Source organism: Phyllobacterium sp. 1468 (genome assembly GCF_031455525.1).
Taxonomy (GTDB): Bacteria; Pseudomonadota; Alphaproteobacteria; order Rhizobiales; family Rhizobiaceae; genus Phyllobacterium.
This window is the reverse complement of the sequence record NZ_JAVDSX010000005.1, coordinates 171,196-225,930: the sequence shown is the minus strand read 5'-3', so window position 1 is coordinate 225,930 and position 54,735 is coordinate 171,196. Positions and strand designations below refer to the sequence as shown.

Annotated in this window: 61 protein-coding genes and 1 tRNA gene (2 of these 62 cut by a window edge); 37 read left to right on the top strand and 25 right to left on the bottom strand. The window is 57.4% G+C overall.

The features are described from left to right. Window positions 1-246: the final stretch of a hypothetical protein gene (locus J2X72_RS15730; RefSeq protein WP_310073340.1), read on the top strand. The gene continues 414 nt to the left of window position 1, outside the view; only the last 246 of its 660 coding nucleotides appear in the window; its start codon lies off the left edge, out of view; the stop codon is at window positions 244-246. A 132-nt stretch (window positions 247-378) separates the two neighbouring features. Further along, window positions 379-771 (top strand): DUF930 domain-containing protein, encoded by a 393-nt coding sequence (locus J2X72_RS15725; protein WP_310073338.1) that lies wholly within the window; start codon window positions 379-381, stop codon window positions 769-771. A 12-nt stretch (window positions 772-783) separates the two neighbouring features. On the opposite strand, the gene J2X72_RS15720 is transcribed toward J2X72_RS15725, so the two are convergent. Beyond that, window positions 784-1,728, bottom strand: a complete 945-nt coding sequence (locus tag J2X72_RS15720) for a cell wall hydrolase (RefSeq protein WP_310073335.1) — start codon at window positions 1,726-1,728, stop codon at window positions 784-786. Window positions 1,729-1,966: 238 nt separating this feature from the next. Between J2X72_RS15720 and J2X72_RS15715 the strand changes: the two genes are divergently transcribed. From J2X72_RS15715 to J2X72_RS15705, 3 genes are all read left to right on the top strand, one after another. Continuing rightward, entirely contained in the window at window positions 1,967-2,158 is a 192-nt protein-coding gene (locus J2X72_RS15715) for a hypothetical protein (protein WP_210003158.1), read from the top strand. 98 nt (window positions 2,159-2,256) lie between these two features. Then, window positions 2,257-3,027, top strand: coding sequence for a HugZ family protein (locus tag J2X72_RS15710; RefSeq protein WP_310073333.1), 771 nt, complete (start codon window positions 2,257-2,259; stop codon window positions 3,025-3,027). A gap of 8 nt (window positions 3,028-3,035) precedes the next feature. After that, window positions 3,036-3,869: an RNA methyltransferase gene (locus tag J2X72_RS15705; protein WP_310073627.1), complete on the top strand. Its 834-nt coding sequence runs from the start codon at window positions 3,036-3,038 to the stop codon at window positions 3,867-3,869. 28 nt (window positions 3,870-3,897) lie between these two features. Here J2X72_RS15705 and J2X72_RS15700 read toward each other — a convergent pair whose 3' ends face one another. Continuing rightward, the gene (locus J2X72_RS15700; protein ID WP_310073332.1) at window positions 3,898-4,941 is read right to left on the bottom strand and encodes a hypothetical protein; all 1,044 of its coding nucleotides are present in this window, start codon (window positions 4,939-4,941) and stop codon (window positions 3,898-3,900) included. Window positions 4,942-5,056: 115 nt separating this feature from the next. Then, the gene (locus J2X72_RS15695) at window positions 5,057-5,635 is read right to left on the bottom strand and encodes a DUF1134 domain-containing protein (RefSeq protein ID WP_210003161.1); all 579 of its coding nucleotides are present in this window, start codon (window positions 5,633-5,635) and stop codon (window positions 5,057-5,059) included. A gap of 318 nt (window positions 5,636-5,953) precedes the next feature. Here J2X72_RS15695 and chpT point away from each other — a divergent pair, with 318 nt between their 5' ends. Together chpT and J2X72_RS15685 are read left to right on the top strand one after the other, a co-directional pair. Continuing rightward, window positions 5,954-6,583 (top strand): histidine phosphotransferase ChpT, encoded by a 630-nt coding sequence (gene chpT / locus J2X72_RS15690; protein WP_112530603.1) that lies wholly within the window; start codon window positions 5,954-5,956, stop codon window positions 6,581-6,583. A gap of 129 nt (window positions 6,584-6,712) precedes the next feature. Beyond that, window positions 6,713-7,069 (top strand): response regulator, encoded by a 357-nt coding sequence (locus J2X72_RS15685; RefSeq protein ID WP_310073329.1) that lies wholly within the window; start codon window positions 6,713-6,715, stop codon window positions 7,067-7,069. Window positions 7,070-7,188: 119 nt separating this feature from the next. On the opposite strand, the gene ctrA is transcribed toward J2X72_RS15685, so the two are convergent. Further along, window positions 7,189-7,890, bottom strand: coding sequence for a response regulator transcription factor CtrA (ctrA, locus tag J2X72_RS15680; protein WP_112530599.1), 702 nt, complete (start codon window positions 7,888-7,890; stop codon window positions 7,189-7,191). Window positions 7,891-8,382: 492 nt separating this feature from the next. Between ctrA and J2X72_RS15675 the strand changes: the two genes are divergently transcribed. After that, a complete protein-coding gene (locus tag J2X72_RS15675) occupies window positions 8,383-8,769 on the top strand; it encodes a flagellar export protein FliJ (RefSeq protein ID WP_210003163.1) in 387 nt (128 codons plus the stop codon). A gap of 54 nt (window positions 8,770-8,823) precedes the next feature. Here J2X72_RS15675 and J2X72_RS15670 read toward each other — a convergent pair whose 3' ends face one another. Both J2X72_RS15670 and J2X72_RS15665 read right to left on the bottom strand, forming a co-directional pair. Beyond that, the gene (locus tag J2X72_RS15670; RefSeq protein WP_310073625.1) at window positions 8,824-9,120 is read right to left on the bottom strand and encodes a GNAT family N-acetyltransferase; all 297 of its coding nucleotides are present in this window, start codon (window positions 9,118-9,120) and stop codon (window positions 8,824-8,826) included. Window positions 9,121-9,173: 53 nt separating this feature from the next. Then, a complete protein-coding gene (locus J2X72_RS15665; RefSeq protein WP_310073327.1) occupies window positions 9,174-11,285 on the bottom strand; it encodes a carboxy terminal-processing peptidase in 2,112 nt (703 codons plus the stop codon). 224 nt (window positions 11,286-11,509) lie between these two features. On the opposite strand from J2X72_RS15665, the gene J2X72_RS15660 reads away from it, so the two are divergent. Further along, a complete protein-coding gene (locus J2X72_RS15660; protein ID WP_310073325.1) occupies window positions 11,510-11,968 on the top strand; it encodes a paraquat-inducible protein A in 459 nt (152 codons plus the stop codon). Window positions 11,969-12,017: 49 nt separating this feature from the next. Here J2X72_RS15660 and J2X72_RS15655 read toward each other — a convergent pair whose 3' ends face one another. Beyond that, window positions 12,018-12,293, bottom strand: a complete 276-nt coding sequence (locus J2X72_RS15655) for a DUF1153 domain-containing protein (protein WP_091878079.1) — start codon at window positions 12,291-12,293, stop codon at window positions 12,018-12,020. A 429-nt stretch (window positions 12,294-12,722) separates the two neighbouring features. Here J2X72_RS15655 and mnmA point away from each other — a divergent pair, with 429 nt between their 5' ends. Then, window positions 12,723-13,910 carry a tRNA 2-thiouridine(34) synthase MnmA gene (gene mnmA / locus J2X72_RS15650; protein WP_210003167.1) on the top strand — a complete coding sequence of 396 codons (1,188 nt, stop codon included), beginning with the start codon at window positions 12,723-12,725 and terminating at the stop codon, window positions 13,908-13,910. Window positions 13,911-13,943: 33 nt separating this feature from the next. Here the strand turns inward: mnmA and J2X72_RS15645 are convergent, their stop codons facing one another. Together J2X72_RS15645 and J2X72_RS15640 are read right to left on the bottom strand one after the other, a co-directional pair. Continuing rightward, window positions 13,944-15,068, bottom strand: a complete 1,125-nt coding sequence (locus J2X72_RS15645) for a DegT/DnrJ/EryC1/StrS aminotransferase family protein (protein WP_310073623.1) — start codon at window positions 15,066-15,068, stop codon at window positions 13,944-13,946. Window positions 15,069-15,211: 143 nt separating this feature from the next. Next, the gene (locus tag J2X72_RS15640; protein WP_210003338.1) at window positions 15,212-16,174 is read right to left on the bottom strand and encodes a Gfo/Idh/MocA family protein; all 963 of its coding nucleotides are present in this window, start codon (window positions 16,172-16,174) and stop codon (window positions 15,212-15,214) included. Between the two features lie 417 nt (window positions 16,175-16,591). Between J2X72_RS15640 and J2X72_RS15635 the strand changes: the two genes are divergently transcribed. Next, window positions 16,592-16,668 (top strand) — tRNA-Met (locus J2X72_RS15635). Between the two features lie 102 nt (window positions 16,669-16,770). Here J2X72_RS15635 and J2X72_RS15630 read toward each other — a convergent pair. Beyond that, window positions 16,771-17,073 carry a UBP-type zinc finger domain-containing protein gene (locus J2X72_RS15630; RefSeq protein WP_210003168.1) on the bottom strand — a complete coding sequence of 101 codons (303 nt, stop codon included), beginning with the start codon at window positions 17,071-17,073 and terminating at the stop codon, window positions 16,771-16,773. A gap of 375 nt (window positions 17,074-17,448) precedes the next feature. On the opposite strand from J2X72_RS15630, the gene J2X72_RS15625 reads away from it, so the two are divergent. The 8 genes from J2X72_RS15625 to J2X72_RS15590 all read left to right on the top strand — a co-directional run bounded on the left by J2X72_RS15625 (window position 17,449) and on the right by J2X72_RS15590 (window position 24,383). Then, the gene (locus J2X72_RS15625) at window positions 17,449-17,808 is read left to right on the top strand and encodes a hypothetical protein (protein WP_310073315.1); all 360 of its coding nucleotides are present in this window, start codon (window positions 17,449-17,451) and stop codon (window positions 17,806-17,808) included. Between the two features lie 29 nt (window positions 17,809-17,837). Continuing rightward, window positions 17,838-19,574 (top strand): PQQ-binding-like beta-propeller repeat protein, encoded by a 1,737-nt coding sequence (locus J2X72_RS15620; protein ID WP_310073619.1) that lies wholly within the window; start codon window positions 17,838-17,840, stop codon window positions 19,572-19,574. After that, complete coding sequence (locus J2X72_RS15615) at window positions 19,478-19,789, top strand: hypothetical protein (protein ID WP_310073313.1); 312 nt, start codon at window positions 19,478-19,480, stop codon at window positions 19,787-19,789. The genes J2X72_RS15620 and J2X72_RS15615 overlap by 97 nt, the downstream gene beginning before the upstream one ends. A gap of 83 nt (window positions 19,790-19,872) precedes the next feature. After that, window positions 19,873-20,730, top strand: a complete 858-nt coding sequence (cyoA, locus tag J2X72_RS15610; protein WP_210003171.1) for a ubiquinol oxidase subunit II — start codon at window positions 19,873-19,875, stop codon at window positions 20,728-20,730. A 1-nt stretch (window position 20,731) separates the two neighbouring features. After that, complete coding sequence (gene cyoB / locus J2X72_RS15605) at window positions 20,732-22,684, top strand: cytochrome o ubiquinol oxidase subunit I (protein ID WP_310073311.1); 1,953 nt, start codon at window positions 20,732-20,734, stop codon at window positions 22,682-22,684. After that, window positions 22,681-23,301: a cytochrome o ubiquinol oxidase subunit III gene (gene cyoC, locus J2X72_RS15600; RefSeq protein WP_310073310.1), complete on the top strand. Its 621-nt coding sequence runs from the start codon at window positions 22,681-22,683 to the stop codon at window positions 23,299-23,301. The genes cyoB and cyoC overlap by 4 nt, the downstream gene beginning before the upstream one ends. After that, window positions 23,301-23,678, top strand: coding sequence for a cytochrome o ubiquinol oxidase subunit IV (gene cyoD / locus J2X72_RS15595; RefSeq protein WP_310073308.1), 378 nt, complete (start codon window positions 23,301-23,303; stop codon window positions 23,676-23,678). Before cyoC ends, cyoD begins: the two co-directional genes overlap by 1 nt. Window positions 23,679-24,050: 372 nt before the next feature. Then, window positions 24,051-24,383 (top strand): hypothetical protein, encoded by a 333-nt coding sequence (locus J2X72_RS15590; protein WP_210003175.1) that lies wholly within the window; start codon window positions 24,051-24,053, stop codon window positions 24,381-24,383. 334 nt (window positions 24,384-24,717) lie between these two features. Here J2X72_RS15590 and J2X72_RS15585 read toward each other — a convergent pair whose 3' ends face one another. Continuing rightward, entirely contained in the window at window positions 24,718-26,316 is a 1,599-nt protein-coding gene (locus tag J2X72_RS15585) for a GMC family oxidoreductase (RefSeq protein WP_310073305.1), read from the bottom strand. A gap of 295 nt (window positions 26,317-26,611) precedes the next feature. Between J2X72_RS15585 and J2X72_RS15580 the strand changes: the two genes are divergently transcribed. The 5 genes from J2X72_RS15580 to J2X72_RS15560 all read left to right on the top strand — a co-directional run bounded on the left by J2X72_RS15580 (window position 26,612) and on the right by J2X72_RS15560 (window position 32,578). Then, window positions 26,612-27,355 carry a DUF3365 domain-containing protein gene (locus J2X72_RS15580; RefSeq protein WP_210003177.1) on the top strand — a complete coding sequence of 248 codons (744 nt, stop codon included), beginning with the start codon at window positions 26,612-26,614 and terminating at the stop codon, window positions 27,353-27,355. Next, window positions 27,352-30,066, top strand: a complete 2,715-nt coding sequence (locus J2X72_RS15575) for a response regulator (RefSeq protein WP_310073301.1) — start codon at window positions 27,352-27,354, stop codon at window positions 30,064-30,066. The genes J2X72_RS15580 and J2X72_RS15575 overlap by 4 nt, the downstream gene beginning before the upstream one ends. A gap of 11 nt (window positions 30,067-30,077) precedes the next feature. Next, a complete protein-coding gene (locus J2X72_RS15570) occupies window positions 30,078-30,443 on the top strand; it encodes a response regulator (protein WP_310073299.1) in 366 nt (121 codons plus the stop codon). Window positions 30,444-30,449: 6 nt separating this feature from the next. Next, the gene (locus tag J2X72_RS15565; protein WP_310073298.1) at window positions 30,450-32,000 is read left to right on the top strand and encodes an adenylate/guanylate cyclase domain-containing protein; all 1,551 of its coding nucleotides are present in this window, start codon (window positions 30,450-30,452) and stop codon (window positions 31,998-32,000) included. Window positions 32,001-32,203: 203 nt separating this feature from the next. Continuing rightward, window positions 32,204-32,578, top strand: coding sequence for a helix-turn-helix transcriptional regulator (locus tag J2X72_RS15560; protein ID WP_310073296.1), 375 nt, complete (start codon window positions 32,204-32,206; stop codon window positions 32,576-32,578). A 1-nt stretch (window position 32,579) separates the two neighbouring features. On the opposite strand, the gene J2X72_RS15555 is transcribed toward J2X72_RS15560, so the two are convergent. Then, window positions 32,580-33,476 carry a LysR family transcriptional regulator gene (locus J2X72_RS15555; protein ID WP_310073294.1) on the bottom strand — a complete coding sequence of 299 codons (897 nt, stop codon included), beginning with the start codon at window positions 33,474-33,476 and terminating at the stop codon, window positions 32,580-32,582. Window positions 33,477-33,587: 111 nt separating this feature from the next. On the opposite strand from J2X72_RS15555, the gene J2X72_RS15550 reads away from it, so the two are divergent. After that, window positions 33,588-34,208 (top strand): pyridoxamine 5'-phosphate oxidase family protein, encoded by a 621-nt coding sequence (locus tag J2X72_RS15550; RefSeq protein WP_310073291.1) that lies wholly within the window; start codon window positions 33,588-33,590, stop codon window positions 34,206-34,208. Window positions 34,209-34,218: 10 nt separating this feature from the next. Here the strand turns inward: J2X72_RS15550 and J2X72_RS15545 are convergent, their stop codons facing one another. Both J2X72_RS15545 and J2X72_RS15540 read right to left on the bottom strand, forming a co-directional pair. Continuing rightward, entirely contained in the window at window positions 34,219-34,479 is a 261-nt protein-coding gene (locus J2X72_RS15545) for a hypothetical protein (RefSeq protein ID WP_210003183.1), read from the bottom strand. Between the two features lie 126 nt (window positions 34,480-34,605). Then, window positions 34,606-34,881, bottom strand: a complete 276-nt coding sequence (locus tag J2X72_RS15540) for a DUF982 domain-containing protein (protein WP_310073289.1) — start codon at window positions 34,879-34,881, stop codon at window positions 34,606-34,608. Window positions 34,882-35,078: 197 nt separating this feature from the next. On the opposite strand from J2X72_RS15540, the gene J2X72_RS15535 reads away from it, so the two are divergent. After that, window positions 35,079-35,738 (top strand): peroxiredoxin, encoded by a 660-nt coding sequence (locus J2X72_RS15535; protein WP_210003185.1) that lies wholly within the window; start codon window positions 35,079-35,081, stop codon window positions 35,736-35,738. 59 nt (window positions 35,739-35,797) lie between these two features. Here the strand turns inward: J2X72_RS15535 and J2X72_RS15530 are convergent, their stop codons facing one another. Next, window positions 35,798-36,376, bottom strand: coding sequence for a transglycosylase SLT domain-containing protein (locus tag J2X72_RS15530; protein ID WP_210003186.1), 579 nt, complete (start codon window positions 36,374-36,376; stop codon window positions 35,798-35,800). 218 nt (window positions 36,377-36,594) lie between these two features. Between J2X72_RS15530 and J2X72_RS15525 the strand changes: the two genes are divergently transcribed. After that, window positions 36,595-37,422 (top strand): alpha/beta fold hydrolase, encoded by an 828-nt coding sequence (locus tag J2X72_RS15525; RefSeq protein WP_310073285.1) that lies wholly within the window; start codon window positions 36,595-36,597, stop codon window positions 37,420-37,422. 40 nt (window positions 37,423-37,462) lie between these two features. Here J2X72_RS15525 and J2X72_RS15520 read toward each other — a convergent pair whose 3' ends face one another. After that, window positions 37,463-38,209, bottom strand: a complete 747-nt coding sequence (locus tag J2X72_RS15520; RefSeq protein WP_310073282.1) for an isochorismatase family protein — start codon at window positions 38,207-38,209, stop codon at window positions 37,463-37,465. Window positions 38,210-38,441: 232 nt separating this feature from the next. Between J2X72_RS15520 and J2X72_RS15515 the strand changes: the two genes are divergently transcribed. Genes J2X72_RS15515 through J2X72_RS25085 form a run of 4 tightly spaced genes read left to right on the top strand, consistent with a single transcriptional unit; the run spans window position 38,442 to window position 41,254 of the window. After that, the gene (locus J2X72_RS15515) at window positions 38,442-39,437 is read left to right on the top strand and encodes an ABC transporter substrate-binding protein (protein WP_310073280.1); all 996 of its coding nucleotides are present in this window, start codon (window positions 38,442-38,444) and stop codon (window positions 39,435-39,437) included. Between the two features lie 15 nt (window positions 39,438-39,452). Continuing rightward, window positions 39,453-40,214, top strand: a complete 762-nt coding sequence (locus tag J2X72_RS15510) for an ABC transporter ATP-binding protein (RefSeq protein WP_210003189.1) — start codon at window positions 39,453-39,455, stop codon at window positions 40,212-40,214. A gap of 9 nt (window positions 40,215-40,223) precedes the next feature. Further along, window positions 40,224-41,060: an ABC transporter permease gene (locus J2X72_RS15505; RefSeq protein ID WP_210003190.1), complete on the top strand. Its 837-nt coding sequence runs from the start codon at window positions 40,224-40,226 to the stop codon at window positions 41,058-41,060. 59 nt (window positions 41,061-41,119) lie between these two features. Continuing rightward, window positions 41,120-41,254, top strand: coding sequence for a hypothetical protein (locus J2X72_RS25085; RefSeq protein ID WP_405044725.1), 135 nt, complete (start codon window positions 41,120-41,122; stop codon window positions 41,252-41,254). A gap of 18 nt (window positions 41,255-41,272) precedes the next feature. On the opposite strand, the gene J2X72_RS15500 is transcribed toward J2X72_RS25085, so the two are convergent. The 5 genes from J2X72_RS15500 to J2X72_RS15480 are packed head-to-tail and all read right to left on the bottom strand — an operon-like array spanning window position 41,273 to window position 46,531. Next, entirely contained in the window at window positions 41,273-42,088 is an 816-nt protein-coding gene (locus J2X72_RS15500) for a xanthine dehydrogenase family protein subunit M (RefSeq protein WP_310073277.1), read from the bottom strand. A gap of 15 nt (window positions 42,089-42,103) precedes the next feature. Next, the gene (locus tag J2X72_RS15495) at window positions 42,104-42,595 is read right to left on the bottom strand and encodes a 2Fe-2S iron-sulfur cluster-binding protein (protein WP_310073275.1); all 492 of its coding nucleotides are present in this window, start codon (window positions 42,593-42,595) and stop codon (window positions 42,104-42,106) included. A gap of 16 nt (window positions 42,596-42,611) precedes the next feature. Further along, window positions 42,612-43,118, bottom strand: coding sequence for a carbon monoxide dehydrogenase subunit G (locus J2X72_RS15490; RefSeq protein ID WP_210003193.1), 507 nt, complete (start codon window positions 43,116-43,118; stop codon window positions 42,612-42,614). A gap of 13 nt (window positions 43,119-43,131) precedes the next feature. After that, a complete protein-coding gene (locus tag J2X72_RS15485; protein ID WP_310073272.1) occupies window positions 43,132-44,073 on the bottom strand; it encodes an ABC transporter substrate-binding protein in 942 nt (313 codons plus the stop codon). Between the two features lie 16 nt (window positions 44,074-44,089). Continuing rightward, window positions 44,090-46,531, bottom strand: coding sequence for a xanthine dehydrogenase family protein molybdopterin-binding subunit (locus J2X72_RS15480; protein WP_310073271.1), 2,442 nt, complete (start codon window positions 46,529-46,531; stop codon window positions 44,090-44,092). A 212-nt stretch (window positions 46,532-46,743) separates the two neighbouring features. On the opposite strand from J2X72_RS15480, the gene J2X72_RS15475 reads away from it, so the two are divergent. The 3 genes from J2X72_RS15475 to J2X72_RS15465 all read left to right on the top strand — a co-directional run bounded on the left by J2X72_RS15475 (window position 46,744) and on the right by J2X72_RS15465 (window position 49,753). Then, window positions 46,744-48,378, top strand: a complete 1,635-nt coding sequence (locus J2X72_RS15475) for a UbiD family decarboxylase (protein ID WP_310073269.1) — start codon at window positions 46,744-46,746, stop codon at window positions 48,376-48,378. Window positions 48,379-48,479: 101 nt separating this feature from the next. Then, the gene (locus J2X72_RS15470) at window positions 48,480-49,166 is read left to right on the top strand and encodes a GntR family transcriptional regulator (protein ID WP_210003197.1); all 687 of its coding nucleotides are present in this window, start codon (window positions 48,480-48,482) and stop codon (window positions 49,164-49,166) included. 2 nt (window positions 49,167-49,168) lie between these two features. Next, window positions 49,169-49,753, top strand: a complete 585-nt coding sequence (locus tag J2X72_RS15465; RefSeq protein WP_310073267.1) for a UbiX family flavin prenyltransferase — start codon at window positions 49,169-49,171, stop codon at window positions 49,751-49,753. A 16-nt stretch (window positions 49,754-49,769) separates the two neighbouring features. On the opposite strand, the gene J2X72_RS15460 is transcribed toward J2X72_RS15465, so the two are convergent. Continuing rightward, window positions 49,770-50,285: a TIGR02444 family protein gene (locus tag J2X72_RS15460; protein WP_210003199.1), complete on the bottom strand. Its 516-nt coding sequence runs from the start codon at window positions 50,283-50,285 to the stop codon at window positions 49,770-49,772. 100 nt (window positions 50,286-50,385) lie between these two features. Then, complete coding sequence (locus J2X72_RS15455) at window positions 50,386-51,333, bottom strand: homocysteine S-methyltransferase family protein (protein WP_310073265.1); 948 nt, start codon at window positions 51,331-51,333, stop codon at window positions 50,386-50,388. A 237-nt stretch (window positions 51,334-51,570) separates the two neighbouring features. Between J2X72_RS15455 and J2X72_RS15450 the strand changes: the two genes are divergently transcribed. Then, window positions 51,571-52,236 (top strand): TetR/AcrR family transcriptional regulator, encoded by a 666-nt coding sequence (locus tag J2X72_RS15450; RefSeq protein WP_310073263.1) that lies wholly within the window; start codon window positions 51,571-51,573, stop codon window positions 52,234-52,236. Between the two features lie 155 nt (window positions 52,237-52,391). Here J2X72_RS15450 and J2X72_RS15445 read toward each other — a convergent pair whose 3' ends face one another. Next, the gene (locus J2X72_RS15445; protein WP_405044731.1) at window positions 52,392-53,054 is read right to left on the bottom strand and encodes an HAD family hydrolase; all 663 of its coding nucleotides are present in this window, start codon (window positions 53,052-53,054) and stop codon (window positions 52,392-52,394) included. Window positions 53,055-53,146: 92 nt separating this feature from the next. Then, complete coding sequence (locus J2X72_RS15440) at window positions 53,147-53,770, bottom strand: TetR family transcriptional regulator (protein ID WP_310073262.1); 624 nt, start codon at window positions 53,768-53,770, stop codon at window positions 53,147-53,149. A gap of 204 nt (window positions 53,771-53,974) precedes the next feature. Here J2X72_RS15440 and J2X72_RS15435 point away from each other — a divergent pair, with 204 nt between their 5' ends. Then, window positions 53,975-54,451 (top strand): (2Fe-2S)-binding protein, encoded by a 477-nt coding sequence (locus J2X72_RS15435; protein ID WP_210003203.1) that lies wholly within the window; start codon window positions 53,975-53,977, stop codon window positions 54,449-54,451. Beyond that, window positions 54,448-54,735: the 5' end (the start) of a xanthine dehydrogenase family protein subunit M gene (locus tag J2X72_RS15430; RefSeq protein ID WP_310073260.1), read on the top strand. It continues 696 nt past the right edge of the window; only the first 288 of its 984 coding nucleotides appear in the window; it begins with the start codon at window positions 54,448-54,450; the stop codon falls past the right edge of the window. Before J2X72_RS15435 ends, J2X72_RS15430 begins: the two co-directional genes overlap by 4 nt.

The window sequence follows — 54,735 nt, the reverse complement described above, 5'->3', positions numbered from 1 at the left end:
CCGAACGCGGCGTATCGCGTATCGCTGACCGAAAGTCAGTACCAGCAATTGCTTGGTAAAGTGCAGGAAGATCTTGCCAATCCGCCCATGTGGCGCATGTTCGGCTATAACTGCAACAACTACGCCGCGTCACTCGGTAGCGTTGCGGGATTGGTCGAGCCCGCCAATCGCGCACAGCCGTCGTTTTCCTACATCTATGCCTATATCGATGCGAACGGCGATGGGAGCAAGAAATCCGCTAGTTGAGGGGGAACACTGCCGTTTTATGCAGGCCAGCGGGCTTTCATAATTTAGTCCCAATCCGGTTGGTATCAATACCGCGCCGGGACCAGAACCAACGACTCGTCCTTTGCGTTCACACGATGAAAGCCGCCCACGATGAGAACAATAAGCGCCATGCTCTTGGTGTCGACCGCCTTGGCAAGTCCGGCACGCGCTATGGACAATGGCGCTGCGGAAGAGCTGAAGCGGCTGGACCCGCAAACGCGGCTCGAACAGCGCTGTGATCTCGAGGCAATGGAGCGCATCCACAAGGATCCGGCCAAACTGGTAGCGGACGAACTGGTCGCCTATGCTTTTGAAGAGCCGAAGATCAAAGGCGACAAGATCCGCTCAGGCGGTGCAGCTTTCCGCAGCAAGGGCGAATGGTATCATTTGTCCTACACCTGCGCCACGTCTCCGGACCACATGACGGTGTTGTCTTTCCAATACGCCATAGGACAAGTTATTCCCCATAGTGAATGGGCTCACCACTATTTGGTGTCCGAATAGTTCGCATGAAAATCAGTTGAGGGTGCTTGGACGATCCTGCGCCAAAAGCATCTGGCCGATCGCATCCACCTTCTTTGCGGTCGGCGCCTCATAGGCCAGCGCACTGGTCTGCAGGCTTCCCTCTGCCGTCGCGGCTGGCATCGTTACAGGTTGCGGAGCCGTGTACTCCATTGCCTGCGCCGGAGGATCAACCGGTACTGCTACCCTGTCGCTGGCAAATGCCATTTGGGGTGGTAAGGGAAGGTCAGCCTGAGCGACAACGATTGGCTGTTGGCTGGTATCCTTCACAACACGACCTGAAGTCGCTGTGGACATCGTCGCAGTAGCCGGCGCAGCGCTGGCCATCTGCACATTACCCCCTGCCATTCTCGTGCTGGCGATATAGGCATTGGCAATCGCTCGGCTAGCATCATTCGAAGCTATATCGGCTGAATGATAACGGTCACGTTTTTCATAGAATGCATTGCCGCCCGCGACGACAGTGTAATGCATGTTCTTGTAGGGGAAGCGAAGACCCGCAGTATGGAAATACATCGCGTTCTTCACTTTGGGATTGCGCTCACCCTTGAGCACGGCGTCCGCAGCAGCTTGCACGTCTGGCATTGCCACTGAACGCATGGGCCGCGATAGCACGCCCGGCGCAAACTGGTTTTTCTGACCCACCACGCCGCAGATGGAATTTCCCCATTTGCCTGAATCGAGGCGGTTCATCACCACGGTCCCGACCGCAAGCAAGCCTTCCTTGCTCGAGCGATTGGACTCGAAGAACATCGCCCGTTCAAGGCATTCCTTGTCCTTCGGTGTATAGGCGTAAGAAGTAGTTTTGGTACCCGAATGCGTCGTCAGACCGGCGGATAATTTGCCTGAGTTCTGGCTCGTCGTACAACCGGTGACGAGACCGGCCGCCGCAACAATGCCTATAACAGAATGGAGTTTTCCCCTACCGACGCCGTTCACGAAGCATTTCTCATCGCTGTTAATCCTGCTGGTGAAGTTGCTGACAGATTGATGCGATTTAGGGCCAAACAATGGCAATGATCATCATTGTGATATACGACATTACCATCTATTTGAAAATATGCCGTTATTTTATTCATTTCAACAGCAAAAAAATTTCAATAATGGCAAAATTAAGAACTTGTTTACCACATTTGCCCTAAACTTTGTGCATCTGCCCAAGCTCGTAAGGCACACTATGCGCAATCAGTCAGTCCGCTACGATACTCGCGAATCGCTTATGGCAGCGCTTGTCGAACTCATGGCGTTACAAATTCCGGTTGAAGATGTTGCGCCGGTTTTGTGCACGATCGGACCGGTCGATCTTGATCTGCTGGCCGATTGCATGAACGATATCGGCCTTAACGATAATCGGGCGATCGCAGCCTGATATTCCCGGTCCACCCTCGCTACCTCTCTACACAGGGCTTGTTCCAACCCGTGTGACAAACTATCAATCGGCAAGATGGCCGGTTTGAGGGATGAGACGTGAGCGAAAAAAAAGACGTCCTTCGCGAGATTGACGACAATGCAATACGCCTTGCACGCACGTTGATGCGGACCGCGCGCCATGCCGTGATTGCGACGCTCGATCCCCAGTCCGGCGCTCCGATTGCCACGCGCGTGGGCGTCTCGACGGATCATGATGGCGCACCAATCATCCTTGTTTCGGCCCTCGCCGCACACACACCGGCACTGCTAGCCGATCGTCGGTGCTCGCTTTTGGTCGGCGACCCCGGCAAAGGTGACCCACTCGCCCATCCGCGGATGACGATAACCGCCAGGGCGCGAGAAATTGCCCGCGATACGCCGGAACACGCGCGCATTGCATGGCGCTATCTTTCCCACTTGCCTAAGGCCAAGCTCTATGTTGGCCTAGGTGATTTTCGCTTTTTCCGGCTGGAACCTGAAAGCGCCAAGCTGAATGGCGGCTTTGGCCAGGCTTATCAATTGTCAGCGAATGATTGGCTTAGCCTCAGCCCGGTCAACGATGAACTCGCGGCCGCGGAACGGGGCGCCGTCGACCACATGAACGAGGACCATGCCGATGCTATCGCGCTTTATGCCCGCTTTTATGCCAAGGCACCCAATGGCAAGTGGCGCATGACGGGTATCGACGCCGATGGCTTCGATCTGGCCGACGGTGACGACGTCCTGCGTATCTTTTTCCAGGAGCCACTGAATTCTGCCAAGGATATGCACATGACGCTCGTGCGCATGGCTGGCGAGGCCCGCGCCGGGCTCGCGTCGCAGTCGTGAAAACACGGGTGCCGGAAGAGCACGACTGGCCGCAACATCGGGTAACCCGCGTCACCGATGCTGAGGACGACCGGCTCGCGCCCTACCGGAATGTGCGTGAACGGGATCTCGTCGGGCGCGAGGGCCGGTTCATCGCCGAGGGCAAGGTTGTCCTCAATGTCCTGTTGTCCAACCCGGCGTTCGCGGTGGAATCGCTTCTTATACTTGAAAACCGGCTTGCCGGACTGACCCGGCAACTCGAGCTTTGCCCGCCTGATGTACCGATCTATTGCGTGTCCCGCGAGGTTATGGATGTAATTGCTGGCTTTCCGATGCATCGCGGCATCCTCGCCGTCGGCCGCCGCAGCACGCCGCGATCCATCGATGCGCTGATCGATATAATGCCGGACGAGGCTCTAGCGGTCGTTCTGTGCGGCATTTCAAATCACGATAACATGGGATCGATCTTTCGCAACGCAGCCGCCTTCGAAGCGGATTGCATTTTGATGGACGAAACCAGTTGCGATCCGCTTTACCGCAAGGCCATCCGCGTATCGGTCGGCGCGGCATTGAAAGTCCCCTTTGCCAGGGAAGGATCTATCGAAACCATCGTGGCCAAATTGCAAACGGCCGGGTTCGACATTTTTGCCCTCAGCCCCGCCGGCACCACCAATATTTACGACGCCAGGCCCTCGCGGCGCGTTGCGCTGCTTCTGGGCACAGAAGGCGACGGCCTACCAAAGCTGCTCTTGCAAAAACTCAAGACAGTGAGAATCCCTATGTCCATGAGCTTCGACAGCCTGAACGTCGCGACAGCTTCGGGCATCGCACTGTCGCGTTTCGGCCGTTTTTCTGGTCACTAGAGCAAGTTTAGTCTTTTCAGAGCCAGCTCTATTCAGCTGTGACAGATTCTGAAGCCGCCGCCTGCAAAGCCCGAATGCGATCGGCCAGGCTCACGATGATTTCGCCGTTTTCATCATGGACCGGGGACGTTTCGCTCTCGGCTTTCATCATGAGTTCGTTGACCTTCGAGGTTGGGCCCTCCAGCCGAGCGACCATGGCAACGACCTGCGCGGCAAGCGTATTCATCTCTTCGCGCAAGCGCTCGGTTTCCTGCGCCTGCACCAGCGCCTGTTTGCCGCGCGGCGTATCCAGAACGGAAGATCCCTGGCTGCGGCCTTCGGCGAGCACCTTGCGCAAACGTTCATTGATCCGCTCGATTTCCTTCTCGCGCCTTGAAAGCTTGGCCTCGCTATCGGAAATTTGCCTGAGCAGCGCGCTCTGGCGTTTCTCAAGCTCGGCGCTTCGCTGGGTTTCCTGCGCCAGCGAGTGCTGTAGTGCTTTGATCTCTGCTTCCGCCCGTAGCCTCAGGTTGTCGCTGTCGCGCTTATCCTGCCGGGCCTCTTTCAGATCATCCAAAAGATTGTCGATCCGGGCCGATTGCGCTGCGACTTCGATTTGAAAACTGTCCGCATTCATCGCGACACTGGACACGCGGCGTTGCGCGAGTTCGAGTTCGGCTGATTTTTGCTCGATCAATCGTTCATGCCCTGTGATCATGGCCGCAGCTTTCTCCAGTTCCTTTTCACGATCGGCGAATGACGATCGTGACTCGGCAATCACCGCATCGCGCGCTGCAAGTTCAGAGGTGAGATTGCGCATGAGCCGCTCTTTCTCGCCGAGTTCGACCAACTGCAGTGCAGCTTTTTCGCGGGAGCTCTCCAGCATCAACTCGAGCTTCCGCTCGGCGATCGCATGTTCGGCGCGCAGGCCATCCCGCTGGGCTTGTATCTCGTTGAGCGTCAGCGGAGTTTCCGCCTCGACACGCTTGCGTGTGAGCAATGTCGCCCGGCGCCAGATGGGCGGCGCAACCAAAAGCGCCACCAGCACGGCGCTCAGGAATCCGAAAGCAAAATATAGTGCAGACTGGATCACGATCAGGGTCCTGTTTGATATCTATCTTGGCACAAGGCGTACTAACAGTCAGGCCATGAAACGCAAAGACGCGAACTGAAGAGTCCGCGTCCCGATTACAATATGGTGTATTTTATCAGAAAGGATTCCACGTCGCCGTCTGAGTAATCTTCAGGTAGCCGACATTGACACCCAGACGTGCACCGACGCCCGTCCTGATCGGAACGAGCAGGACTTGATTCCGCTTGAGCACATTGAAACCCACACCGGCGAAAAGATAGGCGGAACCGGCAACTCCGATAAAGCGGCCATAGAGGTTCTGCACATCGTCGAGATTGTAGACCAGCATCATCACGCGCGAACCCTGTCCGCCGAAATCCCAACCGATCGATGGGCCTTGCCAGAAGGTTTTGTGATCCCCGGCATTCTTGGTGTAGAGCGAACCTTCACCATAGGTCAGGCCGCCGATAAGGGCGCCAGATCCTTCCTCCCCGAGAACATAGCCGTTGGGCAGGCCATAGCTTTGGAAGACTTTTTCGACAGCCGTGGCGAGCCCGCCTGAAGTCGATCCGAAGAACCGCTGGCCCGAATTGACGATTTCTTCCATCGTATAGGTTTCTTGCGCACGCGCCGTCTGCGCCTGGGCGAAAACGAGTGACACAAGTGTCAAAATGAGGAGGAAGCCGCGGTTCAAAGACAAGAGTAGAGACGCCATCATAATTCCTTTTGGCTGTTCGCTTCTTTGCCTGACGCCTGATGCAAGGATGAGCAGGTCTTGCGCCTGCTTTTAAAATCGAATTCATTTTAAGGCGCTAAACCTTGTATAAAAGTTTATGAATCGATCTTGGCATTTCAATGACTTGCAAAGAATGGCAAAAAGCTCGAAATTTCAACATTTACAGGCGCTGGCCAAGACGTTCTTGCCGATCATGACCGAGCTATGTATCCAAATAGGCCAGAAATCGGAGTGATTCGCGTGTTACTGATTCGCGGCTGCCTCTGAACCACCAGCCAATCTTCAGGAGATTTCCCCATGACATTGCCCGTTATTCTCTCGGCAACGGACCTCGGAGCGCTCCTGAGCAGCCGCATCTGCCACGATATCATTTCACCCGTTGGCGCCATCAATAATGGTTTGGAATTGCTCGAAGAAGGCGGTTCCGATGAAGATGCGATGAGCCTTATCAAATCCAGCGCACGCAGTGCGTCAGCTCGCCTGCAGTTTGCGCGTATTGCTTTCGGCGCCGCCGGCTCCGCCGGGGTTCAGATCGATACCGGCGATGCGCAGAATGTCGCCAATGAATATATGAAGGGCGAAAAAGCCGAATTGAGTTGGGAGGGTACCCGGGTTCTGCTGCCTAAGAACAAGGTGAAGCTCTTGCTCAATCTGGTCCTGATCGCCAATGCGGCCCTGCCTCGTGGTGGTACATTGTCCGTTGCCCTGCAAACTCCGGAAACACAGCCGCGCTTTGTCCTGACCTCCCGTGGTCCAATGCTGCGCGTCCCGCCGAAATTCCTTGAACTGCACAGCGGTAAGGTTCCGGAAGAGCCGATCGATGCCCACGGCGTTCAGCCCTACTATACGCTGCTTCTGGCCCAGGAAGCCGGCATGACTATCTCGATCCATGCCAGCCCCGAAGAGATTGTCTTCACGGCGGCGTAGCTGATCGCGCAAGTTGTCCTAAAAATTTACCATCAACCTTGGGTGTTTATTCACCCAACGGCTGGTAGTCTTGGTCGCGGGACAAACGCAACTCGGGTTTTGCGGGGAGTTTTTCAATTGCTACGCTGCATGATTGTAGATGGATCTCCTGTGGTCAGGAAGGTTGCACGGAGGCTCATCGCCAATGAAACGACCGTCGTGACAACCGCCGATACCGGCTATCAGACGATCGCCGCCTGTAGTGTTGAAATGCCCGACATCATCATCCTCGACGACGCGCTATCCGACATGCCCGCGCCTGAGATCATTAGTCAGGTCCGTGCTCTGCCGGGCGGTGAGAACAGCAAGATATACCTTTGCTTGCCCGAGGTTGACCTGAGCCGGATCATGCGGGCAAAACGCGCTGGTGCAGCCGGATATCTGCTGAAACCGTTCAATCGTGCTTCCATCGCCGAAATCCTGATGGAATTGCCGTTGACGGGTTGATGGGGTGAACACCATGCTGCTGATCGTTCGCCAAGCGGTACAGCACAGAATTTATGCTTTGAAGAATCAAAAAACGGAGGCCGATCGCCTCCGTTTTCATTGGTAAAGTGTTGGCGAGATTAAGCGATTTCGCGCAAATCCGATGCATCCGGCTCACGCAGCACATAGCCGCGGCCCCAGACGGTTTCGATATAGTTGATACCGCCGGATGCATTGTCGAGCTTCTTGCGCAGCTTGCAGATGAAAACGTCGATGATCTTGAGTTCCGGCTCGTCCATACCGCCGTAGAGGTGGTTGAGGAACATTTCCTTGGTGAGCGTCGTACCCTTGCGAAGCGAAAGCAGCTCCAGCATCTGGTATTCCTTGCCCGTCAGGTGAACGCGCTGGCCGGTGACTTCCACCGTCTTGGCATCCAGATTGACGATGAGGTCGCCGGTGGTGATGACCGACTGGGCATGCCCCTTGGAACGGCGCACGATCGCATGGATACGGGCAACAAGTTCGTCCTTGTGGAATGGCTTGGTCATATAGTCGTCGGCGCCGAAGCCGAGGCCACGAACTTTGTCCTCGATGCCTGCCATGCCGGAAAGGATCAGGATCGGCGTTTTCACCTTCGACAGGCGCAGCGTCCTCAGAACTTCATAGCCGGACATGTCCGGCAGATTGAGGTCGAGAAGAATGATATCGTAGTCGTAGAGCTTGCCAAGATCGACACCCTCCTCGCCCAGATCCGTCGTATAAACATTGAAGCTTTCCGACTTGAGCATCAGTTCGATGCTCTGGGCCGTTGCACTGTCGTCTTCGATTAAAAGAACCCGCATATCATTCCCCTTTTCCCGCCGCTGAAATGGGTTGCCCAAGAAACCTCGATCAGGGCAATCCCGAAGTCAGGTCGCGAAACAAGCCGTTTCCATAACGTTAAGATTGCCACCGAATGGTTAACAAAATCTAATTCCGCTTTGCAAGTGTCTTTGACTCTTGATTTAAAAATCATTGGCACCGCATTGATTCATAACGTCAACTCACCGGTCAAAAATCATAAGGCGCAGCATCAGGTTCTGGCCTTAAGCGATTCATTCGACTCGATAAAATCGCCGTCTAAAAACTTGCCGCGCTGATTTACAGAGCTTTAAGTCTTAAGGCGTATGATTAATGCTGAACGTAAAGGAAAGGTTACCAGACAGGGCAACCTTTAAGTTTTTGTTTCATTTTTCCGAAGTGATTCGGGGTGAAACGGCGCCGGATGATCGATCGCCAGCGTTTTGGCAGGATCAGAGTACTGGCTTTTGACAGGTGTTGAGGGGGTAGTGAGTATGAAGTCGCATGAAGGTTTGGTTCGGCTGAAGCTCTTTCAGGTCAAGGAAAAGCGCCGTCAACTCGGCCAGCTTGATTTGATGATGGGCGAATTCGAACGCATGGCTGCCGAATTGGACGCGCAGATACTGTCCGAGGAAAAAAAGGCCGGCATTACCGACACCACGCATTTCGCCTATCCGACGTTTGCCAAGGCCGCCCGTCAACGCCGCGACAACCTGTTTGATTCAATTCGAGACCTGAAGGCCCAGAAGGATGATGCCGAAGCGGCTCTTGCAGAGTCGGAGGCAGAACTTGCCAAAGCTGAGGCACTTGAGCAGCGCGATGGCAAGCCGCGTGATATTGAAGAAATTCCCGTCACCGATAAGCGGGCGATGATCGGATAGTCAGAAGACTTGATGAGAAATCAGTTCCCGTGGGTGTAACGTTCCCAAAAGACCTCATCTCTGCTGGACGACGTCCGTCCATTCCTCGTGCCTCAGCGATTGCGCGCGCATGAACGGGCAAAGCGGAATGATTTTCCAGCCGCCCGCCCGCGCATCTTCTACCGCATGCAACGCTAGGGCCTGCCCCACACCCTGGCCACGTAACGCATCCGGCACCGCCGTATGATCAATGATGATCAGATGCGGGCTGGCACGTGAAAACGTCATCTCGGCCTCGTGTCCCGATACCACGGCTACGTAGCGCCCGCCGCTACCCGTTTCCTGTTTATCAATACTGATTTGAACTGCCATTGCCGCACCATTCGCCATTTGTAGCGCCAGCAACTCAATACTGGCGCCAATAATCAATTGTTTTTTGCCGATTTCACTTTGGTGAGATCTGCGGCATCGCTGAGAATATGGACCGTCTCATCCAGCAGAACGTCCTTTGCGTCCTTCAGCGCCTTCTCACTCGCTATATCTGCGCTCAAGCTGCGCTCGTTGGCCTGCAGCCCGTCTTCCTGAAACACAAGATCTGCCTGTGACACGGACCCCTTGCCGTCTGCTGCCTCGCGCGCCTTCAGTCGGTTGACCTGCCGCTCCCTCTCGGCACGCCGTTCAGCTTCGTTGAGTGAGATAACCCGCTTGTTGCGCAAGTCATCGAGCTCGTTCACGTCTTCAACGAGATCCTTGAAATCCTTGTCCGTTTTGGCGCGGGCGTCGTGACGGCTCTGTAGCTCCGGCAGAACCGTTTTGATATCACCGAGGCGTTTGTAGTTTGCAGGTTTGATTTGCAGCCACGGCAGCGCATTGTCGTAGCTCGACTCTCCCAATTTGTCCTCGTCCGCGAACCCCGGCAGGACGATATCCGGCGTCACTCCGCGAAGCTGGGTGGTGCCGCCATTGATACGGAAGAATTGCGCGACAGTCATTTTCAGTTCGCCGAATTCCGGCTTTGGGTTGCGCGCTTCCTCGTCCAGATCGACCACTGTTTGAACGGTGCCCTTGCCGAAACTCGGTTCGCCAATGATGAGGCCCCGGCCATAGTCTTGTATTGCAGCGGCGAAAATCTCTGAAGCCGAGGCGGAACCACGGTTGATGAGCACGGCAAGCGGGCCCGTCCAAAGGGCTGTTGCGCGCTTGTTGCCATTCACCCTGATCTCCCCATCGCCGTTGCGCTGCTGCAGGACTGGTCCTTTGCCTACGAAAAAGCCGGTCAGTTCAATCGCCTGCGGCAAAGAACCGCCGCCATTGTTGCGCAGATCGATAACGACGCCATCGACCTTTTCTTTCTCGAGTTCTGCCAACAGCCTGGCGACATCGCGGCTTGCGCTACGGTAGTCCTTGTCGCCGCGCCGCCGCGCATCGAAATCTTCATAGAACGTGGGCAACGAGATTACGCCGATTTTCCGAGAGATATCGCCGTCCTTGACAATCTGAACGCTTTTTTTGGCCGCCTGTTTGTCCAGACTGATGTTGTCGCGTACCAGGGTGACCAGGCGATGCTTGCCGTCAAGTCCCGCATCGGATGGCAAGATATCCAGCCGTACGACGGTAGCCTTCTCGCCGCGTATCAATTTCACCACGTCATTGACGCGGGTACCGACAACGTCCACCAGCGTGCCGTCCTTGCCCTGCGCGACGCCGACAATTCTGTCGCCAACCGCCAGTTGGCCGGACAGCTGTGCCGGTCCGCCCGGCACCAGCTCCCGTATGGTTGTATATTCGTCGCGCTCCTGCAGTACCGCCCCGATGCCGACGAGCGAGAGTTTCATCGAAATGTCGAAATCCGATGCCGCGGAAACACCCAGATAGTCGGTATGGGGTTCAATCGAGTTCGTATAAGCAGTCATGAATGTCTGAAAGACATCGTCGCTCTTGTACTTGTAGGCCCGGGCCAGTGAGTTTCCATACCGTTTGCCAAGGGTTTCGCGTATGGTCGCCTCAGGCGTACCGGCCAGTTTCAGGCGCAGCCAATCGTTTTTCACGCGCTTGCGCCACAGGTCTTGGCTCTCCTCCATCGTTTTCGGCCAAGGTTCCTTGTCGCGGATAAGTGTGAACTCTTCGTTCTTGCTGAAATCGAAACCATTCTTGAGCAATTCACGCGCATATGTAAGGCGCTCGACATAGCGCTGCTCGAACACGTTGAAGATGGTAAACGGAATGCTCAGATCATCACTGAAAATGGCATCGTCGATTTTATCCTTATTGGTCATGAATTGATCAATATCGGACTGAAGGAAAAAGAAGCGTTCCGGGTCCAGCAAGTCTATGTACCGGTCCATTATCTTGGCGGACAAGGCGTCGTCCAACGGGACCTTCTTGTAATGGTAGTACGTTAGAACCTGCGCGCTCAAATGCGCGGCGTTGGCCTGCTCCTGCTCCGGGGCGAGCAGTGGCGGCGAGCCGGTCTCGAGCGCCTGGGCCGAGGAAACCAAGGCCAGGAAAACAATCAGCAATCCGAATTTTGTACGCATAAGGTGCATCAATCCAAGTTCGATCAAATCATCAAGTATCTAAATACTCTTGGTTACGGCCAGCAGTTTGCTGGTACCATGTACCCTAACTATGGAGACCAGCCATGGGAAGCGTCAATCGGGTACAAGTGAATGTGATCCGGTGTGTCTTGTCGTCGCCATGCTTGACGGGTGCCATGCATTTCCTTCATGCGTAGCTGAGTTAGCCTTGGTTCGGGATCAGCATGTCGACAAGATCGTTCATTCCCATCTTTCTCTTCATCGCCACATTCTCGCTTGCCCTGGGGATGACCATGCCCTTGATGAATGTCAGCAGGCTTTACCTTTTCGACGAGAACCCTTCGCTCCTGGGTATAATTCGATCGCTCTGGACGGGCGGCGACTGGTTGCTGGCGTCCGTCGTCGGGGTCTTTTCGGTCATTCTTCCAGTCACAAAGCTTGCCGTCGCACAATTGGCAGCAGCGCGAATACCCGCTGCCTCCCATGTTCTGCACCGGTGGATCGGCTTCCTGTCGAAATGGTCGATGCTGGACGTATTGCTGGTTGCTCTCGTGATTTTCGGTGCAAAGACAAGCGGACTTGCCACTGCGATCGCCCAGCCAGGCCTCTGGTTCTTCACCGCATCGGCAATTCTATCGGCACTGGCAACGCATCTGATCATACGTGAAGAAAATATTGCATAAGCGAAGGGGCTGGCCTTGCGGCCAGCCCCTTCTATTCATGCACCATCATCTAATGACGATATTGCTGTATCCGGGTCGTTCTGAGACCAGCCAGCCCATGATCGGAGATCGAAGACTGCCAGGACAGGAACTCTTCCACCGTCAACGTGTAGCGATGGCAAGCCTCCTCAAGACTAAGAAGACCACCGCGCACAGCGGCAACCACCTCAGCCTTGCGGCGAATAACCCAACGCCGCGTGTTCGCGGGTGGAAGATCGGCGATGGTCAGCGGGCTGCCATCCGGGCCGATTACGTATTTTACTCTCGGTCGAACAAGATCGGTCATTGTACTCTCTACACTAAACTTCAAGACCTATCGCAGCTGACATTACAGTCAGGGCTTTAATAATTGCCTAAACCACGAGTCATTCTCTGGTAACTTCGGTTAATGGATCGGCCATATTTTCGTTAAACTTTGGCCTAACTCGCAGAATTTTGGTGTTTTGGAGCGAGTGTTACGCAAAATCTTGTCTCAAGAAAAAATTCTCCCACCCCACTTCTTAAAAGCGTTCGCAAAGTCGCTGCGGCGAGGCAAATAATGCGGATCGCGAGAACCGGAGCGCAGCGCACTATCGTGTGGCAGCGCAGAAAATCACGTTGGATGGTCGTCGCAGTAGAGTTTCAAACGGTCTCTTATTGGCAAGTCCGGGTCGATGCCCTATATAGAGCCGACAAAGCGCTGCGCTTATATGCCGCGACGAAAACGGATCCGCTTATGACATTGAATAATCTCGATCTGCCGGGAAGACCGGAAGACACTCGTATCGTCGTTGCCATGTCTGGTGGCGTGGATTCTTCTGTTGTGGCAGGCATTCTCAAACGCCAGGGCTATGATGTCGTTGGCGTCACCTTGCAACTCTATGACCATGGCGCATCGACCCATCGGGCTGGTTCCTGCTGTGCCGGTCAGGATATCGAGGATGCGCGCCGCGTCTCCGAACGTCTCGGCATCCCGCACTATGTCCTCGACTACGAAGCCCGCTTTCGTGAAGCCGTCATCGATCCCTTTGCCGCAAGCTATGTCAGTGGCGAAACACCGATTCCCTGCGTTTCCTGCAACCAGACCGTGAAATTCGCTGATCTGCTGCAGACCGCCCGCGATCTTGGTGCCGACGCCTTGGCGACTGGTCACTATATCCGCAGCAGTGCAAACGGAGCGCATCGTGCCCTGTTCCGCCCCGTCGATACCGACAAGGACCAGAGCTATTTCCTTTTTGCCACCACGCAGGAACAGATCGATTACCTGCGTTTCCCGCTCGGTGGTCTGACGAAGCCGGAAACCCGTGCTATTGCCGAGGAGCTCGGTCTTACCGTCGCAAACAAGCAGGACAGCCAGGACATCTGCTTCGTACCGCAGGGCAAATATTCGGACATTATTTCGAAACTGAAGCCGGAAGCTGCCAATCCCGGCGATATCGTTCACATCGACGGGCGCGTGCTCGGGCGCCATGAAGGCATTGTGCACTACACAATAGGCCAGCGCCGCGGCATTGGCGTTGCCACCGGCGATCCGCTTTATGTCATCCATCTCGATGCCGCCAATGCCCGCGTCATAGTGGGCCCGCGCGAAGCGCTTGAAACCCGCAAGGTCTTCTTGCGCAACGTCAACTGGCTGGGCGACGACGCATTGGACGATATTCCGGCAGGCGGCGTCGAGGTTTACGCCAAGGTTCGCTCCACCCGCCCGCCGCGCCCGGCCGTTTTGCATCATCAGGCCGGCGAGACGTGGGTCGAGCTGGTCGATGGCGAAAGCGGTATCGCACCTGGCCAGGCCTGCGTGCTGTATTCAGACGACAGCAACACCGCCCGTGTCTTTGGAGGCGGCTTCATTGGCCGCTCCGAACGCGCCCCGCAGGCGGAAGCCATGCTGAAGCGGCTTGCCCAGCAAGGCCAGCACGCCTGATCAGATCAATTCGAGGTAAAGGAAATGGGGCCGTCAGGCCCCTTTTTCATGGAACTCGCGGATCGTGCCGATAATCCGGTCCTGGTCATCGGTGCTCAAATATGGATGCATGGGCAGGCACAGAATTTTCTTCGGCAAGGTTTCTGAAACCGGCAAGCCGCCCGGCGCCCGCATGTAATGCGCATAAGCTTCCTGCAAATGCAGTGGCTTCACATAATAAATCACTGACGGAATGCCATTTGCCTGCAGGTGCGCCTTCAATTTATCGCGATTCTTGGTCTCGATCGCATATTGTGCCCAGGCCGAGCGCGAACCTTCCGGCATCAATGCGACTTTAACGATATCCTTGAGGCCATTGGCATAGCGCCTGGCAATCACTTGCCGCGCTTCCATCTCGTCCTCGAGAATGGCGAGCTTTTCGATGAGGATCGCCGCCTGAATAGTATCGAGGCGCGAATTCAGGCCGATACGTACATTGTCATATTGCGTCTCGCCCTTGCCATGGAAAAGGACGGAACGCAGCAGTTCAGCGAACGCCGCATCATTGGTGAACATGGCGCCGCCATCGCCATAGCAACCGAGAGGCTTCGCGGGGTAAAAGCTCGTCGCTCCTACATCGCCGAAGGCGCCACACATTGCATTGTCGCGCTTGCCGCCGATAGATTGCGCCGCATCCTCGATGACGAACAGGTTCTCACGGGAGGCGACTGCGGACAGCGACGTATAATCGGCTGCCAGCCCAAACAGATCAACGGGAATGATCGCTTTCGGCGTAAGCCGGCCTTCCGCACGCACGGCGGCAATAGCGGCTTCGAGCTGCTTGACATCGATATTGTAAGTGTCGGGATCGACATCGACAAAAACCGGCTCTGCACCGGCCAATGCCACCACTTCGGCAGTTGCAGCAAAGGTGAAACTCGGACAGAACACCGCATCGCCGGGACCGATCCCCTTGGCCATCAGCGGAATAAGCAGCGCGTCCGTACCATTGGCGCAGGCGACAACGTGCTCGACACCGATATATTCGGCCAGACGTTTTTCAAACTCGGCAACTTCCGGTCCGAGAATGTATTTACCCTCACGCACAACCTTGGCGATCGCCGCGTCGAGTTTGCCGCTAATCCGTTCACGTTGCGCGCCGAGATCGATGAACTGCATCATTGCTCCAATCTGTCTTCCGCGAATCTGCCGCGGTCAAGCAAGTCTCTAAAGAGGCAGCGATAGGTCTGCCATAGCTTGCCGTTCAAAGTTTGTGGGGCCTTGTAACAATGGTTGCCAAAGAGAGCAATGCGGCCGAATGCTCACTCACTCTTGTTATGGGCAACAGTTCCCGCGGTCAAAATCCGCAAGACGCGGATGGCCTCTTCGCCGTCCGTCTTCGGTTGCCTGCGTGTCTGGATGCTCTCGATAAAACTCTGGCACTCGCGAGTCAGCGGCATACCCTGTGCGACCTTGATATATGTCGGCTCTTCCGTCGTCGACGCCCACTGGCCGTCATCCTGCCAGATCGAATGCTTGTAGACGGCGAGCTTCTTGTCCCATTGCTCCATGTCGTCGAACACCGCCATTGCCTTGGTGCCGACTACGGTCAGGCGGCGTTCGCGATACGGGTTTAGTCGCGAGGCAAACAGGTGACCGCGCACATTATCCGGAAAACGCAAATGCAGATGCGCGAAATCACTCAAGTGGTCCAGTACGGCGGCGCCCTCGCCGCGCACCTCCAGCGGTTCGGTCTCCGTGATCGCCAGGATCATCGACAGGTCGTGCGGCGCGAGATCCCACAGCGCATCGTTTTCCGTATGAAACTTTCCGAGACCAAGCCGGTGCGAGTGGATATAGCGCACCTTGCCGAGATCGCCGGCCTTGATAAGATCGAGCAGCTTTTCGAACGCAGGATGAAAACGCAGCACATGGCCGACCATGAAAATGCGGCCATTGTCGTGCGCCGCTTTTACGGCCGCTTCCGCATCGGGAACAGTCAAGGCGATCGGCTTCTCGACCAGCACATCCTTGCCATTGGTGACGGCGCGGATAGCCGCTTCCGCATGAAACTGCGGCGGCAGGGCCATGACGATGGCGTCAACGTCGGGATGGGTGAAAAGGTCTTCGACCTCGATGTGCAAAACGTCCTGCTCGGCGGCAAAGCCGGCAGCACGATCGCTGTTCTGGTCGGCGACGGCATAAAGAGCGCCGAGGCTCTTCAATGTACGGATATGGTTGCTCCCCCAGTAACCGCAACCCAGCACTGCAATCCGTGGAGCCATCTTTTCAGCCTTGTTCATGTCGGCATCCAATATCCGTACGACGAAACTATGACAAGTCCCGCCTCCGGGCATTGCACCTGAATTGTGCGGAAAGGTTGGCCGTCATCTCGGCCCTTGTGGTGAAGAAAGTGATTTCAGCCTCTTGGCGTCAACCAAGTCTCAGAAATTACGAGAGAAGGGATAAATTGGCGTGCTTTTGCGGAAAATTCCCTCTCCTGGATTTTCCAAGGATTTGGCGAAGAGGCCAAATTCCAGGAAAATCCTTTCTTCCCCGCAAGGGGGAGATAAAAAGCGGCCTAACATTGCTTGACAGCGTGTTGCCACCCCCATATATCCCGCCCCGTCCCTGTCGCTTTGACAGCGCAGCCTCCCGGTTCCTTTCGCAGGCAAACCATCTACGGGTCGCGAGACATATGGGGCGAAGTAGCTCAGTAGGTTAGAGCAGAGGAATCATAATCCTTGTGTCGGGGGTTCGAATCCCTCCTTCGCTACCATTTCTTCAATGATACAACTTGCGGAGACGCTGCATTTGGCGGGATGTCACACGCGGTGAGCCGTTGCCATGGCCGGGAGCCAGCAGAACTGCCTTTCGACCATCAGGTAAACCGTGGTATCGGGCCAAGCTGCTCGGTTTGGTCCGGTAATTCCACCATGACCTCATCGACGTAACACCAGCCCCAGCCCTCTGGGGGATCGTAACCTTCAATGATGGGGTGGCCGGTCGCTCGAAAATGCGCCGTCGCATGTCTTCCTTGCGAAGAGTCGCAGCACCCGACGTGACCACATGAACGGCAAAGCCTCAGATGCACCCAAGGTGTCCCAAGCGCCAGGCATTCCGCGCATCCAAGCGATTTTGGAACGACGTCGCGAATTTGCCCGCGGTGATTGCATGAACTCACATCGATACTCCATCGTCAAAAAAAACGGCCGGGCCAATCCGCGGCAGGCACTTAGGCCGTCCATCTCGTAAGTGCAAAACACCAATGAATGCCGAAAACCGGTCCGTGGGTCACGGCAATCTAGCGCAGCGAACTCGTCTGGGCAAACGCGAACACGGATTGGTCGCATCCGGATTGATCCTTGCCCCGTCGCCTCCCGACCGGATCAGCGAATTGCATCTCTCTTTAGGCGAAGATGTTTATACAGCGTATGCAGCATTGTTTAGGTATGTTGGGCAATTACTGCAAATAGACTGATCAAAAGAGCTATCTGTCTGTAAAAATCCGGCTAGACTTTGCCACCCGCTTGCTTCAATACTATCGCTGCGAGGGACGATGGCCAAAAATTCTGGAATCATCAATGATGCTGGAACCGCACTCATGGTGCTGGCATCGTTTGGCGGGTTCATCGTTTCGATCGTCAACTACTTCAATCCCGATAGCGGTATCGCCGGCGAGCCTGGAACGCTTCTGGTGATTGCTTCCACCATTCTGCTCGCCCTGTTCGGTATGGCGCTTGCCAAATTGAATGCCGGGTTCCTCCGGTCGTTCTTCATCGTCTCTTCTATCCTCAATATCGCCGGCACATCATTCGCCGGGTACCTCCTGCATAGTCAAACACTTGTGATCCTTATGCTCGTCAGCCTTCTTGGCTGGATTCTCCACGTGTTCAGACGGCGTCGCGCGTTTGCCTGAACCAAGCTTTTGCAATGGTGACCGACGTGATGTGGACAAAGTATTTATTGTCGGCGCTGGCTGTTGTGGCATTGACGGCAACCAGTGGTGAACTCCGGGCTCAAAACGTCGAATGGAGCACCTACAATGGTGACCTTGCTGCACAAAAATTCTCGCCCCTGAAGCAGATAACCCCGCAAAATGTGGGGAATCTTGCGGTGGCATGGCGAACGCATACTGGCGACGTTTCATCCGGCGGACCGCCTCCGGCCGGCATGCACAATCGGCCGCCAGCCTCTGGTCCGCAGGCCGATCTTCCGCCTACGGTGTGGTCGGCGACGCCGCTTTTCGTCAATGACACAGTCTATCTTGGCACGCCCTTTTACCGGATTTTTGCACTCGAACCCGATACGGGAAAGGTCAAATGGAGTTATGATACCAATGCTGTTCTTGAAGCGCTGACGCAGCCCGACCTCAAGAACCGCGGCGTTGCCTACTGGCAGGCGGATGCCCCAGACGCTTCGCAGGCATGCCAGAAACGCATCTACATCGGCACGATGGACGCGAAGCTGCATTCCGTTGATGCAGACACGGGCAAGCCCTGCGCCGATTTCGGCAAGGGCGGTGTGGTGGATATCAACCAGTGGAATGTTGAAAACGCCAAATGGCCGCTGTCCATTCTCCAGCCTCCAACCGTTTACAAGGATTTCCTCTTTGTCGGCTGGGCCGGCAAAGACTGGGCAGACGCGGTCGATCCACCCGGCACTGTTTTTGCACTCGATGCACGCACCGGCGCCCTGCGTTGGACATTCCACGCCCTGGATGCGGCAGACGCGGCCAAGAGCGGTACGGCAAACGTCTGGGCAAGCATGGCTGTCGATCGTGACCGCAACCTGTTGTTTTTGCCGGTCAGTTCGCCCAGTCCAAACTTTTTCGGCGGCAACCGGCTGGACGCGATCTCGCTCGGGACATCCGTGACTGCGCTTGATGTGGACACCGGCAAAGTCGTCTGGTCGAGGCAACTCGTGCATCATGATATCTGGGATCTCGACACCAATTCTGCACCGACGCTGATCGATATCCAGAAGGATGGAGCGACAATTCCTGCGCTGGTGCAGACCTCCAAGCAGGGTTTTCTTTATGTCCTCAACCGCGAAACCGGCGAGCCTGTCTACCCGATCGAGGAACGCCCCTTCCCTGCTTCAACCGTACCGGGAGAGACTGCGGCGCCGACACAACCCTACGTGCCGCTGCCGAAATCCGTTGTGGAAGACAAATGGCCAGGCGTTTTTGGCTTGGCTGACATCGTGAGCTTCGGCTATTGCAGCCGCACCGCTGCGACTTTGCGCGACGAAGGCCGGTTTACACCGCCCAGCCTTGAAGGGTCTCTTGTTTATCCGGGTACGATTGGAGGCATCGAGTGGGGTGGCGGAGCGGTCGACCCGTCGAGCGGCACCTTCGTCGTCAATTATTCGAGTGCAGTGCAGATCTACAAGCTGATCCCGCGTGCTGAATATGACAAGGCAGCAACTGCCGGGGGCCTGGAAACCGGCGGTTTCTTTCCGATGACGGGCGCACCTTATGGGGTCCAGCTCACGACATTCCTCAATCCTCTGGGAATGCCTTGCTGGAAGCTCCCTATGGGTCAATTGCTGCCTATGATCTTAAAACCGGCAAGCAGCTTTGGGACGTGCCATTCGGCCAGGTTCAGCAGTATGGCTTTTATATGCCTGAGTCGTGGGGGTCGATCACCCTGGGAGGTCCAGTCATCACCGCGAGCGGCTTGATCTTCATCGGCGCTTCCATGGACTCGATGGTGCGTGCACTCGACCTTGCAACCGGCAAGGTGTTGTGGAAATCTCTCGTGTCGGCTCCGGCTGTCGCGCTTCCGGCAGTCTATGAATATAAAGGCAAACAATATGTCGTGTTTGCAGCGGGAGGTAACTCAATCCTCACTCCAAAGGTCAGCGACGAAATTATCGCTTTCGCCCTGCCGAACTGACGCGCCATCGCCATTGCAACTTGGAACCGGGTTAGCAAAAGGGGCTTCGTTAATGAGACAATCCGGTTACTGGTCATTACGTCATGTCTGATGTGGCGGGTTCCTACTGGCGCAGCGGCGTTCTTGACCCGCAAGGGCCGGTTGGTGCTGCACAGAATACGATATTGCTGAACGCGACAACGATCATGCTGGCGGTGATCATTCCTGTCATTGTGCTCACTCTCGGGTTCGCCTGGTGGTTTCGGCACAGCAATGCGCGGGCGAATTATATGCCCGACTGGTCCTATTCCGGACGGATCGAATTGATCGTCTGGTCGATACCCGCGATGGTAGTGCTTTTTCTCGGCGGCATTGCCTGGATTGGTTCCCACGATCTCGATCCCCGTAAGCAGATCGATTCCGGCACCGTCGCGCCACTTGACGTTCAGGTGGTTTCTCTCGACTGGAAATGGCTCTTCATTTATCCCGATCTGGGCGTCGCAAGCGTAAACAGCCTCACGGTGCCGGCAGGCGTTCCGATACGCTTTCAGCTTACATCGGCAACTGTAATGAACAGTTTTTTCGTGCCGCAACTCGGCAGCCAGATTTATACAATGGAGGGCATGACGACGCGGCTGAATCTGCTCGCAGACAAGCCGGGAAGGTATCCGGGACTTTCGGCACAATTCAGCGGCGAAGGCTTTTCGGATATGCGCTTTATGGTCGATGCAATGCCGCAGCAGGACTTCGACCAGTGGACCGCGAACACACGCGCCGCTGGCGGGAGTTTGGACAAGGCGAGCTACGCGCAACTGGCGCGCCCGAGTTCCGCGGTAGCATCGGCTACCTTTGGTCAGGTCGAGGAGAACCTGTTCAATGATATCGTGAATTCCAACAACCCCGCATCCGGTACATCCCCCACCGGGCACCATTCGGCACCCTCAATCTCTGACGGAACCTGACATGCTTGGAAAGCTCAGCTGGGCCGCCATCCCTTTCGACCAGCCAATTCCCATGATCGCATCCCTGCTGGTCATGCTAACGATCTTGGCGATATTGCTGCTTGTCACCTGGAAAGGCTGGTGGCCATATCTCTGGTCCGAATGGATCACCAGCGTCGATCACAAGCGCATAGGCGTCATGTATATCCTGCTTGCCCTTGTCATGCTGGTCCGTGGCTTCACCGACGCGATCATGATGCGCTCTCAACTCGCGCTGGCAGCTGGCGGCGCGCAGGGCTATCTGCCACCAGAGCATTACAATCAGATATTCTCCGCCCACGGCACGATCATGATTTTCTTCGTGGCGATGACCTTCATGGTCGGCCTGATGAACTTCGTTGTGCCATTGCAACTCGGTATCCGCGATGTGGCGTTTCCCGTTTTGAACTCGGTCAGTTTCTGGCTGACGGCAGCGGGTGTATTGTTGGTCAATATGTCACTCTTCATTGGCGAGTTCGCACGGACAGGGTGGCTGGTCTACCCGCCTCTGTCGGAATTGGCCTACTCTCCCGGAGTGGGTGTCGATTATTACCTCTGGGCGCTGCAGATATCTGGCGCAGGCACACTTTTGTCAGGCATAAATCTCACCACCACCATCCTGAAACTGCGCGCGCCCGGCATGGGGTATATGAGGATGCCGATCTTCTGCTGGACTGCGCTCGCTTCCAATCTTCTGATCGTTGCGGCTTTCCCGATCCTGACCGCAACCTTTGCGATGCTCCTTCTCGATCGCTACCTCGGATTTCATTTCTTCACGAACGAGGCTGGCGGCAATGCCATGATGTATATCAACCTCATCTGGGCCTGGGGCCATCCGGAGGTCTACATTCTGATCCTGCCCGCATTTGGCGTTTTCTCCGAGGTTATCGCCACCTTTTCCGGCAAATCACTGTTCGGTTATCGCTCGATGGTCATCGCCACCATGGCAATATGCGTGCTCTCGTTCATGGTGTGGTTGCACCACTTCTTCACTATGGGCGCAGGGGCCGACATCAACGGATTTTTCGGCATCATGACGATGATCATCGCGGTACCGACCGGCGTGAAAGTCTTCAACTGGTTGTTCACGCTTTATGGCGGCCGTCTCCGCTTCGATGCGCCGGTCTATTGGGCGCTGGGCTTCATGGTTACCTTCGTCGTTGGCGGGATGACAGGCGTTTTGCTTGCTATTCCCCCAGCGGATTTCGTCCTGCACAATAGCCTGTTTCTCGTGGCGCATTTCCATAATGTGATCATCGGCGGCGTGCTTTTCGGTGCTTTTGCCGGATATACGTTCTGGTTTCCCAAAGCTTTTGGCTTCAAGCTCGACGAGCGTATCGGAAAGGCAATTTTCTGGTGCTGGTTTATCGGTTTCTATCTGGCCTTCATGCCGCTCTACATACTGGGCCTCATGGGCGCGACACGTCGGATGCAGCACTATGATGTTGCCGGGTGGCAACCTCTGATGCTCGTCGCGCTGCTTGGCGCAATCGTCATCCTAGCCGGTATCGTCCTCACCGGCGTCCAACTCGTGGTCAGTATCCGCACACGTGACCAGCGACGCGATCCTACCGGCGATCCATGGGATGGGCGCACACTCGAATGGTCCACAGCTTCTCCGCCTCCCGCGTGGAACTATTCCGTCTTGCCGGCGGTAAACGGCCTTGACCCTCATTGGGAAGCAAAGAAAAGTTCCAAATCCCGCCTTCAAGATGGTCCCGATCCGAAATCGATCGCAGTTCCCCGCAACAGCCCTATCGGGTTCGTGCTGGCGTTCTTTGCCGTCATGGCCGGCTTTGCGTTGATCTGGCATATCTGGTGGATGGCTGTTGCCGGATTGATAGGCGCGCTCATGACCATTCTTGCTCACGCCTGGCGCGTTTCTGACGAGGTCGAGCAGATCGTCGGGAGCCAACGGCAGCGAGCCGCCACATGAGCACACATGCTCCGACGCGCGCTGAAGCCCTTGAAGTCCCCCTGTCGGAACGTGGTCCCGCACCGAGGAATGTGGTGGTCAGTTTCGGCTTCTGGCTGTTTCTCCTCAGCGACATCGTTATATTTGCGGCATTGTTCGCGGCATTTGCAGTGTTGTCGCATGAGACGGCAGGCGGGCCATCGGGAGACGATCTCTTCGATCGCAGCCGCGTCCTTGTGGAGACTGCTATCCTTCTCGCGTCAAGTTTCACCTGCGGCCTGATGTCCTTGGCCGTCGAACAGCGCAAACTGGTCCCTGCCACCGCCTGGGGCGCGGTCACGTTCCTGCTCGGCGCCACCTTTGTCGGCATGGAACTGTCTGAATTCCACGGCATGATTGAGAGCGGCGCCGGGCCCGATCGCAGCGCCTTCTTGTCCGCCTTCTTCACTCTGGTGGGCACACATGGCCTGCACGTGTCGGCGGGTTTGTTCTGGTTGCTGGTAATGTTCGCGCAGGTGCTGACGCTCGGTTTCCGTCCCATGGTCCTGCGGCGGCTACGCTGTTTCAGCCTGTTCTGGCACGCGCTCGATATTGTCTGGATTGGTGTTTTCACAATCGTTTATCTTGGAGCCCACTGATGGCCGAACCCATTGAAACGACCGAGGATCAGGAGGCCGGTGCACTGCGGGTGGCCGGGGGAACTTGGCAGGGCTACCTCATCGGACTGGTCTTTGCGGTCATATTGACGCTGGCTTCATTCTGGGTTGCTGGAACCGATCTGGTCTGGGGACCGGGCGTGCCGATCCTGCTCGCGGTATTGGCGATTGCCCAAATGGGCGTTCACCTCGTCTTCTTTCTTCACATTTCGAGCGCACCCGACAGCCTCAACAACATCCTTGCGCTGGCCTTTGGCGTCTTCGTCGTTGCCCTTGTTGTGTTCGGTTCAATGATCATCATGGCCAATCTCAATGCGAACATGATGTCGATGCCGGAACTGATGAATATGCAGCGCTAGCCAAGGGTAGCGATCTTGCGCGGTATGAGATACTAGCATCGCGGGCGCGACTGCCATTAGCTTTAGAATGGGGTCGGGCGGGCGATTGACGTCTACCTCGCTGCCACGAACGAACGTGACCGCCCCCTTTCTCAGAGCCCGTTTGGAACGTCGCTGCGGCGAAGACGTTTGGCGCAATTTTTTGCGGTTGCCCTTGCGAAAAGCACAACCCCGAGCACCGGAAGCGCAGAAAACCGCGTCAGGGTGATCGCAGCAGCAGAGTCTCAACCTAGGCTCTCAATCGAACGAGCTACTTTCCGGCACATGCGTAGCCGGTATCTTCGAGGGTACTGCTCATCAATGGGGTGATTCGAGCGGGGCATAGGGGGACGAATGCTGACTGTTTCGTTGTTCTTGGGCGTATATCTGGCGGGGACCAGGGTTGAGCAGGGTGATGCCGTCATGCAGGCCCAATTCGATCTGATGAAATTATCCTACGCCTGCAGTGACCCTCTCTACAGGACCAAGCGGGATGCCGTCAGACGCTGGGTGAGGAAGTTCGACACGGACACGACTTTCAACGACGAGGACGTATCCAAACTGGATAGCGGCTTGAAAAATGGCACGACCCGGCTGAGCAAACCCATCAACAAGGGCGATTGCATCACACTGCTCACCGCGGCGCAGGCGAAGGTAGATCAGCTCTTCGAGGAATTTAGCCGCTAGAGCGTTTGCAGTTCTGTCTGAATGCACTTCCCTCTCCGTCCTCGGGTCAAGCCGAGGATAGCGGAGAGGTCGGCTCAAACGCCATTGTGAATTGACCGTGCGCGCTGCAGCGTGCAGTTTTTGGCATCGCCACTAAGAACCAAAACAGCGCTCCCTTATACGTCTCTTGAACGGGCCCGCGCGTTTGGAGGCAAAGATGCGACTATTCCTGATGCTCGTTCTCATGGCCCTGAGCGGCTGCGTGTCCACTGGCTCTCCGCCGGACGATGATTATGGCATACCACGCCGGCCGTCCTGGGCCGGAAACAACTGACGGCCGAAGTTGGCGTGACCCTCACACTCCAAGCATCATCGTAACGTGATCGGCAAGGCGCAAGGTCAGGGCCACGATCGTCAGCGTCGGCATGTCGTTGCCGCATGTAGGGAAGACCGAACTGCCGGCGACGTGCAAATTGTGCATGCCGTGGACTTTGCAATTCTGATCCACCACGCCAAGACGCGGATCCACATGCATGCGCGTCGTGCCCATATGATGATTGCAACCTATGATGGGATGTTGCTGCCCTTCGTCTTCCTGCTGCATATCGACGCGCGCCATACCCGAACCTTCGAGCTGCTGCTTCATCAATCCCAGCATGCGCCGGTGCGTGCGTTTCTCGAGATCGCCCACCCGCCAGTTCAGTTCCGCCCGGTTTAGTCCAAGACTGTCGCGTTGCCGGGAGAGCGTGACGCGGCTCTCGCGATCCGGGACAGGTTCGACAACACTCTCGATCTGGAAATGATCCGATTTCGCCGCAAGTTTCAGCCTGCGATAGATCAAGGAGGCCATCAGGTTGGGACTGCCACGCGCCACAGTGGCAAACGTTCGCAACTTGAGGTCCCGGTAGTTTCTCCGCTGGATTGCGCTATAGAGTTCATGAAAGCGTTCGGTCACGTCGCTGTTTTCGCCTGCCCGGCAAGCGCGGAAATAGGTTCGGCACTGGACCAGCTTTTCCTCCCGCTGCACGTGCTCGGCAAGTCCGAAATGGGCGCTGGCGCTGGTGCCATCCACGGCAAGCTCGGGATTGTGATACGTGTGACGCGCATCATAAAAACGGAACGCCGCCGCCGTGCTGGACGGCGTCACCTGCCCTTGCCGGATACGCGGATGTTCCATGAAATAACGGCCCACCACATCGTGCTCGTTGCCAAGCCCAGCCGGCGCCACCTTGTTCGAAAGAAGCATGAGCCGGGCGTTCTCGACACCGCCCGCCGCCAGTATTGTCCGCTTTGCCCGGACGAAAAACGGCTTCTGCGCCGACGACACAACATGGACACCCGTCGCAACGGAAGCATCATCATTGGTGGCGATCTCGGTGACGTTGGCGTTGAGAAGCACCTTGGTCGTCCGGGCAGCAGCCAAGGAAGCGCGGTAGTCGCGTCCAAACCGCGTCGGAGGGCTGAACTTGCTGACGATCGTCTCGAGCGATCCATCGTTCAACTCCAGTAACTGAACCTGTTTGGGAGAAAGCTGCTCGCGCCAGAACTGCGGTTCAAAGCTATGGTCATTGACCTTAACGAGATCGTTCGCACGGTGATAGTACCGTTCCACTTCGGTGAGATCGATTGGCCAGCCGCTGTTTGGAACCCAATCCCTTCGCTCGAAATCGATGTCTATGAAGGGCCGTATCCACCCGCCCCAGCAATTGGAGCTGCCGCCCAGTTGCCGCGTCCTGGTGGCGTGAAGATCATAGTCAAGACCGACATTTTCGCTGCGATAGAGCGCTTGCGACTGCGCGTTGAACTTGAGTCCGCCGCCTTCTAGGACGCATGTTTCTATGCCGCGCCGCGCAAATTCCAAAGCAAGCGTTATACCTGCCACCCCGCCGCCGATAATGCAGATTTCCGTATGGAGTACAGATCCGCATGGAAGTTCTCTCGCATCGATAAACATACGCTTACAAGGCCCCCGTTCCCCCTGTAATTATACCGTTAGATTTAGCCGGAGAAAAATGCGCCGCAGCGGGTAAAAGGCGTAGTCTCTTTGGTGGATACCCCCGTCCTTTGATTGCGTTTCAATGCTCCAAAGGTGGCGCAACCATGCACAGTCACGTCTGAACCAGGTCACGCAATCGAGAACCTTTTGCCAGTTCGAATAGGGCTACAAGGGACACCCCAATGGGGCGCTTTTGAATCCTTCCAGCGTCTGTTACACTCCTCCCATAATCAATAAAATATGGGGAACCACCATGCATCGCGGTCTGAGGTGCGGAGTTTTTCTGGCAGGGGCTGTATTTTGCGCTTTTGCAGGTGCGGTCGCTGCGGAAGATGGCAATGACATCGCGACGGGGGAACGGCTGGCTGCGTTCCTGCGCGCTGGTCGCACGGTGATTTCCGGCCACCAAAAACTGATCAACGATGCATCGATAGGTGACAAGCATCTGACGGGGCAACGTGTTGCTGATGAGACGCTTGAAATTTTCGCCAAGGGAAAACCTGCGCCGGAAGACAGTTTCGATGCGGATGACAAAAAGCTTTTTGATGCCCAGGTCGCTGCCCTGCGCGAAGTCGTCGATGAGCATCAAAAGATGATCGATGTGCAGGGCGTGGGTTTCAAGGGCTTTATTCCCGCCACGTTTGCCCGCCTCGTCAATGAACGCTTCGGGGAAAAAGTCGGCGATCAGGCAAAGATGAAGGTGACAGCTCCAAAGGAACTCGTTCGCAATCGCAAGGCCCTGCCCGACCAGTGGGAGCAGCAGGTCATCGAACAGAAATTCATGTCCGCCGATTGGCCAAAAGGCAAACCCTTCGTCGAAGAGGTTCCGATGAACGGTCGTCCTGCCTTTCGCATGCTCATTCCCGAATATTATTCCGCTTCGTGCCTCAGTTGCCACGGAACACCAAAGGGAGAGATGGATATCTCCGGCTATCCGAAAGAAGGCGGTGCAGAAGGTGATCTGGGCGGTGCAATGAGCATCACACTGTTCAAATGAGCGCTTTCAATGCCATTCGGTCCCGGATCGGCCGGCTCCTCGAGCGGAAGATACCACTGCGCCTCGCCTGCCTTTCGGCGGCGCTGCTCGGAGCGCTTCTTCTCAGTGTCGCCTTCATGGCCCATGACCTTCTCGACAATCAACGGCGTGTCGAGGTGGCGAACGCGCGTTTTCACATGTTCAGCGAGGCCGCCAAGGCACACCGGCATTTTGGTGAAATGCGCTATTGGCTGACCGACCTGTCGGTGAGCCTCCTGACGCTGTCGGAGCGCCGCGCCGAAACCGCAAGGACCGCCCTCGATGCGGATCTGGCGCGTATCAGGGAGTTTGCTCCCGACGCTGCCGAGATGATTCAAAAAGGGGCAAAGTCCTATTACGATCAGGCGATGGAAGCCGTCGATGCCTACACCAACGACAACCGCGTCGTCGGCAACACGCGCCTCGCCGCAGCAAGAAGTTACAGCGACGAAATAGATGGCGTACTGACGGCGCTTGAAACGCGCCTTGAAACCGAAGCCGATGGTGCGCGCGATATGGCCGTCAAGACGATGCGGAATACCTTTCACCGCGCCATGATTGCCGTCAGTGCCATTACCATCGCCGGCGCAATCATGACGTGGCTGGTGCTTCGGTCCATCCTTGTACCGCTGGGGCGTGTCGACAGGGCCATGGCTCAGCTTACCGAGGGACGAGAGGATGTCGAGCTGCCTCCCGAGGGGCGCGACGAATTTGGCCGCCTCGCAACCACATTGCGGCTGTTGCGCGATGGGCAGGCCGAGCGGCGTGCGCTTGAAGCAGCGGCGGAACACCAGCGCAACACCGTCCGGACTGCGATCGAAACCATTCCCGATGGCTTTGCCTTGTTCGACGCCGACGACAAGCTTGTCCTCGTGAACCAGCGCTATCTGGAGATTTTCCCCGAGACGGCGGACCTCATGACACCCGGTACCAGCTTCGAAGAAATCATGCGCGCGCAAGCGGAGCGTGGCCGGACCGAAATAGATCGTGCCGAGCGCGAGACCTGGCTCAAGGAGGCAATGCGCCGCCAGCGGGACCCGCAAGGTACGATGGAACGGCAGTTTGCCAACGGCACCTGGATACGCGTTGCCAAGCGCAAGACGCCGGAAGGCGGTACGGTTGCGGTCTATACCGACATTACAGATCTGAAGCACCGTCAGACGGAGCTTGAGGAAGCAAAGCGCGGCGCGGAAGTTGCCAGCCAGGAAAAGAGCCGTTTCCTCGCCTCGATGAGCCACGAACTGCGCACGCCGCTCAATGCGATCATCGGCTATAGCGAAATGCTGATGGAGGATGCCAGCGACTGGGGCAAGCCAGGTTTTGTGGCCGATCTCGGCAAGATCATGGGATCGGGCCGTCACCTCCTTGCCCTGATCAACGATGTGCTCGATCTTTCGAAGATCGAGGCGGGCAAGATGGAGCTCTACATCGAGCCTGTCAGCTTGAAACAGCTCCTGGTCGATGTCGAAAGCACCGTTGCTCCGCTGATCGCCAAAAAAGGCAATCGCCTGACGGTGACCATTTCGGTCGAGCCCGACGAAATCGAAACCGACAAGACCAAGCTGCGGCAAAACCTTTTCAATCTGCTCTCGAATGCCGCCAAGTTTACCGAGAACGATGAGATCCGGCTGGCTGTCCGGCGCTATCACGACGATCAGCGTGGCGATCTGGTGGAATTCGCTGTCAGCGACAATGGTATCGGCATGACAACGGAGCAACAGGCAAAGCTCTTCCAGGCGTTCGTTCAGGTGGACGCGTCCACCACGCGCAACTATGGCGGAACCGGCCTTGGCCTCGCCATCACCCAGCATTTCATCAAGATGATGGGGGGTACGATCGAGGTCGAAAGCAAATTCGGCGAAGGCTCGACCTTCCGGTTCACAATACCGGCCAACGGCACCATACCCCTCGCTGACGAAACCGCGCTGCAAGCCGAGCTGCCTGATAACGCGCGGCGCGGGACCGTTCTCGTCATCGACGACGAAGCGCGGGCGCGCAAGTTCATTGCTGACACTGTCCGCGGCGCGGGCTTCAACGTCATCGAAGCCGCCGGCGGCGAAGAGGGCATGGCAAAGATGCGTAAGTCGCGCCCGGACGCGATCATTCTGGATGTCATCATGCCCGGTCAGGACGGCTGGTCGGTGCTGCGCGAGATCAAGTCGGACAAGGCGCTGCGCGATATCCCTGTGATCCTCGCAACCGTCGTCGCGGATCGGGAGATGGGGTTGGCCTTCGGTGCTGCGGGCCATCTGGTCAAGCCCATCGATCCGCGTCAGCTCGTTGAAATGTTGAACGCTGTCGCAGGCGCCGGACAGCACGACGTTCTCATTGTAGATGATGACCCGGCAACGCGGGAACTTTTCCGGCGGGTCCTCGTTCGTGAGGGCTGGCGGGTTCGGGAGGCCATCGATGGCCAGCGTGGGCTTGCGGAGCTTGAGGCAGGTCGCCCCACGGTCATGGTCCTCGATTTGATGATGCCCAACATGGACGGTTTCGCGCTGCTTCGGGCCATTCAGGACCGGTCTGACCTCATCGATATTCCCGTCGTCGTCGTCACATCGAAGGACCTGACTCGCGATGAACTGAATTGGCTCAATACGCGTGCGAGTGAAGTCGTCCGAAAGGGAACCAAAGGCCGCGCCGACCTGATCGCAGCCTTGAAGCGGCACGTGCCGCTCAGCGAAGATGCTTGAGGAGCTGGAATATGGTCAAGATTCTTCTCGTCGAAGACAATGAGATGAACCGCGACATGCTTTCGCGCCGGTTGGAGCGGCGGGGATATGAGGTGATCATCGCAACTGACGGCCTCGCCGGCGTCGAAGCGGCGGTGAACAACAAGCCTGATCTTGTTCTAATGGACATGAGCCTGCCGGTCATCGACGGCTGGGAAGCAACACGGCGGATCAAGGGAAATCCCGTCACCGCCTCCATTCCTGTTATCGCGCTCACCGCCCACGCCATGGCGGGGGACCGGGAGAAGGCCATGGAAGCCGGATGCGATGATTACGACACTAAACCAATCGAATTGCCGGCGCTCCTGGACAAGATCGCCCGTCTGACCGGAGGTTGAGCGCCGGTGTCCGTTCCCAATGACATCGGCCGCCGCGCCTATATTGCCCGCCTTGTGCAGAAGATCGCCGATCCCGCACAGGCTATCCTCGGTTATCAGGAACTGGTGATCGAAGCGGTCGCGGAAAGCGGCCCTGCGGAAGCATTGCCCGATCTGGAGAAGGTGCTCGGCGCTGCTCGCGACCTGAACCTGCTGATCAAGCGGCTTTTGGAGATGGAAGCGTCGCAGACTGCCGGAATATTCACCGTCGATAGTGAATTGCGGCACGATTTGCGAACGCCGATGAACGCAATTCTCGGCTATTCGGAAATGGTCATAGAGGATTTTTCGGATGTTCTCGCCGGAAGCATCGTTGATGATATTGCGAGGATCATCGAGGAAAGCCGGTTCTTGCTGGAGCAGATCGATGGAAGGCTCGACGTTTTCTCCGATGATCCGGATGAAAAGCTGACAGACCATATCGACGTCACCATAGCAGCCGATCTCGCGCGGACGATTGCCGCTCGCGTGGCGCCTTCGTCCGACGAAACGGGCCGCATCCTCGTTGTCGATGACACCGCCTCGAACCGCGATCTACTGAACCGGCGCCTCACCCGCGACGGCCATCTCGTCACCGTCGCCAGTTCTGGCGAGGAAGCTTTGCGCATCTTGCAGACGCAGGAATTCGATTTGGCCCTGGCCGATATCCTGATGCCCGACATGAACGGCATTGAACTCCTCAGCCGGCTCAAATCGCACGAGCGCCTCCGCGAGATACCCGTCATCATGATTTCGGGCCTGAAAGACGATGACGCCATTATCCGTTGCATAGAGGCGGGAGCCGAGGATTATCTCCACAAGCCCATCGATCCGGTGCTGTTGCGTGCGCGCATAACTGCCTGTCTTGAACGCAGCCGTTGGCGCGAGCGCGAAAGGCGCTATCTGGCGCAGATCGAATTCGAGAAGGAGCGCGCCGATACACTCCTTGATGCAATTTTGCCGAGACAGGTGGTGAAGCGGCTCGCCGATGGGGAAGAAGTGATCGCCGATCGCATCGATATGGCGACGATCGTCTTTGCGGATATCGTCAATTTCACGGAATTGGCGGCACGCACCCCGCCCATCACACTGGTCCAGAGACTTGGAGAACTGTTTTCGCGATTCGACGAATTGGCGGATCAGCACGGCATCGAGAAGATCAAGACCATCGGTGATGCCTATATGGCGGCGGCCGGGTTGCCCGACCCCCGTCCGGATCATGCCCAGGCAGCCGTGGCATTTGCAAGGGCCATGCTGGCCGAGACGTGCCAGATGACAGGCGAGCGTCGGCTCAGCCTGCGAATTGGAATAAACTCCGGCCCTGTCATCGCCGGTCTGATTGGTCGAAAACGCTTTGTCTACGATGTCTGGGGGCACACGGTGAACGTTGCCAGCCGCATGGAATCCTGCGGGACGCCCGGACGTATTCAAATCTCTCAAAGCACTTTCGACGCGCTCGGCCCGGACTTCGGCGAGTGCCACCGGGAAATCCGCGATATACACGGGATTGGCAAATACCCTACATACTTGCTAATTTAGCTGCCTCAGCAAAGCTGATCCGCTCGAAAATCGTCCAGTATGCCGAGAATCCGGCCGTATGGGCGCGTAACGTTGTCAAACTACAAGGCCGCGATGGCTTTAGACTTCGCGTTGGGGACTGGCGGGTGATCTTCGATGACCATGGCCATGTTTCCTGCACATCGAAGCTATCGGTCCTCGCGGCGGAATATATGGGAACTGATATGGTGAAACCTAAAATTATTACAACTCCAAGCGGTGACCGGCTAGCGATATTGCCGCTTGCCGATTATGAACGGCTTGTCGATGCGGCAGCAATGGCTGCCGATATTGCCACATACGATGAGTTTCACCGGAAATTGTCGACAGGGATGGAGGAATTGGTACCAGCAGCGTTTGCCGATCGCATCATTGACGGCGAGAACAAAATCAAGGTGTGGCGTGAGTTTCGCAATCTTTCAGCACGCGAGCTTGCCGACAAGGCCGAGATCAGCGCTGCTTTTCTTTCTCAAATCGAGAGTGGAGCAAGGGATGGCAGCTTTGATACGATCAAGAAAATCGCAGCTGCACTTGGCATCACTGTTGACGATCTTGCCTGACTCATTGGAGAACATGCTCCCTCAATCTCGGCACAGCGAAATCCATAAACGCCCGCAGTTTCAGCGGCACCAGCCCCTGACCTACGTAGATCAGGCTCACCGGCCACGGCTCCGGTTCAAACGCTTCGAGCACGATCTGCAATTCGCCTGCCGCCAAAGCGTGGGTGGCCTGGTATGACAGAAGTCGTGTCACGCCGAGGCTCGCCACTGCCGCATCGATTGCCGCGTCGGCCGTGCTGACGCTCAGTCGGGAGTGGACCGGCACGGCGATCTCTTTCTTACCGTCCATGAAAGTCCAGCTTCGTGGCGAATTCAGTCCCTCGAAGGTGATGCACTCGTGGCCAACAAGATCCGCGGGGCGCTCCGGCACACCACGTTGCGCAAGATAGGCCGGGCTCGCATAGGCCGCACGGCGGATCCAGCCGACCCTGGTCGCGACAAGATTGCTGTCCGGCAGGTTGCCAATGCGCAGTGCGAGATCGATATGGTCTTCCACCAGATTGACCTGACGGTCGCTGAGACTGAGCCTCAGATTGATTTCCGGATAAACCTTGAGGAATTCGATCACGACGGGGAGCACGTGAAGCCGGCCAAATACAATCGGCGCGCTCATCGTCAGATCACCCCTCGGCGTTGTGTATTCCCCCGCTGCACTGCGTTCCGCCTCATCGACCTGCTCCAGAATGCCCTTGCTCGCCTCGACATAGGCGCGCCCGGCATCCGTCAGCGAGACACTGCGGCTCGAACGGATAAGCAAACGCGTCTTCAGATGCGCCTCAAGGTCGGAGATTTTGCGACTGACCGTGGCAAGCGGAATCCCAAGGCGGCGCGAAGCAGCGGATAGGCTTCCAGCCTCTGTAACAGCGACAAGTACGGCCATTGCATCCAGACGATCCATCCAGCCTTCCACTTTTCGGAATGAACACTCCAATCGCCCATGTCTACAGCAATTTCCTGGAAGACGCTATGTTATGCATCAACGTATCTCGATCCGTCCGAGGAGTTTGTCATGGCATCTGGACACGCCTTTTCCAGCGACGTCGCTTTCACGCCGACCGTCAAAGCAATTCAGTCCCGCAAGGGGTCACGCCATGGGTATGAGAGCATGGAGCAGCGTGGCTCGTGGCAAACGCGTATTACGCCAGACCTGGCGGACTTCATTCACAGCCAGACCAGCATCTTCTTCGGCACGGCGAATGACCAGGGCCAGCCTTATATTCAGCATCGCGGCGGCCCACCCGGCTTTTTGCGTGTCATCGACGATACGACCATCGCGTTCGCGGATTTTGCCGGTAACCGTCAATACATAACCTCCGGCAACCTTGCCGATAACCCCAAGGCGTTCCTATTTCTTATCGATTACCGTAATCGTCAGCGGGTGAAACTATGGGGCGAAGCGCGAGTTGTCGAAGACGACCCGACGCTTATGCAGCAGTTGATGCCGGAGGGCTATCGGGCACGACCTGAGCAGGCAATGCTCTTCAAAGTCACCGCATGGGACATGAACTGCCCGCAGCACATTCCCATCCGTTTCGAGGCCACCGACGTGGCCGCATTGTTGGCCGAGCGCGACGAGCGCATCAAGTCGCTCGAAGCGGAGATTACCCGCTTGCGGAACCCGGCACGCTAAGGTGCGGACGCTAGTTGTGCAGCGCCGGATTACCCGTTTTCAAGCACTTGATCCGGCTTGCCAGCAGCGACGAGAATTGCGAATTCCCGACCCGCGAACCAATCTCCGCGATTTCGTCGAAGTCGACGTCGAGCAACAAGCCGCGTGCACTCAGCAAGGACATCACGCCTGTGACGAGCGTGCGTTCCACTGCGTAGTCCATGTTGAGTTGTGCTATTTCGTCCGATTGTTCTTTGAGAATGCTAAAAAGCTGCCCCAGTTTTTCGTTCATTATTCGGTGCCCACCACGTAACCCCTGCCAGAATCATTCTAAGATTCTTGACGGAAACGTAATAGACCGTAAGAGCTATTTTAGCGTCACCGATCTAACCAATGTTGATTAACAATCGCTATCCGTTCAGTGAGACGGGATCACCGTGCTGTCAACGTTTCCTTCGACGTAGATATCCGCTTCCTTGGCGGCCTCGATGAACACGGACCGGGCCGTGTCACCGGTCGCACCCCCGTCCATGGCCTCAAGGCACGCAAGTTGTGCAAGACCATGCAGCCGTCCGCGTTTGCCGGGCCATTCGTTCAAAAGGAATTCTGCAGCTTCGGCGACGGAGGCGATCGTGCGCAGCCTGTCGGGAAAAAGCGACTCTACCGTAACTGACCTGAAGTGAACATTTTCCATGACGCTAGAACGCTGGGGTTCAAATTTAGGTTCCCCGGTTTCCCAAATTCCATCGTTGTAGCTAGTCGAACTTCATAGTGCATTGCCTGTTTACTTCGGCGACCATGTGCTAAGTTCGCTTAAATCAAATTGGATACATTCGCCGGGTTCGCGGCGAATGGGCGAAAACCTCAAATCACGACCAAAGGAGAAACGCGATGGGCCTTCGCATTAATGACACTGCACCGGATTTCACCGCTGAAACCACGCAGGGTGAAATCCATTTCCATGACTGGATCGGTGGCAGCTACGCCGTGTTGTTCAGCCATCCGAAGAATTTCACGCCGGTCTGCACGACCGAGCTCGGCTACATGGCCGGACTTGCTCCGGAATTCGCCAAACGCAATGCCAAGATCATCGGCATTTCGGTCGATCCTGTCGAAAATCACGACAAGTGGAAGGCGGATATCAAGACGGCAACGGGCCATGAGGTCGATTACCCCCTCATCGGCGACAAGGATTTGAAGGTCGCAAAACTGTATGACATGCTGCCTGCCGAAGCGGGCGATACGTCCGAGGGCCGCACGCCCGCCGACAATGCCACCGTGCGCTCGGTCTTCGTCATCGGTCCAGACAAGAAGGTGAAGATGACCCTTACCTATCCGATGACCACGGGCCGGAACTTCGACGAGATCCTGCGCGCAATCGACAGCATCCAGCTCACAGCAAAACACCAGGTTGCGACACCGGCCCAGTGGAAGCAGGGCGAGGATGTCATCATCACCGCAGCGGTTTCGGATGAGGACGCGAACCAGCGTTTCGGCGGCTTCGAGCGCGTGTTGCCCTATCTACGCAAGACCAAGCAGCCAAGCGCCTGAACGATACAAAATGAGACCCGCCCCCAACTGGCGGGTTTCATTTTTCCAGCACGATGTTCTCATTGTAATCCACAACTGGCCAGCTGCGCGGCATAGGTTCCTGCTACTGTTGCTGTTCGCCGTGCGGTGCGATCGATGCCCGGCTTGCTCCGCCACGTGCCACGCGCATAATCATTCGGACCAGCATAGTAAGCGGCGTAGAGATTATAGGCATCGTTGAGCGGAATGCCGTTCATCTGATGGCTCCTTGCGTGGTACCAGCCAACGAAACGAACGGCATCGCTGAAATCGGTTCGCCGGGCTGTCCAGCGTCCGGTTTCTCGCTGATAGTCCGCCCATGTCCCATCCAGGGCCTGGGAATAACCATATGCGGTGGATGGCCGTGACCAGGGAATAAAGCCGAACAATTTTGTCCGCGGCGGCTTGACCCGGGCCTGATAGCCGGATTCCGTATAGATCGTCGCCATGAGGATGGGAACCGGCACGCCATATTCCGTCTCGACACTTTTGGCCTGCTTGTACCAATTATTGAAGAATCCGTCTTTCTGATCGAAGACGGCACAGACGTTGTTGGTCTGCGTTGGCGCTGTGGCGCAGCCTGTGAGCAACAACAACGCAATGAACATGATGCGGCGCATGGGCAAGTCCTTGGCTAGAGCCTTTCACCTATTCCGCAAATCCTAACGACTGGTTACCGGTTAATTGATTCGTAATCACCTCCTTAAAATTTGATTAAAGATCGATTTGGCATCGCGCGGCTTTGCCTCTTGACCCATCAATTAATACCGTCATACAATACTACGACGAGCGACAATCATCGCTGGAGATCTCCCCCTGCTGAAGCGGAACAATTACCATGAGCGATTTGATGCCAACTCAAACGATAGGTTTTGCCGAGACCCGCGACGGGATAAGGCTTTCCTATCGCATCGTGCCCGGGAGCGGCGAGGGCCGCTGCGTTCTCATTCATTCGCTGGCGATGGACAAGTTTTTCTGGGAGCCCACCACGGCGGCACTCGCCGGCGCATCCGAGGTGCTCATCTATGACTGCCGCGGTCACGGCGTTTCCGGCAAACCGGCAGGCCCCTACAGCACTGCGCAATTCGCCGATGATCTTTCCGATCTCATGAACCATGTCGGCTGGTCGTCGGCCGTCATCGCCGGTGCGTCGATGGGCGGCTGCATCGCGCTTGCCTTTGCCGCAACCTATCCTGAGCGTGTCGACGCTCTCGGCCTGTTCGACACTACGGCCTGGTACGGTGAAAATGCTCCCGCAGCTTGGGCTGAACGCGCTGAAAAAGCCAGGCACGAGGGCCTGAAGGCGCTTGTTGGTTTCCAGAAGACCCGCTGGTTCAGCGATGGCTTTCGCGAGGCAAATCCCGATGTGGTGGAAGCCGCCGTCTCGACCTTCCTCGCCAATGAAATCGACGCCTATGTCGCGACCTGCAACATGCTGGGTGCAGCCGATCTACGCGAAGCATTGCCGAAGTTTGACTTCCCCTGCCGCGTTCTTGTGGGAACCGAGGATTATGCGACGCCGCCGGAAATGGCACGCGTCCTTGCCGACAACATTCCCGGCGCCACACTGACGATCCTTGAGGGGGCCCGCCATTTTACCCCGCTGGAGGTACCGGCCATCATCGCCGGCAATCTGCAGCTGCTGATCGAGGCCGCCAAGGCCTGAGGGGGATATAAAGACGGCGCGATCACTCGCGCCGTCTGTCCTATTCCGCCGCCTTTTGGCTGGCCCCACGGGGCAGATTGTACATGCCGCGTGGCAGTCCTGACAGAAATTCGATGACTTCGCTGCTCTCTATGACGTCGGCATATTTGGCGTTCATGTCGCACAGCGTCATGGCGTGGCTCGCCTCGGAACGCTCGAAGCAGCCGTCCTCGACCATCGTCACGCGCAAATTATAGCTGAAAGCATCGACCACTGTCGCCCTCACGCAGCCGCTGGTTGCGGTACCAGCAACGATGACGCTGTCGCAGCCGAGCAGCGTCAAATAGCCGATGAGGTTGGTCCCATGGAAAGCGCTGGGCTTCTGCTTGTAGATGACAACGTCGCGCGGTTCGGGCGCGATCTGCGGCATGATCTCGTTGCCGTCGCGATTGCTGGCACCGGGTTTCTCACCGCTGCGTTCGTTCTTCCAGGCCCAGCTACCCGCGTCCCAATTGTCGGAACGGCGCACTCCGGTCGTATAGATCACCGGGACTTCGCGGTCGCGCGCTGTTCCAATCAGGTTCTGCAGAACTGGCAGAGCATCCCAGGCAGCTTCGCCACCCGACTGGCGCCAGCGCTTGACCGATTCCAGCAGGGGCTCGCGCTTATCGCCGCAAAACGCGTAGTTGACGTCGACGATCAACAGTGCCGGTCGCTTGCCAAACCCTGCCCGCGCGCCATATCCGGCAAGTTTGAATACTTCCTTGTCGCGCGCCGTCAGGAATTTGTCCCAGATTCGCTCTGCCATTGATCTATCCTCCATCTTTTGAAAATCACCGGAAAACCATGCCTTGGCGTCGCCGATCAGATGAAAGCACGCTTCCGTGTATCCTCCTTCCGACAAAAAGATGCCTTGGCGACTTGACTTCTCCCACAAATTTGTTTGTATGGCAAACATACATTATAACAGAATGACAAGAGAAGTTGAGCTCACTGCATTTGCATGAATGCCCCGCACGGGCGCCTTGGAGGAGGAACTCATGATTTACCAATCCATCAAAACCCGCTTTGCCAGTGCTTTCGCCGGCGTGATCCTTGCATCGACGGCAATGATTTCGATAGCCAGCGCCCAGGAGGCGTGGCGCCACGGCATCGTTGAAGCCAAGGGCGATTCCGGATTCCTGTTTCAAGCGGCGGAAGGCGGCTTCGATGACAAGCACGGCATCAACATCGACATGGTGCAATTCACCGGTGGCCCCACCGCGCTGAAGGCGCTCATCGCGGGCGATCTCGATAGTTTCGAGGCGAGCCCTGTCATTGCGCTCTCTGCCTTGCATCAGGGCGCCGACGTCAAGATCATTGGCTGCGATTGGCCCGGCATGACCTATACGGTGTTTTCAGGCAAGGACATCGCGAGTGCGGCTGATCTCAAAGGCAAGACGATCGGCGTTTCTGCGCCTGGCTCGCTCCCCGATATTTTTACCCGCCTCGCGCTCGAAGCGTCCGGCCTCGCCAATACGGACGTAACGTTTGCCAATGCCGGCGGCAGTGCCGATCGCGTCAAGGCGGTTGGCAGCGGGGTGGTCGCGGCTGCCGCCAGCTCGAGCGAATTTGCCGTCGATGCAGACGCCTTGAACGTGAAGCCGCTTTTGAAGGGCACGGAGGTCACGCCGCAGTTCCTCAAGGTCTGCATCATGACCACCGGCAAGAAGATCGCCGAACGCCGCGAAGCGATGACCAATTTCCTCGCCGCCGAGATGGAAGGCCTCGCGCATGCGATTGCCAACAAGGACGCAATGCTCGAGGTTGCTCGCAAGGTCGGTCACCTGCCCGAGGACGACAAGACCGCCGAGTTCATCTACAATGAAGCTATCGAGTACAAGGCGATCAATGCGGATCTGGCCATCCCGTTGGAAAAGCTGCAGTGGGTTGACGATGAGATGGTCAAGCTCAAGTTTCTCGACGGCAACGCCGATACCAAGAAATTCGTCGATGACAGCGTACGCACCGAGGCTCTCGCACGCGTCAAGAAGTAATATTGGAAAATTGATATGGCCCATCTCGAAGTACAGAACATCACCAAGTCCTTTGGTACGCATCATGCCCTGGCCGGTGTCTCCTTCAATGTCGAAAAGGGCGACGTCGTTGCTCTGATCGGCCCAAGCGGATGCGGCAAGACAACCGCCTTGCGCATCATCATGGGCCTTGAGACAGCCACATCCGGGCAGGTCAAAGTCGCCGGCCGTCCTGTCTCCGGCTGCGGGCACGACCGCGGCATGGTGTTCCAGCATGCCGAATTGCTGCCATGGCGCAACACGCTCAGCAATATCGGCTACGGGCTGGAGATGAAGGGCATGAAGGAGCCTGAACTTTCCCGCACTGCCATGCATTATCTCGAACTTGTTGGCCTGACCCTGGCAAAGGACAGACGCCCTCACCAGCTTTCCGGCGGTATGAAACAGCGGGTGGGTATTGCCCGTGCGCTGGCGATAGATCCCGAAGTCCTCCTCATGGACGAACCCTTCGGCGCACTGGATTCGCAGACGCGCGAGGGGCTGCACGGCGAACTCCTCTCCATCCATGCCAAGACACAGAAAACCATCATTTTCGTGACCCATGATCTCGACGAAGCGGTGATGCTCGCCGACCGCGTTGCGGTTATGCATGCTGGCAAGATAAGCCAGATCATTCCGATCGAACTGGAGCGCCCGCGCCTGGATATGCGCGCTATCCGCACATCGGCGGAATATTCCAAGAAACGCACGCTGATCTGGGAAGCCCTGCACGATGCGGGCGTTTCGGCTGCAGCCTAAGGAAAGACTATGACGACAGACACAGAAATACAGGCGTCTGCCCGCGTGGAACGCCGCGCAGGTCAGGCAAGCTGGACAACCACTGTACCGGCATGGGTGATCACCACCTTATCGGTCGCCGTGGCGACTGGTCTCTGGGAGTTCTTCGGCCGCGACGTCAATCCGTTGCTTGGCACCTACCCGAGCGCCATCATCAAGGCATTCTTCTCGATGCTGCAGACCGGCCGCCTGCAGGACGCGCTCATTCAAAGCAGCCAGCCATTCATCGTCGGTTATATCGTCGCCGCGATTGTCGGTATCCCGGTCGGTCTTCTCCTTGGCCGATACCGCATTCTCGAATCCGCCCTCGGCATCTATGTCACCGCTGGCTATGCCACCCCGCTGATTGCCCTCGTTCCCCTGCTGATCCTGTGGTTCGGTCTTGGCTTCATGGTCAAGGCCGTTGTGGTTTTCCTCCTCTCCTTCTTCCCGATCTGCATCAACACTTGGTTCGGTGTGAAGGCCGTGCCGAAAACCATGATCGAGGTCGGCACCGCTTTCTGCGCCTCGCAGACGGCCATCATGCGCGGCATCATCCTGCCAGCAACAATCCCCTACATCATGGCCGGTCTGCGTCTCGGTATCGGCAAGGCGGTTATCGGTATCGTCATCGCCGAGTTTCTCACAGCGATCTCCGGCCTCGGTGGTATCATCATCACCTCGGCCAATAGTTTCCGCACTGCCGAGATGTTCGTGCCCGTCATTCTGATCATGGTGCTCGCCGTGGCTTTGACCGCACTGGTTGGCTGGCTGGAAAAATACGTTGCCCCATGGCAAAGCGAAATTACCGGTCACGATAGCGTCTGACGCGACAAGGATCTGTCGCTTATTCAAAGAACCGCTGCGGGCAACCGCGGCGGTTCTTTTTGCTTTCGACGACTCTGAAAGCACTCGTAGAGATAGGCGTGCTTCGGGAAATCAAACCAGGACGCGAAACCCTTTTCATCAATCCGGCGATGCTAGGTCTCTTGTCCGAACGCGTCGGCTCGAACGGAGCATAGTTCCGTTCGCAAGATCCATCATTCGATCAAGGTGCCGCCGAGGTTTTCCACGGCGCGGCGGGTCACGACACCGACAAGATGCGCGCGGTAATCGGCAGGTGCGTGCATGTCGCCCATCAGGTCGTTCTCATCCGGCAGCAAGCCCTTTACGGCATCAGGCTCGAACCGCGCCTGCAGCGCTTCCTCGGCCTCAGTCCAGCGAAAGACACCGGCGTTTCCGGCACCCGTGATCGCCACATGGATATTGCCGCCGCGATGACGGGCAACGAACGCAGCTGCCAGGGCATAACGTGACGCCGGATTGCGAAACTTGGCGTAGCCGGCAATCTCCGGCACCTTGAACTCGATACGGACGAGGATTTCACCAGGCTCCAGGGCCGTCGTGTACAGCCCGGCGAAATATTCGGACGCCGGGATGCTGCGGCGATCCGTATGTAACGTTGCATCAAGTGCCAGCACGGCCGACGGGTAGTCCGCTGCCGGGTCATTATTGGCAACCGAGCCGCCGATCGTGCCGACGTGCCTGACCTGAACGTCACCAATCGAACCCGCAAGGCCACAGAGGGATGGAATGAGCGCTCTGATCTTTTCGGATGCCGCGACAGTCGCATGCGTTGTTGCAGCACCGATTAAGATGCGATCCGGACCAACGGTAATCCCCGAAAGTTCGGGAATGCGGCGGACATCGATCAGATGGGCAGGAGCCGCCAGCCTTCCCTTCATCGTGGGGATCAGCGTATGCCCGCCGGAGAGGTAAGCAGCTTCCTCGACTTCGGAGAAAAGGCTGACTGCCTCCTGCAGCGTTCCTGGCTTATGGTAGGTTGTTTCATACATCGGCGTTTGCCTTCTTCATTCCGCTGCGACGGGGTGCGCCGTGCGGTGCTTTTCAGCGGCGGAGAGCACCGCCTTGATAATGTTGTGATATCCCGTGCAACGGCAAAGATTACCCTCGAGTTCGTGACGAACCGTCGCTTCGTCGAGGACGCCATCATGACGCTCGATCATGTTGACCGATGCCATGATCATGCCGGGCGTGCAAAAACCACACTGCAATCCGTGATGCTCATGAAAGGCGGCCTGCACATCATGCAGCTTGTCGCCGTCGGCCAGACCTTCGACCGTGGAAACCGATGCGCCCTCGATGGATGCCGCAAGTATCGTGCAGGATTTGACGGCCTTGCCATCGACGATGACCGTGCAGGCGCCGCACTGCGTCGTATCGCAGCCCACGTGTGTTCCGGTCAGGCCAAGATGATCGCGGAGGAACTGGACGAGCAATGTACGGTCTTCGACCTCCCTCGTGTGGAGTGTGCCGTTGACGGTGATTGCAACTTTGGACATGGATTCGTACCTCTGACTATCTGGAGAACCAGCGGGCCTTGGGACGCTCGGCCGGTGTTTCAATCACTGCCGCCGCAGCATCAGCAGGCGCAGCTCGCGCGGCAAGGCTGGCGAAGAACTCGTCCGCAAGCTTCTTGGCGGTCGAATCGATCAGCCGGGAACCGAGCTGTGCCAGCTTGCCGCCAACCTGCGCCTTGGCGACGTAGGTAAGGACGGTTTCGCCATCGGCATCGGCAAGGTTGACGTCCGCGCCACCCTTGGCGAAACCGGCGATACCGCCTTTGCCAGCTCCAGAGATCGTATAGCTCTCGGGCGCTATAACGTTGCTCAGGGTGACTTCGCCTTCAAATGTCGCTTTGACCGGACCGATCTTGGTGGTCACCCGGGCGGTAAACCCATCCTCCAGCGAACCTTCCAGGCTGTTGCACCCGGGGATGCATTCGCGCAGCGCCTGCGGGTCATTGATCAGCGCCCAGACATGCTCGCGCGGCGCAGCGATGCGATATTCGCCCTTGAGATCCATCAAACTTCTCCTCTCAGTTTGCGCCGGTCACGGCCTCGTAGTGCGACAGGTCCAGATATTTCCCCGGATCGGTCAGTGGTGCCCCGGTTAGACCGTAGCGCGAGCGCAATTCGAGCACGCGCTTCATGCCTTCCGGAATAATTTTCGCATCTGGGGTCAGGCCTGATTTCGGCGATAGCAGGCTATTCATCACCGACTGCAATGCAGCAGGCTGGATTTCCGGCATTTTCGCCTGCAAAAGCTGTTCGGCCGCCTCGCGATTGGCCGGATCGAGCGCCCAGGCAAGGCCCTTCAGGTAACCGCGGATGAACGCGCGAACAGCTTCACGATTCTCCGCTGCCCAAGCGCGACGCGCCGTAACCACGCCGCCCTGATAGCTGTCGTAGATCCGGGTCGAGACGTCGAGCACGTTGAAGCCTGAACGGCGGGCAATGCTGGTGAATGGCTCGATGGTCAAGGTCGCGGCATGCTCTCCGCCCTTCACCGATTGCCACCGCTGTGGTGTGGCACCGACCGGCGCGTAGTTCGCTTCGTCCCGCTTCAGTCCGCCGTCTTCGAACATATCGAACAGCACAAAGGCAAACCCCGTCGAGAGGGCATCAAGCGCGACGGATTTGCCTTTGAGATCCGAATATTCCTTGATCTCGGGCGCCGTAACGATGGCAAGCTCGAGCTGCGTTCCGCCCATGAGGACGACATAGCCCGGATCGACCCCGGCGCCTGCGGCGCCCTGTCCCTCGCCATAGGCGACAACATTGTCAAATGCTGTAAAGACGATGTCGAATTCACCCGCGGCAGTCCGCTGCGCCTGCTCGACCGAGCTCCCGGTCAACGTCAGATCGACCGACAGGTTCTCTTCGGCGAAGAACCCCTGCTCCACCGCCGCAAATGTCGGCAGGTTGGGAGCACCTGGAAATGCGATGATGCGGATATTGGTCTTGGTTTCGGCAGTCATTTGCGAGAAATCCTCCTCAGGACGCGCGAGCATCGCGCTCGCCTTTCGATTGATGAATGGCCCGCCACACCGCATGCGGGGTGACCGGCATATCGATGTCGGTAACGCCGTAGTCCTTGAGCGCGTCGAGGACGGCGTTGACGACCGTCGCAAGCGCGGGCGTCGTCCCGCCTTCACCGCCGGCCTTGATGCCAAGCGGGTTGGTCGGCGAAATCACTTCGGCAATCTCGCACTTGAACGAAGGCATGTTGTCGGAGCGCGGCATGCCGTAATCCATGAATGATCCGGCGAGCGGCTGGCCCGACGAGGCATCGACGGCACATAGTTCCCACATCGCCTGCCCTACGCCCTGCGCAATGCCGCCATGCGTCTGGCCATGCACGATAAGCGGATTGATGCAGCGGCCCACATCGTCCACAGTTGCGTAGCTGGTAATAAGGACGTGCCCCGTTTCGGGATCAACTTCCACTTCGCAGATCGCCGCGCCATTCGGAAATACCGGCGTGTGCATCTCATTGTCACGCGCCACCCGCAACGGCCCATCCTTCTCACGCGTCAGATTGCCAAGCGTGAAGATATCGATCGTCTGGTTGGTGCCGCGCAGCTTGAAGTGACCGCTTTCGAAATCGATAGCGTCGAAGTCTGCGCTGAAATGTTCGGCTGCCCGCCGGCGGCCTTCCTTCAAGAGATCCGCGGAGGCCATGGCCATGACGGTTCCGGCATGCCGCATCGAACGGCCCGAATGCGACCCGCCGCCGACGCTGACAATGTCGGTATCTCCAAGGACGATCCAGACCTTTTCGACAGGCACCTGGATCATGTCGGCGACCACTTGCGCGAAACTCGTCTCATGACCCTGGCCGCTTGGCTGGGTACCGATGACGACTTCGACTGTGCCATCCTGCTTGATTTCGATCTCGGCGCGTTCCTTCGGTGAACCGATGGACGACTCGACGTAATTGGCAAAACCCCGGCCCAGCAACTTGCCGCGACCTGCCGCTTCCTCGCGGCGCACCTCGAAGCCATCCCAGTCGGCGAGTTCGAGCGCGCGGTCCATGTTCTTTTCGTATTCGCCGCTGTCATAGATCGAGCCGACGGCATTGGTGTAGGGCATCATGTGCGGCGAAACGAGGTTCCTGCGGCGCAGTTCGAGCTTGTCGAAACCGAGTTCGCGCGCGGCCTTCTCGACGAGACGCTCGATCGCGTAGGTTACTTCCGGCCGGCCGGAACTGCGGTAGGCCTGCGTGCACATCGTATTGGTAAAGACTGCACGGGCGCGCAGCGTCGCCACCGGAATGTGATAGGAGCCGGTGATAAGACCGGAACCTTTGCTGAGCGGTGACAGCGACACGCAGCGGCCACCGACATTGCTGAGATTATCCGCCCGCATAGCCAGGAACGTGCCTTCGCGATCAAGCGCGAGTTCAACTTTGGTTATGAGGTCGCGACCCTGATAATCGGTCAGAAACGCCTCGGAACGCGTCGCCGTGTATTTGACTGGCCGCCCGACCTTTTTCGATGCCCAGAGCACCAGACCGAACTCCACATAAACCCGATTGCGCGCGCCGAAATTGCCGCCGACGTCGTATGAAAGCACCCGCAGATCCTTCGGCTCGATACCGAGAACTTTGGCAAGTTCGCCCTTCTGTCGCACGGCGCCGCCGCTGCCTGCATAAAGCGTATAGCGCCCGGTCTCCGGGTCGAAATGACCGAGCGACGAGCGCGGCTCGATCGGTACCGCGGTCACACGGCCGATATGAAATTCGGCCTTTACCACGTGATCCGCCGCCGCGAAGGCTGTTTTTGTCGCCGCTTCGTCGCCAAAACTCGAGTCGATGAAGACATTGTCCGGCACCTCGTCCCACACGGCAGGCGCGCCGGGGAGTGCGGCCTTTGCGGTTTCGGTGACGTGCGGCAATTCCTCGTAGTCGACGAACACCTTTTCAGCTGCATCCGCCGCCTGGGCCGCTGTCTCGGCAACCACCACAGCCACGGCTTCGCCCACGTGGCGGGCTTTGTCGGCCGGGAGCAGATAGTGTGGACCTGTGAAGGGTATGCCGCCGCCCGCAGCGGTCAGCTTCACGTCGAATTTCGTCGAGGGAACCGGATTGTGCGGGATAGGTTCGAGCCCGTCGGCCAACAGGTCTGCACCGGTCAACACCGTCAGAACGCCGGGGCTGGCCAGCGCTTCGGACGTGTCGATGCCGAGGATCCGCGCATGCGGGTATGGCGAGCGGACCATCGCAGCGAAGGTCTGCCCGGGCAGACTGAAATCGTCGGAAAACCGGCCCTTGCCGGTAATGAGCCGCCCGTCTTCCTTGCGCGGAAGCGGCTTTCCGACATGTCGGAACAACGCATCGCGCACAAGCTTCATTTCCGGCGACAGATCGGTCGCCTCAGGCTTTTCCAGTACCGCTGTCCCAAGTCCGGTCGCGCTTTTATGAAGTGGGCTTCCCATAGATCCCTCTACCCTTACCGGCTGAAATTACGCCGGCGACATCCTGTTGCTCTTCGTATTAATGTATGACAGTATGTCGGAGTAATGCAATCGAAAAGATGCAATATCTTTCTGATTGGGCGGATCGCTCTTATGATTATGAGTGGGTTTTGCGCTTTTCATCTCGCCTGTCCGGCACTGGAGAAGCGCATCTTCGGGAGAATGAGACTTACATGACGACGCACAAGCGCAAGGCTCCATTGGACCTGCAAGAACATCTGGAACGGCTGGAAGAACGTGGCCTGCTGACGCGGATTCAGGTGCCCATCGACAAGGATAGCGAACTGCATCCACTGGCACGCTGGCAGTTCCAGGGCGGCTTGGCCGAATCGCAGCGGCGCGGCTTTCTTTTCACCGATGTGAAGGATGCGAAAGGCGAAAAATACGATATGCCGGTTGCAGTCGGGGTCCTCGCGGCTTCGCCGGAAATCTATGCCATCGGTCTTGGGGTTTCCGAGAGCGAGATCGGCGATGTCTGGGTCAACGCCATGGAAAACCCCATCGACCCCATCATGGTCGAGGACGCGCCGTGCCAGGAAGTCGTTATCACGGGCGATGATCTCAAGCGCGAAGGCCGGGGCCTTGGCAGCTTGCCGGTTCCGGTATCGACACCGGGTTTCGACAGCGCCCCCTATTTCACCGCGACGCTTTGCGTCACGCGCGATCCGGAAAATGGCATCCGCAACATGGGTACCTACCGCGCGGCGCTGAAAGCCGAAGACCGGCTCGGCGTGCGCATGGCAAGCCGCCTGTCCGGTGCTGGCGGTTATCAGCATTGGCTGAAGTATCAGAAGCGCGGCGAACCCATGCCCTGCGCCATCGTTATCGGCTGCGCGCCCGCCGTACTTTTCACCGGGCCGCAGAAGCTGCCGATCGATCAGGACGAACTCGGTGTCGCCGGCGGTCTCATCGGCGAGGCCGTTCGCATCGTCAAGTGCAAGACCATCGATCTCGAAGTGCCGGCCGACGCCGAAATCGTCATTGAAGGCCTGATCGACACGGAGTTGCTCGAGCCGGAAGGCCCCTTTGGCGAAAGCCATGGCCACGTGGCGCTCGAGGATTTCAACATGTCGATGCGCGTGACGGCCATCACCCGCAAGCGCAAGCCCGTGCTTGTCTCGATCGTCAGTCAGGTAACCCCCAGCGAGTCGAGCGTTCTCAAGCGCGTTGCCTATGAGCCGCTGTTCTTCAACCACCTGAAGAAGGTGCTCAACATCAAGGGTATCAAGCGCGTCGTCATGCATGAGCCCTTGACCAACATCCGCAAGGTTATCTTCCTGGAATTCGACCGCAGCGCGCCGCAGTCCGAGATCTGGCGTGGTCTGCAGGGTGCAGCGATGCTTCAGGCGCAGTGCGGCAAGATCGTCATCGCCGTCTCTGACGATATTGATGCCCGCAACGCCGACGCCGTTTTCTGGTCGCTCGCCTACCGTGCCAATATGATTGACGATGTGCATGTGACGCCCTACCGCTCGGGCGGGCATGGGCCAAAATCGGCAAACAAGAATGCCGAAGGCACCCTTCTCATCGATGCCACCTTGAAAGCACCCATGCCGCCCCTCGCTCTGCCTGCGGAACCCTACATGGTCCGGGCCCGCGAGATATGGGAAAATCTGCAATTGCCGCCACTCTCGCCGCAGCCGCCATGGCACGGTTATTCGCTCGGCGACTGGAGCGAGGTGTGGAGCAACTTTGCCGAGAAGGCAGTCAGCGGCGACTGGCGCGCCAATGGCGAAAACACTTTCTCCCGGCGTAAAGGTGGTATGAAACCCGAAACACCGGCGCGCGATATTGAAAAGAAAGCATAATCAGGCGATTATCGCCCGATTCTGATATAGTTTCAGCGCCGGCGGGGGTCGGCGCTGAGGGACGAGCAACACAACGCAGGCAGCAGCATTGCGAGGATAAAATGAACGATCCGGTCATGGAACCATTCGGTCCGCTTACACATGAGTCTGCGCCGCTGAGAAACAAGATCATGAAGTCGCTGCGGCGCGCAATCGAGACAGGATTGCTGGAGCCGGGTACGCGTCTTGTGGAAAAAGACCTGTGCCAGCAGCTCAATGTCAGCCGCACATCGCTGCGCGAGGCGCTGCGCCAGTTGCAGTCCGAAGGCATTCTTACCGACCTCAACAATCGCGGTCTTGCCGTGGTCACCGTGACATCCGAGGATGCGGAAAATATCTATCGCATCCGCGGCGTGCTCGAACCCTTGATCGTCGAACAGTTCATCGAGAATGCGCCTGATACCGAGGTCGAAGCCTTGAAAGCGCATTTCCTGCGGTTGAAGGAAGCTTACCTGCATGGCAACGCCGAGGAAATCGTCGCCAGCAAACGCGATTTCTACGACCGCATCTGCACCGGCGCACGCAATCCCATTGCGTTCGGTGTTCTCAGCAAGCTGACGGTGCTGACCTCCCCGCTGCGCCGGCGTTCCGTGGTGCGTCCCGAGCGGCGCGTCCAGAGCATCGCGGAAATTGAGAAAATCGTCACTTCCATCGCCAAACGCGACAAGGCCGCTGCAAAGGCTGCTGCGGAGGAGCATGTTGCCCACTCCGCCCGCTCGGCGCTTCATGCTTCGGAGTCGGCGAACTAGTCATGCGCCGTCTGATCATCGCCATAACCGGGGCCTCCGGTGTCATTTATGGCGTTCGTGCCTTGCAACTCCTGCGCGAAGTTGAAGACGTCGAGACGCACGCGATCGTCTCACCATCCGCACTGCGCACCGCCGCCGACGAACTCGACATGAGTGCTGAAGAAATCCGCAGCCTAGGCGACAAGCTCTACAACTACCGCGATATTGGCGCCGCCATCTCGTCGGGATCATTCCGCACCGCCGGCATGCTGGTTGCGCCCTGCTCGGTGAAAACCTTGAGCGGCATCGCCAATTGCTACAATGACGAATTGATCGTGCGCGCCGCCGATGTCTGCCTCAAGGAGCGCCGCCGCGTCGTTTTGCTGCTCCGCGAAACGCCGCTCCATGCCGGGCACATCGCGCTGATGGATCAGGCCACGCGCAATGGCGCCATCATCATGCCGCCCGTTCCGGCGTTTTACAGCAAGCCCAAGACCATCGACGACATGGTCAACCAGACCGTCGGTCGCGCCTTGGATCTGTTCGATATCAATCTGCCGCTCGTCAAGCGCTGGAAAGAAGACGAAGCCGGCCAGCAGGACTCATAGACCAATCAGGCCCGTTCTATTTAGACAAAATTTGCTCTATTGCCCGTTCCACTATTGCGATAGATTTGCGAGCTTCGGAATCCAGAGTCGAGCCATGATAATAACGCACGACGAGTGGAAGGTTCTCATCGGTCGAACGGTTGCTATCGTCTGAAATCGTCGCGAGTGCCAGCCCTGCCGTTTCAAGTTCCATAAGCTCGATGCGTTCTGCGGAAAGTTCGGCAGCTTTCACGGCTTCGCGCAGGTTTTCCGTGTGTTTGTCGGGCCCCGGTTTTGGTCCGGTCTTCATGCGCTGGCGGATGGCGCGCAATGGGGCAACGACATCATCGCGCCATTCGTCGACCAGCCCGATAATTTGCACTGTCTTTGCTGGAGAAAGTGCGATGGAACCATGCCTGAGCCAGGCAGCGAACAACAGCACAGGCACATCGACGCCATTGCGTTCCTGCAATGCCAGGCATGCATCGGCGACGTCGGGGGCTTTGTAAAGCCGCAGTGCGAAGTCCCATAGCCCGATATTCATGTCCTGCATCCCTTCCCTCCTCGCCATTGCGGGGCCGGATACTCGATCCGGCCCCGCTTTACCAGTTTCGCGAGCATGAAGGAAGGCAAACAGTGGTCAAACGAGCAACCTAGGCTGTTTGCGTTGAACAAGCCTCGCAGATCGCCGCAACGTGGCGATGGTCCGTGCCGCAGCACCCGCCAAGAATCCGCATTTTCGGGAATGAACTGGTCAGCCCTTTGTACCACCGCCCGAGATCGACAGGATCTCCGGAATCAAGCGCAACTGAATCATCGAGTTCCGCATGGCTCTTGGTCGAAGCGTTCGCCCTGATGCCGCGCACGCGGTCGAGCCACGCCTCGCCCTTCTCCAGTGCATCGACGAAATGGCTCGGGTGCGCACAGTTGATCATATAGTAGGCCGGCGAACCTCCGGTTGCATCGTCGACCCGATTGATCGCATCCCCGAGCGAAAGACCGGTCACCAGTTTTCCGTCGGTCTCGACCGTGAACGAGATGACGCTGGGCATGGCATAGGTCTCGGCAGCTTTTGCGACACCGATGGCTTCCTTGTAGTTGGTCAACGTATAGGCCGCGACCATGTCCGCTTCGGTTTGTGCAAAACTCTCTATCTGCGCCGCATGGTATGTTTGCGCCTCGCTGGCATTCATGTTGCCAGCCTTGTAGCCATCGCCGCGCGGTCCAATTGCTCCGCCGATCACGCAAGGCGTCGCAGCCGTCTCAAACTCACTGCGGAGTTCAAGCAGCAGATCGACCGAATCCCGGTTGATTGCACGCAGGCCTTCTGCGTCATAGCCGAGCTTGGCGCCCCAGTCGGGGTTTGCCCGCCATGTCGGCGTCTCGAGGATGAAGCCGGTGCCGTTCTCGCGAGCGATCGTGAGATAACTGATGTAGTAGTCTTTCAATCGCTGTCTGCCTTCCGGCGTCGCCATCAAAACAAAGGATGCGAATTCTGGAAGATCGATCCCGTCTTGAAAGATGAATGTCGTCTCCATGCCACCGTCACTGATGAAAGTGGTCCCCGCGAGTTGCGGCAGGTTTTTGCGGTACTTGGCCATGATTATCATCCCTTCCAAGAGTGACCGGTATGGGCTGATGCTCTCCACCCGGCATGTTCTGTTTTGCGCCTTTCACTTGACGCAATCTAGCAACCTCATGGTCGGGTTGTTCAACATACGGAAAAACACGAGTGAATTCAATCTGATAGGCGATAGCGTGGCGACAGAACCCTCCCCCGTGCTACACTCAAACAGCCGAAACCGTACCGGAGGTACAGTATTCCGGGGGACAATATCATGCGCAAGGGGGACGAAACCCGCGAACGTATTCTGGAAATCGCCGAGATGTCAGTGCTGGCCAAGGGCTTCGCGGCGACCTCGATAGAGGAGATTATCGCCGAGGCGGGCATCACGAAAAGCGGGTTTTTCTATCACTTCAAGGACAAGAACGAACTCGCGCACATGATGTTGAAACGCTACGTCTGCGCCAACGACCGGGTGTTCGACGATGTTATCGAGCGGGGCCACCAACTTTCGGATGATCCGCTCCAGGCATTCCTGATCAGCCTGAAGCTCCTCGCCGAGGTCATGTCCGATCTGCCCAACGGTCACCCCGGCTGCCTTATCGCCTGCATTTGCTATCAGGAGCGTCAGTTCGACCGAGAAGTCCTGAACCTGACGGCGCGGTCAGTTGAAGCATGGAACGCCAGATTCCGCGCCATTCTCGACAATATCGCACGCGAGCACGCTCCACGCGACCCTATTGATTTCGACGATGTGGCGGACATGCTTTCCTGTGTCGTTGACGGCAGCATCATCATGTCCAAGGCACTGAGTGACCCTTCAAGGATCGAGCGGCAGGTCATGGCATTTCGCAGTTTTATAAAACTGCTGTTTTCGTCAACCCCGCAAATAAGGGTCCCATTGCCGAATTCCACGGGGATCTCGGGAACGGTTAACTGATCGGGCTTATGCGTCGACTGATCGCTCGGGGCCCCAACAAAAATCTGCCAAGGGTGGCGAACACGGCGGGTTTCGAGCACCGAACCGCAGCCTACGTTTGGCTGCGCAAGCATTGGAACGCAGAAACCGCCGTTTGCAGCCTCCATGACGAATTTTCAGGCTCTCAGGAAAAGCCGCCCCTCCGCATCGACCTGCGTGTGCAGGTCCTGGTAGTCGTGAATGGTCGCATGAGCAGTCTCGATAGGGTGCTTGTGTGTGGCGGTGATCACCATCACATCGGCGCCGGCGGCATCGCCTGCCAGAATGCCCGGTACGGCGTCCTCGAAGACGAGACAATCTTTCGCGTCTACACCAAGCTTGCGCGCCGCCAGCAGGTAGCAGTCCGGGTTTGGCTTGCCGATCGTGACGTCTTCGGCGGTGACGAGATTGTCCGGCACGGGAATCCCCGCTGCGGCCAATCGGCGCCTCGCCAGTTCGAGCGGCGACGAGGTGACGATTGTCCATCTTTCCCGCGGCAGTGCCTTCAGAAACTCCACGGCGCCGGGCAACGGCACAATTCCCTCAACATCGAGGATTTCGGCATCGGTGATCTTGGTGGCTTCTTTTTCGGGATCGACGCCAGGCAAACCCAGCCGGCGCACCGTATCCACCGCGCGGGCGCCATGCATGGTCGGCAGGAACGTCTTGACGTCGAGCCCCTGTTCTTCCGCCCATCTTGCCCAGACCCGCTCTGCCGCGGCCGTGGAATTGATCAACGTGCCATCCATGTCGAAAAGGAAGGCAGCATATTTCTTGTCAAAGGCGGAGGGCGTTGTCAGCACGATGGTTCTCTTTTCTCTTTGTTGTCATGGAAGGTGCAACCACCCTCTGGTGAGCGCCTGAGCCTGTGAAAGCGCAAACCACGCAAAATTCATCGTCGGGATTTTGCCGACCCCCAGCGAAGCCCGTCCATCAAAAGCGCGACAAGGCGGCGGGATCGGTCGCGCCAATCGGACGTATCCGGCGCTGAATAGATCCCCGACAATGCCTGAGAAATATCCGATATATCAATATCACTGCGGACGGAACCGTCTGCCACGGCAGCATCGACGAGACGTTGAAGAGCCGATGCGATCATACCGGACGTATTGGCAAATACCTCCGAATTCGCATCGAATAGGATGCGCAGGCTGTTGGCCATGCCGCGCTTGGCTGCGATATAGTCGACGAAGCGCTGCATCCATTCGGCGAGCGCCACATCCGGAGCATTGTGCTGTGCGAGTTCATCCGCGGCAGAGCAAAGCACCTCGACCTCCCGGCGGTAAACCACTTCGACGAGATGTTCGCGCGTTGGAAAATGCCGGTAAAGCGTGCCTATGCCAACGCCGGCCTTGCGCGCTATTTCTTCAAGGGAGGCGCTGCCGCCGCGTTCGGCAAATTCAATTGCAGCAACTCCGATGAGCTTCTCCCGATTCCGGCTAGCATCCGCCCGCAACCGCTTTGTGGATGCCGGTGGTTTCGCTTCCTTCAATTCGGGCAGCTCCTTATGATCCAATATTTCGGCTCCACAGGCGATTGGGGCTTGAACCCACGTGATCAAGACGTTATGTTCAGGAAACGGAGGCACCTCCGATTATATCGTTACCTCCGGACTAATACCCTATTTGGGGCCTGCATGTCATGTTTTTTGCGCCTTGAACGCAACTGAACGCTGGTGGCCCCGCTGGACTCTTCCCAAGCATACTGGAGCAGGACTCCCATGAGCAATCAAACCACCATCAATCTCGAAATCAATGGCCGGATACAGTCCCTCGCCGTTGAACCGCGCGTGACCCTTCTGGATGCGCTGCGTGATCACCTGGAACTTACCGGTACCAAGAAAGGCTGCGACCAGGGCCAATGCGGTGCCTGCACTGTCCATGTCGACGGCGAGCGTGTGCTTTCCTGTCTGACGCTGGCGGTTCAGGTCGAAGGCCGCGCGGTCACGACCATCGAAGGGCTGTCCGATCCGGGAGCCGAACTGCACCCGGTCCAGTCCGCCTTCCTCGAACATGACGCCTTCCAGTGCGGCTACTGCACGCCGGGCCAGATCATGTCCGCCGTTTCCTGCATCCGCGAGGGCCATGCCGGCTCCGATGAGGAAATCCGCGAGTATATGTCGGGCAATCTCTGCCGTTGCGGTGCCTATCCGCACATCGTCGAGGCGGTCCGCGAAGCTGCAAAGGTCATGTCATGAGAGATTTCTCCTATCTTCGCGCCGGCTCGGTCGACGAAGCCTGCAGCGCTGCGGCCATGCCCGCAACCATGCTGCTCGCCGGCGGCACCACTTTGCTCGATCTCGCCAAATGCGGTGTCAATTCACCTGAACGGGTTGTCGACATCACCCACCTCAAGGGTCTCGATGCGATCCGTGTCGATGCCGAAGGCGCTTTCATCGGCGCGCTCGCAAGAATGAGCCGCGTCGCTGCCGATCCCGCAATCCTTGCCGGGTTTCCCGCGGTATCGGAGGCGCTTTGGCAG

Excerpts from the sequence above, each read along its gene's own strand:
- J2X72_RS15435 (WP_210003203.1), top strand. The coding sequence starts at position 53,975 with ATGAGCAATCAAACCACCATCAATCTCGAAATCAATGGCCGGATACAG.
- J2X72_RS15655 (WP_091878079.1), bottom strand. The coding sequence starts at position 12,293 with ATGACCGATCTTGTTCGACCGAGAGTAAAATACGTAATCGGCCCGGAT.
- J2X72_RS15580 (WP_210003177.1), top strand. The coding sequence starts at position 26,612 with ATGCATCGCGGTCTGAGGTGCGGAGTTTTTCTGGCAGGGGCTGTATTT.
- J2X72_RS15640 (WP_210003338.1), bottom strand. The coding sequence starts at position 16,174 with ATGGCTCCACGGATTGCAGTGCTGGGTTGCGGTTACTGGGGGAGCAAC.
- J2X72_RS15685 (WP_310073329.1), top strand. The coding sequence starts at position 6,713 with ATGATTGTAGATGGATCTCCTGTGGTCAGGAAGGTTGCACGGAGGCTC.
- J2X72_RS15590 (WP_210003175.1), top strand. The coding sequence starts at position 24,051 with ATGCTGACTGTTTCGTTGTTCTTGGGCGTATATCTGGCGGGGACCAGG.
- J2X72_RS15485 (WP_310073272.1), bottom strand. The coding sequence starts at position 44,073 with ATGACTGCCGAAACCAAGACCAATATCCGCATCATCGCATTTCCAGGT.
- J2X72_RS15695 (WP_210003161.1), bottom strand. The coding sequence starts at position 5,635 with ATGGCGTCTCTACTCTTGTCTTTGAACCGCGGCTTCCTCCTCATTTTG.
- J2X72_RS15550 (WP_310073291.1), top strand. The coding sequence starts at position 33,588 with ATGGCATCTGGACACGCCTTTTCCAGCGACGTCGCTTTCACGCCGACC.
- J2X72_RS15585 (WP_310073305.1), bottom strand. The coding sequence starts at position 26,316 with ATGTTTATCGATGCGAGAGAACTTCCATGCGGATCTGTACTCCATACG.
- J2X72_RS15625 (WP_310073315.1), top strand. The coding sequence starts at position 17,449 with ATGGCCAAAAATTCTGGAATCATCAATGATGCTGGAACCGCACTCATG.
- J2X72_RS15530 (WP_210003186.1), bottom strand. The coding sequence starts at position 36,376 with ATGCGCCGCATCATGTTCATTGCGTTGTTGTTGCTCACAGGCTGCGCC.
- J2X72_RS15490 (WP_210003193.1), bottom strand. The coding sequence starts at position 43,118 with ATGGATCTCAAGGGCGAATATCGCATCGCTGCGCCGCGCGAGCATGTC.
- J2X72_RS15465 (WP_310073267.1), top strand. The coding sequence starts at position 49,169 with ATGCGCCGTCTGATCATCGCCATAACCGGGGCCTCCGGTGTCATTTAT.
- chpT (WP_112530603.1), top strand. The coding sequence starts at position 5,954 with ATGACATTGCCCGTTATTCTCTCGGCAACGGACCTCGGAGCGCTCCTG.
- J2X72_RS15510 (WP_210003189.1), top strand. The coding sequence starts at position 39,453 with ATGGCCCATCTCGAAGTACAGAACATCACCAAGTCCTTTGGTACGCAT.
- J2X72_RS15560 (WP_310073296.1), top strand. The coding sequence starts at position 32,204 with ATGGTGAAACCTAAAATTATTACAACTCCAAGCGGTGACCGGCTAGCG.
- J2X72_RS15540 (WP_310073289.1), bottom strand. The coding sequence starts at position 34,881 with ATGGAAAATGTTCACTTCAGGTCAGTTACGGTAGAGTCGCTTTTTCCC.
- J2X72_RS15470 (WP_210003197.1), top strand. The coding sequence starts at position 48,480 with ATGAACGATCCGGTCATGGAACCATTCGGTCCGCTTACACATGAGTCT.
- J2X72_RS15645 (WP_310073623.1), bottom strand. The coding sequence starts at position 15,068 with ATGCAGTTCATCGATCTCGGCGCGCAACGTGAACGGATTAGCGGCAAA.
- J2X72_RS15555 (WP_310073294.1), bottom strand. The coding sequence starts at position 33,476 with ATGGATCGTCTGGATGCAATGGCCGTACTTGTCGCTGTTACAGAGGCT.
- ctrA (WP_112530599.1), bottom strand. The coding sequence starts at position 7,890 with ATGCGGGTTCTTTTAATCGAAGACGACAGTGCAACGGCCCAGAGCATC.
- J2X72_RS15725 (WP_310073338.1), top strand. The coding sequence starts at position 379 with ATGAGAACAATAAGCGCCATGCTCTTGGTGTCGACCGCCTTGGCAAGT.
- mnmA (WP_210003167.1), top strand. The coding sequence starts at position 12,723 with ATGACATTGAATAATCTCGATCTGCCGGGAAGACCGGAAGACACTCGT.
- J2X72_RS15675 (WP_210003163.1), top strand. The coding sequence starts at position 8,383 with ATGAAGTCGCATGAAGGTTTGGTTCGGCTGAAGCTCTTTCAGGTCAAG.
- J2X72_RS15665 (WP_310073327.1), bottom strand. The coding sequence starts at position 11,285 with ATGCGTACAAAATTCGGATTGCTGATTGTTTTCCTGGCCTTGGTTTCC.
- J2X72_RS15515 (WP_310073280.1), top strand. The coding sequence starts at position 38,442 with ATGATTTACCAATCCATCAAAACCCGCTTTGCCAGTGCTTTCGCCGGC.
- J2X72_RS15475 (WP_310073269.1), top strand. The coding sequence starts at position 46,744 with ATGACGACGCACAAGCGCAAGGCTCCATTGGACCTGCAAGAACATCTG.
- cyoA (WP_210003171.1), top strand. The coding sequence starts at position 19,873 with ATGTCTGATGTGGCGGGTTCCTACTGGCGCAGCGGCGTTCTTGACCCG.
- J2X72_RS15500 (WP_310073277.1), bottom strand. The coding sequence starts at position 42,088 with ATGTATGAAACAACCTACCATAAGCCAGGAACGCTGCAGGAGGCAGTC.
- J2X72_RS15545 (WP_210003183.1), bottom strand. The coding sequence starts at position 34,479 with ATGAACGAAAAACTGGGGCAGCTTTTTAGCATTCTCAAAGAACAATCG.
- J2X72_RS15450 (WP_310073263.1), top strand. The coding sequence starts at position 51,571 with ATGCGCAAGGGGGACGAAACCCGCGAACGTATTCTGGAAATCGCCGAG.
- cyoB (WP_310073311.1), top strand. The coding sequence starts at position 20,732 with ATGCTTGGAAAGCTCAGCTGGGCCGCCATCCCTTTCGACCAGCCAATT.
- J2X72_RS15715 (WP_210003158.1), top strand. The coding sequence starts at position 1,967 with ATGCGCAATCAGTCAGTCCGCTACGATACTCGCGAATCGCTTATGGCA.
- J2X72_RS15660 (WP_310073325.1), top strand. The coding sequence starts at position 11,510 with ATGTCGACAAGATCGTTCATTCCCATCTTTCTCTTCATCGCCACATTC.
- J2X72_RS15575 (WP_310073301.1), top strand. The coding sequence starts at position 27,352 with ATGAGCGCTTTCAATGCCATTCGGTCCCGGATCGGCCGGCTCCTCGAG.
- J2X72_RS15495 (WP_310073275.1), bottom strand. The coding sequence starts at position 42,595 with ATGTCCAAAGTTGCAATCACCGTCAACGGCACACTCCACACGAGGGAG.
- cyoC (WP_310073310.1), top strand. The coding sequence starts at position 22,681 with ATGAGCACACATGCTCCGACGCGCGCTGAAGCCCTTGAAGTCCCCCTG.
- J2X72_RS15535 (WP_210003185.1), top strand. The coding sequence starts at position 35,079 with ATGGGCCTTCGCATTAATGACACTGCACCGGATTTCACCGCTGAAACC.
- J2X72_RS15620 (WP_310073619.1), top strand. The coding sequence starts at position 17,838 with ATGTGGACAAAGTATTTATTGTCGGCGCTGGCTGTTGTGGCATTGACG.
- J2X72_RS15460 (WP_210003199.1), bottom strand. The coding sequence starts at position 50,285 with ATGCAGGACATGAATATCGGGCTATGGGACTTCGCACTGCGGCTTTAC.
- cyoD (WP_310073308.1), top strand. The coding sequence starts at position 23,301 with ATGGCCGAACCCATTGAAACGACCGAGGATCAGGAGGCCGGTGCACTG.
- J2X72_RS15480 (WP_310073271.1), bottom strand. The coding sequence starts at position 46,531 with ATGGGAAGCCCACTTCATAAAAGCGCGACCGGACTTGGGACAGCGGTA.
- J2X72_RS15505 (WP_210003190.1), top strand. The coding sequence starts at position 40,224 with ATGACGACAGACACAGAAATACAGGCGTCTGCCCGCGTGGAACGCCGC.
- J2X72_RS15455 (WP_310073265.1), bottom strand. The coding sequence starts at position 51,333 with ATGGCCAAGTACCGCAAAAACCTGCCGCAACTCGCGGGGACCACTTTC.
- J2X72_RS15670 (WP_310073625.1), bottom strand. The coding sequence starts at position 9,120 with ATGGCAGTTCAAATCAGTATTGATAAACAGGAAACGGGTAGCGGCGGG.
- J2X72_RS15570 (WP_310073299.1), top strand. The coding sequence starts at position 30,078 with ATGGTCAAGATTCTTCTCGTCGAAGACAATGAGATGAACCGCGACATG.
- J2X72_RS15520 (WP_310073282.1), bottom strand. The coding sequence starts at position 38,209 with ATGGCAGAGCGAATCTGGGACAAATTCCTGACGGCGCGCGACAAGGAA.
- J2X72_RS15525 (WP_310073285.1), top strand. The coding sequence starts at position 36,595 with ATGAGCGATTTGATGCCAACTCAAACGATAGGTTTTGCCGAGACCCGC.